This is a genomic window from Bradyrhizobium sp. UFLA05-108 (assembly GCF_059803455.1).
Genome location: NZ_JBANAZ010000068.1, coordinates 1 through 51,270 on the forward strand (window position 1 = coordinate 1; position 51,270 = coordinate 51,270).

40 protein-coding genes and 6 pseudogenes are annotated in these 51,270 nt (G+C 59.7%); 24 read left to right on the plus strand and 22 right to left on the minus strand.

What is annotated here, in order from left to right:
* Both SO140_RS35715 and SO140_RS35720 read right to left on the minus strand, forming a co-directional pair.
* On the minus strand, positions 1-1,772 hold a 1,772-nt coding region (locus tag SO140_RS35715; protein WP_498543773.1), incomplete at its 3' end, for a non-ribosomal peptide synthetase.
* Positions 1,773-3,126: 1,354 nt separating this feature from the next.
* Complete coding sequence (locus SO140_RS35720) at positions 3,127-3,675, minus strand: VOC family protein (protein ID WP_498543774.1); 549 nt, start codon at positions 3,673-3,675, stop codon at positions 3,127-3,129.
* A gap of 973 nt (positions 3,676-4,648) precedes the next feature.
* Between SO140_RS35720 and SO140_RS35725 the strand changes: the two genes are divergently transcribed.
* Both SO140_RS35725 and SO140_RS35730 read left to right on the plus strand, forming a co-directional pair.
* Positions 4,649-4,804 (plus strand): MATE family efflux transporter, encoded by a 156-nt coding sequence (locus tag SO140_RS35725; RefSeq protein WP_498543775.1) that lies wholly within the window; start codon positions 4,649-4,651, stop codon positions 4,802-4,804.
* Positions 4,805-4,955: 151 nt separating this feature from the next.
* Positions 4,956-5,714, plus strand: coding sequence for a helix-turn-helix domain-containing protein (locus SO140_RS35730; protein ID WP_498543776.1), 759 nt, complete (start codon positions 4,956-4,958; stop codon positions 5,712-5,714).
* Positions 5,715-5,959: 245 nt separating this feature from the next.
* On the opposite strand, the gene SO140_RS35735 is transcribed toward SO140_RS35730, so the two are convergent.
* From SO140_RS35735 to SO140_RS35760, 6 genes and pseudogenes are all read right to left on the minus strand, one after another.
* Complete coding sequence (locus SO140_RS35735; RefSeq protein WP_498543777.1) at positions 5,960-7,042, minus strand: amino acid ABC transporter permease; 1,083 nt, start codon at positions 7,040-7,042, stop codon at positions 5,960-5,962.
* Positions 7,039-8,187, minus strand: coding sequence for an amino acid ABC transporter permease (locus SO140_RS35740; protein ID WP_498543778.1), 1,149 nt, complete (start codon positions 8,185-8,187; stop codon positions 7,039-7,041). The genes SO140_RS35735 and SO140_RS35740 overlap by 4 nt, the downstream gene beginning before the upstream one ends.
* A gap of 57 nt (positions 8,188-8,244) precedes the next feature.
* Positions 8,245-9,267, minus strand: coding sequence for an amino acid ABC transporter substrate-binding protein (locus SO140_RS35745; protein ID WP_498543779.1), 1,023 nt, complete (start codon positions 9,265-9,267; stop codon positions 8,245-8,247).
* A gap of 55 nt (positions 9,268-9,322) precedes the next feature.
* A complete protein-coding gene (locus SO140_RS35750) occupies positions 9,323-9,514 on the minus strand; it encodes a hypothetical protein (RefSeq protein WP_498541732.1) in 192 nt (63 codons plus the stop codon).
* 1,073 nt (positions 9,515-10,587) lie between these two features.
* The gene (locus tag SO140_RS35755) at positions 10,588-11,514 is read right to left on the minus strand and encodes an integrase catalytic domain-containing protein (RefSeq protein ID WP_498543780.1); all 927 of its coding nucleotides are present in this window, start codon (positions 11,512-11,514) and stop codon (positions 10,588-10,590) included.
* Between the two features lie 1,072 nt (positions 11,515-12,586).
* A pseudogene (locus SO140_RS35760) lies at positions 12,587-13,343 on the minus strand (ferredoxin--NADP reductase).
* Positions 13,344-14,227: 884 nt separating this feature from the next.
* Between SO140_RS35760 and SO140_RS35765 the strand changes: the two are divergent.
* Entirely contained in the window at positions 14,228-16,189 is a 1,962-nt protein-coding gene (locus SO140_RS35765; RefSeq protein ID WP_498543781.1) for a putative bifunctional diguanylate cyclase/phosphodiesterase, read from the plus strand.
* 717 nt (positions 16,190-16,906) lie between these two features.
* Complete coding sequence (locus tag SO140_RS35770; RefSeq protein WP_498541728.1) at positions 16,907-17,887, plus strand: DMT family transporter; 981 nt, start codon at positions 16,907-16,909, stop codon at positions 17,885-17,887.
* Between the two features lie 11 nt (positions 17,888-17,898).
* On the opposite strand, the gene SO140_RS35775 is transcribed toward SO140_RS35770, so the two are convergent.
* Positions 17,899-20,547, minus strand: a complete 2,649-nt coding sequence (locus SO140_RS35775; protein WP_498543782.1) for a bifunctional diguanylate cyclase/phosphodiesterase — start codon at positions 20,545-20,547, stop codon at positions 17,899-17,901.
* A 186-nt stretch (positions 20,548-20,733) separates the two neighbouring features.
* On the opposite strand from SO140_RS35775, the gene SO140_RS35780 reads away from it, so the two are divergent.
* Together SO140_RS35780 and SO140_RS35785 are read left to right on the plus strand one after the other, a co-directional pair.
* On the plus strand, positions 20,734-21,603 hold the full coding sequence (locus SO140_RS35780; RefSeq protein WP_498543783.1) for a hypothetical protein: 870 nt from the start codon (positions 20,734-20,736) through the stop codon (positions 21,601-21,603).
* 600 nt (positions 21,604-22,203) lie between these two features.
* The gene (locus SO140_RS35785; protein WP_498541741.1) at positions 22,204-22,680 is read left to right on the plus strand and encodes an Lrp/AsnC family transcriptional regulator; all 477 of its coding nucleotides are present in this window, start codon (positions 22,204-22,206) and stop codon (positions 22,678-22,680) included.
* Positions 22,681-23,247: 567 nt separating this feature from the next.
* On the opposite strand, the gene SO140_RS35790 is transcribed toward SO140_RS35785, so the two are convergent.
* From SO140_RS35790 to SO140_RS35810, 5 genes and pseudogenes are all read right to left on the minus strand, one after another.
* Complete coding sequence (locus SO140_RS35790; protein WP_498541725.1) at positions 23,248-23,868, minus strand: LabA-like NYN domain-containing protein; 621 nt, start codon at positions 23,866-23,868, stop codon at positions 23,248-23,250.
* Between the two features lie 13 nt (positions 23,869-23,881).
* The gene (locus tag SO140_RS35795; RefSeq protein ID WP_498541724.1) at positions 23,882-24,013 is read right to left on the minus strand and encodes a hypothetical protein; all 132 of its coding nucleotides are present in this window, start codon (positions 24,011-24,013) and stop codon (positions 23,882-23,884) included.
* Between the two features lie 443 nt (positions 24,014-24,456).
* Positions 24,457-24,705 (minus strand): hypothetical protein, encoded by a 249-nt coding sequence (locus tag SO140_RS35800; RefSeq protein ID WP_498541723.1) that lies wholly within the window; start codon positions 24,703-24,705, stop codon positions 24,457-24,459.
* Positions 24,706-24,824: 119 nt separating this feature from the next.
* A pseudogene (locus SO140_RS35805) lies at positions 24,825-25,081 on the minus strand (chorismate-binding protein); the annotation flags it as partial.
* Positions 25,082-25,330: 249 nt separating this feature from the next.
* Positions 25,331-25,816: pseudogene (locus SO140_RS35810) on the minus strand (transposase); the annotation flags it as partial.
* A 39-nt stretch (positions 25,817-25,855) separates the two neighbouring features.
* Between SO140_RS35810 and SO140_RS35815 the strand changes: the two are divergent.
* The 3 genes from SO140_RS35815 to SO140_RS35825 all read left to right on the plus strand — a co-directional run bounded on the left by SO140_RS35815 (position 25,856) and on the right by SO140_RS35825 (position 28,833).
* Positions 25,856-25,933: a hypothetical protein gene (locus SO140_RS35815; protein ID WP_498543801.1), complete on the plus strand. Its 78-nt coding sequence runs from the start codon at positions 25,856-25,858 to the stop codon at positions 25,931-25,933.
* 742 nt (positions 25,934-26,675) lie between these two features.
* Entirely contained in the window at positions 26,676-26,855 is a 180-nt protein-coding gene (locus tag SO140_RS35820; protein ID WP_498543784.1) for a hypothetical protein, read from the plus strand.
* Positions 26,856-27,270: 415 nt separating this feature from the next.
* Positions 27,271-28,833, plus strand: a complete 1,563-nt coding sequence (locus SO140_RS35825) for a S10 family peptidase (RefSeq protein ID WP_498543802.1) — start codon at positions 27,271-27,273, stop codon at positions 28,831-28,833.
* Here the strand turns inward: SO140_RS35825 and SO140_RS35830 are convergent.
* Positions 28,811-29,092, minus strand: coding sequence for a hypothetical protein (locus SO140_RS35830; protein ID WP_498543785.1), 282 nt, complete (start codon positions 29,090-29,092; stop codon positions 28,811-28,813). The two genes, SO140_RS35825 and SO140_RS35830, sit on opposite strands and share 23 nt — an antisense overlap.
* Before the next feature lie 59 nt (positions 29,093-29,151).
* Positions 29,152-30,237: a GSU2403 family nucleotidyltransferase fold protein gene (locus SO140_RS35835; protein WP_498543786.1), complete on the minus strand. Its 1,086-nt coding sequence runs from the start codon at positions 30,235-30,237 to the stop codon at positions 29,152-29,154.
* A 531-nt stretch (positions 30,238-30,768) separates the two neighbouring features.
* Between SO140_RS35835 and SO140_RS35840 the strand changes: the two genes are divergently transcribed.
* From SO140_RS35840 to SO140_RS35850, 3 genes and pseudogenes are all read left to right on the plus strand, one after another.
* Positions 30,769-32,361: a Wadjet anti-phage system protein JetA family protein gene (locus SO140_RS35840; RefSeq protein WP_498543787.1), complete on the plus strand. Its 1,593-nt coding sequence runs from the start codon at positions 30,769-30,771 to the stop codon at positions 32,359-32,361.
* Positions 32,354-32,992, plus strand: a complete 639-nt coding sequence (locus SO140_RS35845; protein ID WP_449383554.1) for a DUF4194 domain-containing protein — start codon at positions 32,354-32,356, stop codon at positions 32,990-32,992. Before SO140_RS35840 ends, SO140_RS35845 begins: the two co-directional genes overlap by 8 nt.
* A 20-nt stretch (positions 32,993-33,012) precedes the next feature.
* Positions 33,013-33,111, plus strand: a pseudogene (locus SO140_RS35850) (ATP-binding protein); the annotation flags it as partial.
* A 45-nt stretch (positions 33,112-33,156) separates the two neighbouring features.
* Here the strand turns inward: SO140_RS35850 and SO140_RS35855 are convergent.
* On the minus strand, positions 33,157-33,570 hold the full coding sequence (locus SO140_RS35855; protein WP_498543804.1) for a hypothetical protein: 414 nt from the start codon (positions 33,568-33,570) through the stop codon (positions 33,157-33,159).
* A gap of 214 nt (positions 33,571-33,784) precedes the next feature.
* Between SO140_RS35855 and SO140_RS35860 the strand changes: the two genes are divergently transcribed.
* From SO140_RS35860 to SO140_RS35880, 5 genes and pseudogenes are all read left to right on the plus strand, one after another.
* A complete protein-coding gene (locus SO140_RS35860) occupies positions 33,785-36,424 on the plus strand; it encodes an SbcC/MukB-like Walker B domain-containing protein (RefSeq protein WP_498543788.1) in 2,640 nt (879 codons plus the stop codon).
* A 2-nt stretch (positions 36,425-36,426) separates the two neighbouring features.
* Entirely contained in the window at positions 36,427-37,629 is a 1,203-nt protein-coding gene (locus SO140_RS35865; protein ID WP_498541747.1) for a Wadjet anti-phage system protein JetD domain-containing protein, read from the plus strand.
* Positions 37,630-37,731: 102 nt separating this feature from the next.
* A pseudogene (locus SO140_RS35870) lies at positions 37,732-37,856 on the plus strand (chromate transporter); the annotation flags it as partial.
* Positions 37,857-38,029: 173 nt separating this feature from the next.
* A complete protein-coding gene (locus tag SO140_RS35875) occupies positions 38,030-38,998 on the plus strand; it encodes a hypothetical protein (protein ID WP_498543789.1) in 969 nt (322 codons plus the stop codon).
* A gap of 328 nt (positions 38,999-39,326) precedes the next feature.
* A complete protein-coding gene (locus SO140_RS35880) occupies positions 39,327-40,190 on the plus strand; it encodes a hypothetical protein (protein WP_498543790.1) in 864 nt (287 codons plus the stop codon).
* 210 nt (positions 40,191-40,400) lie between these two features.
* On the opposite strand, the gene SO140_RS35885 is transcribed toward SO140_RS35880, so the two are convergent.
* A complete protein-coding gene (locus SO140_RS35885; protein ID WP_498543791.1) occupies positions 40,401-40,652 on the minus strand; it encodes a hypothetical protein in 252 nt (83 codons plus the stop codon).
* A gap of 491 nt (positions 40,653-41,143) precedes the next feature.
* On the opposite strand from SO140_RS35885, the gene SO140_RS35890 reads away from it, so the two are divergent.
* Entirely contained in the window at positions 41,144-41,770 is a 627-nt protein-coding gene (locus tag SO140_RS35890) for a recombinase family protein (protein ID WP_498543792.1), read from the plus strand.
* A gap of 164 nt (positions 41,771-41,934) precedes the next feature.
* On the opposite strand, the gene SO140_RS35895 is transcribed toward SO140_RS35890, so the two are convergent.
* On the minus strand, positions 41,935-42,537 hold the full coding sequence (locus SO140_RS35895) for a hypothetical protein (protein ID WP_498543793.1): 603 nt from the start codon (positions 42,535-42,537) through the stop codon (positions 41,935-41,937).
* 163 nt (positions 42,538-42,700) lie between these two features.
* The gene (locus SO140_RS35900) at positions 42,701-42,844 is read right to left on the minus strand and encodes a hypothetical protein (RefSeq protein WP_498543794.1); all 144 of its coding nucleotides are present in this window, start codon (positions 42,842-42,844) and stop codon (positions 42,701-42,703) included.
* Between the two features lie 993 nt (positions 42,845-43,837).
* Here SO140_RS35900 and SO140_RS35905 point away from each other — a divergent pair.
* The 5 genes from SO140_RS35905 to SO140_RS35925 all read left to right on the plus strand — a co-directional run bounded on the left by SO140_RS35905 (position 43,838) and on the right by SO140_RS35925 (position 48,765).
* Positions 43,838-44,164 carry a thermonuclease family protein gene (locus tag SO140_RS35905; protein ID WP_498543803.1) on the plus strand — a complete coding sequence of 109 codons (327 nt, stop codon included), beginning with the start codon at positions 43,838-43,840 and terminating at the stop codon, positions 44,162-44,164.
* Positions 44,165-44,833: 669 nt separating this feature from the next.
* On the plus strand, positions 44,834-45,100 hold the full coding sequence (locus tag SO140_RS35910) for a hypothetical protein (RefSeq protein WP_498543795.1): 267 nt from the start codon (positions 44,834-44,836) through the stop codon (positions 45,098-45,100).
* Between the two features lie 9 nt (positions 45,101-45,109).
* Entirely contained in the window at positions 45,110-45,994 is an 885-nt protein-coding gene (locus SO140_RS35915; protein ID WP_498543796.1) for a hypothetical protein, read from the plus strand.
* 618 nt (positions 45,995-46,612) lie between these two features.
* Complete coding sequence (locus SO140_RS35920; protein WP_498543797.1) at positions 46,613-47,653, plus strand: hypothetical protein; 1,041 nt, start codon at positions 46,613-46,615, stop codon at positions 47,651-47,653.
* Positions 47,650-48,765, plus strand: a complete 1,116-nt coding sequence (locus SO140_RS35925; RefSeq protein ID WP_498543798.1) for an acyltransferase family protein — start codon at positions 47,650-47,652, stop codon at positions 48,763-48,765. The genes SO140_RS35920 and SO140_RS35925 overlap by 4 nt, the downstream gene beginning before the upstream one ends.
* A gap of 737 nt (positions 48,766-49,502) precedes the next feature.
* Here SO140_RS35925 and SO140_RS35930 read toward each other — a convergent pair.
* The gene (locus SO140_RS35930; RefSeq protein ID WP_498543799.1) at positions 49,503-50,198 is read right to left on the minus strand and encodes a hypothetical protein; all 696 of its coding nucleotides are present in this window, start codon (positions 50,196-50,198) and stop codon (positions 49,503-49,505) included.
* Positions 50,195-50,572 (minus strand): hypothetical protein, encoded by a 378-nt coding sequence (locus tag SO140_RS35935; RefSeq protein WP_498543800.1) that lies wholly within the window; start codon positions 50,570-50,572, stop codon positions 50,195-50,197. The genes SO140_RS35930 and SO140_RS35935 overlap by 4 nt, the downstream gene beginning before the upstream one ends.
* Before the next feature lie 364 nt (positions 50,573-50,936).
* Here SO140_RS35935 and SO140_RS35940 point away from each other — a divergent pair.
* Positions 50,937-51,270: pseudogene (locus tag SO140_RS35940) on the plus strand (transposase); the annotation flags it as partial.

A 51,270-nucleotide genomic window follows, 5' to 3' on the forward strand; every position in this document is an offset into this window, starting at 1 on the left:
ACCAACGGGTGCTCGGCGAGCCGCGCCGCAATCTCACCGGGCTCGATGCGGAAGCCGCGGATCTTCACCTGATCGTCATTGCGGCCCAGAAACTCAAGATTGCCGTCCGGCAGATAGCGCGCCAGGTCGCCAGTGCGGTACAGCCGGTCGCCGTCGACAAAGGGACTGGCGATGAACCGCTCCGCCGTCAGCTCGGGCCGGTTCAGATAGCCGCGCGCCACTCCCGCCCCGCCGATATAGAGCTCGCCCACCGCCCCAAACGGAACAGGCCCACGGTGACCGTCAAGCAGATATACCTGCGTGTTCGCGATCGGACGGCCGATAGGTAGTCGGCGGACTGTCTGATCAATGGCGGTGATCTCGCAGACCGTCGCAAAGGTCGACGTCTCGGTTGAACCGTAGCAGTGCAAGAGATGTTGCGGTCGGCTTCGGCTCAAAACCCGTGCTACGGCCGCCACATCGACCGCGCCACCACCAACTAGTAGAAATCGCAAACTCGCTAGCACCGGGCCTAACTCATCAACGCTCTGGCCGAACAACCCGGCGGTCAAATGCAGGACGGTGATGCGGTGCCGCCGAAGCAGAGTCCGCAGCACCTCCGGTTGCAGCACAGCTGTGTGTGGAATCACAACTAGGCGCGAACCGTGTAGCAGTGGCGCCCAGACTTCCAGGGTGCTGATACTAAAGGCGGGATTGCCTACCCAGGCCACGCGATCAATCGAGGTGAACTCCGCATAGCCATTGTTGATGACGAGACGGTTGACAGCACGATGAGGAACAACCACCGCCTTCGGAAGGCCGGTCGACCCCGAGGTGTACATCACGTAAGCCGGAGCCTCGGCGGTCAATGCCAGGCCAGGATCGGTACTACGCCCTGTTCCAGCCATAATTGGCTCAATGGCCAAGATAGGAATCGCAATCTCAAGCCGGCCATCATTCTCGTCACCTACGAGGACTAGACGCACAGCACAGTCGGTCATAATCCAGCTTTGTCGCCCAACTGGAACGCCGCGATCAATCGGTACATAGACCCCGCCCGCCTTCAGAACTGCCAGTTGTGCGACAACAAGAGAAATGCATCGATCAAGCACTATCCCGACGCGATCACCCGGCTTCACCCCAAGCGCGATCAGATGATGCGCGAGCCGGTTCGCCCGAGTATTGAGCTCGCCATAGGTTAAGCGCGCGTCAGCATGGACCACGGCTACCGCACCCGGCGTCTTTCGGACCTGCGCCTCGAACAGCTCATGGATACACCGGTCCGAAGGATAAGGCGCCGCCGTCCGGTTCAGCTTCTCCAAGAGGTAGCTGCGCTCATCGGACGATAGCAGCCCGATGCGCGCCACCGGCTGCTGCGCATCAACCATCACAGCACGCAACAGATTGTGCAAATGCTGCGTCATACAGTCGATCTGCTTGGGAGCAAAGCGACTACTGTCAAAGTGCCATCGGAAGCGCCCATCGAGAGCGCAAATCTCGAGCGTCAGCAACTCACCGGAGCGAGCTATCTCAGAATTGGGGCTCGAAGCTGAATGTTCAGCAGCAGAACAGCTCTCTTCCGTAACTGTAACGCCAATCGGCCAGGGGCGCCGCGATCGCAGCACTTCTGCACTCCGCAACGTGGGGCAGTGCGTGACAAGATCCCAGGCAAAGCTGTCGTTCTCTCTCAGCTGAACGCATTCGGTCGCCACCGCTCTGCGCGCCTGCGCAAAGTCACCACTTAGATCTATAGCAACCACCATTGGCACGGCGGTCGCGAGAAGGACTTCCACGGCCTTCCCGCCGGCTCGCGATCCATGCGGCGCGGCAGACCATCCCAATTGAAGTTCTGATTCCCCCGTAGTGCGGGCGAGATAGATCAACCAGGCCGTTAACAAATGTTCTGTACGATCACTGGGGGGGAGCTCAGCCAACGCACTCGGCATGAGCCAAGCACTCGACTGCCACGTCGCCGGAGTCTTGCCTTCTAACGACGACGAAAACGGAAGCTGAACTATCCTGAACTGCTCTAGTCGCTGTCGCCAGAACTCTTCACGAGATGCCAACAATTCACGGGCAACTGTTGTGCACCGCGCCTCAGCTTCGGTTAAGGGGGGGAGGCGGCGGCCTATATCCATGCCGGAATGCCTCGCGATTGCCCGCGCGTCCACAGGCCGACCATCTGAGCCGCCGAACCAAACACCGACATCCTCCGTACCTGTCGCCACACGCCAATGACCGATTTCAAGGAGAGAGCCCCCGACAAGCCCGAGCGGCTAGACGACACCTCCAAGCACCTGATTGCGACAACGTCATCGCCCACAACAGCCTTGGACAGACATGACCGGCTGGAATGATACGGCCCAAAGTCCAGGGCGGGCGTCGTCGCTGACAGATCTTGCGCGGATCGATCCCCTCGCAGGCAGCTCACCGCATCCGGACGTCGATATCCGGGAAACTCGCGTCGACGTACTAGCGCCTGCGAACAGGCACTGAGCTCCTCTCCACGCGCCAAAACGGTCAGAAGCTCGCGCAATCCCTCAACTTCGGCCTCGCAGCATTTGAGGTTAAGAGTTGCCGCCGTATCGGTGGGCGTAATCAAGACGTGGGGTTGAACTACCCGGTCACTGGTGTCCGCACCACCATCGATGCGATGGGTGCCGGCATATTCGGTGTCTTGAGCCAACAGCGCCCAAGAGGTTGCCGCTGTTCCCGCACACCGCGCCAACGGGCCGTCGTGGCACTTGAAATCGCCTTGACGAACTCGCCCAAACACATCTGCTGGCAATGCGAACGGATTAAAAACAGAAAATAGCCAGTCCACCACTTGAGCATTCAGCGAGGTCGCTAGCTCTTCAACACTTGCGACACGCCGGATGTTACCGCGACGAGCCCAATTCCGCGGCCAAGACGCGTGCCGGCGTGCAACGGGGAAGATCCATGCGCTATCTTGACACTCCAGCCGAGCCGACCGGCGAATGGGCCCGCAGACGCAAGTGTGAAAGCTGAGAAAGAGGGACACGACAGCACGCTCAAGCACGTGATCGCTGAACTTTGCAGCCGGGTACCTATTAGGCAGCCTTGAAAGAGGGGCTAGGCGATGGAGATGTTGGAGCACGCGCACGACCGGAGGTCCTGCCTCTTCCGTCAATATTTGCCCGACTGTTCAAGCTGGCTAAAAAGCTGCTGAACATTCGATTCGAGGAGGCCACTCTCTCCATCTCGGTGAATGAATTCAAAGCTAAGCCCCGTTTCAATGGAGCGACTCGAGAAGGTCTGCGCCAGTCCAGGACCACGAATCACATTCGTATCAAATGCCAGACCGCGGGACTTTAGGGTCTGCACAGCAGCATCCACGTCGTCGACCTCAAGAGCAATGTGAGCAACTCCAACACCGTTACGTCGCACCAGCTCTGAGACCTGAGAGGTTGGCTCAGTGCCCTGACACAAAACAAACCTGATACCACCGCTCTCGAGGTTAGCATAAAGCATGCCTGTCGCCTCCCCCTTGATGTGAGAACGGCCTTTCAACTCGAAACCCAGCACGTCCTGAAAGAAGAGAATTGACGCCTCAAGATCGAGCACGGCAATGGCTATATGATCTATCCCGCGGAACTTCAAAAACGAACTCGCGGTTTTCCGGATGTCGCCCGAAGTCCCATCCGGTCCGATCTTGCCGTCGATGGTTTGCTGCATAGCACCCTCCTTCAATCACGGAATGGATAATCAGACCAAACCAAAATCGTCCCGCGAGCGGCAGGTACACCCGCGCCCTTTCCGGCCGCGCTACTAGTATTCGCCATGATGCCCTCTTTTCGTTCAGAAGATCAAAACCTCGGCCGAAACAGCCTCATCGCTATGGAGCAACCACCGACGGCGTCACGCCGCCTGTTTGCATTGACAACATTGGCTCCGCACCCGCAGCTGCTACATCTCCCAGCTTCGGCTGCAGTCTGACGCGCTGCCGCCTGACGTGCGCCGGACCGATCTGCCCGCACTTGTCGAACGTGGTACGCAGTCGCTCTTGACTTGCACCAGTCCGTCCAATTGCAGGTGCAGCGCTGTCCTGGTCCAGAACCCGCAGCAACCGGAGATGAGTGTCGTCCTCGTGGCCGGCGCACAACTGACAGGAGTGACGGCATCAGAATGGCACTGATTTTGATTGATCGAGCAAGTTGCATCTGAACTCTTAGACGGATGGTGTCGTAACGGATTAGCCCAGCATCTCAAGCAACCGACGTGCCAATCCTATTTTGCGAGCTTTTCGTGAAAGCCCAATCGCCTTTCGCTGCGCTGCCGGAATACTTCCTTTCTTACTGTCGCGCCTGGGACATCGATGTCTTGAACCAGACGCAGCTCGAAACAACAGACGGACGGCGATAGCGACGATCGCCACTTTTGCCCCGAGAGAGAATATCGTGCGATGGGTATGAGGCTCGACCTTGCCACGCGAGAAACGCCTCTCAGCGGAGCAAAAATCGATTTCGTTTGACGAGGCAGAACGGAGCAGCCTGACTTCGTGGAAAAGAAAGCCGAAACACAACCCATATCATCGTGGCGTGGCCGACTGCCGAAATCGGTAGCTGATCATCACCTCACTGCCGAACTCCGGGAAACCGCGAAACTCGCGGTGCCATTGGTGCTGACACAGCTTGGGCAAGTCGCGATAATGACGACCGATCTTGCCTTGATCGGAAGGCTCGGCACCGAGGCAGTTGCCGCAGTCGCGCTCGTCGGCACGCTCTTGTCCGTCCGCTTCACCTTCGGGTTTGGCGTTCTGTCTGCGGTGGGACCGCTTGCCGCGGAAGCCTTTGGGGCTAACTAGCAACCCGGACCTTGTGAGGCGCTCGCTGCGCATGGGTCTCTGGGCCGCGCTTGTCCTGTGGGTCTCAATGATGGGCTTGTTGGCGCGGGGCGAAAGAATCGTGCTTGCGCTTGGCCAAGCGCCAGCTACGGCATAGCTTGCTCAGCAATATATGTTGGGACTTGCCTGTGGCATCTTGCCCGCACTGTGCTTCTCGGTTATCCGCAGTTTCACGGTCGCGCTCAACAGGCCAGCGCTGGTCCTGTGGATCACGCTCGCGGCCATACCCATCAATGCACTGCTAGCCTATCTCTTGATCTGCGGTAAGCTCGGCCTGCCACGTCTAGTGAACTGTGTGGCGTTCTCGGCTGGTTTGGGAATCATCACAATGTCTCGCCCTTTCCGCGACTACCGCGTGCTCGTATATCTCTGGCGCTTCGATTGGCCACTGGGCCCGGTCACCGGAATGCGGTTCCCCCGCGCCTTGCTCGGCCGCCGCACCGCCAATCGCGCCGGCGCCAATCCGCATTGGGAGTGCTTCCGCTTGTGGCTCGACTTCATCGAGCATGAAAGTAGCTTGTTGCACATGCGTAAGGATTTGCACTGTCCGAGCCCTGTTCACCTGAAGGATCTTGCCCAGCGGGCAGGCGTCAGCCCCGCGACGATGGGACGCCGCTTCCTAGCCGAAGGTGGCTTCCGCCAATCGCGCGAGCGCAAACTCGTGACGGCGGCCATTCGCAAGCTCCAGAGCACCGACGATAGCGTCGAATCGATCGCCGAATTCCGACGCGCGCAGCTTGCGTCGCTTTCTGAAGGCGGTAACCGGAGCGACGCCACATCAAATTCGTGTTTCTGGACCCTACCGGCACGGCGAGGACGGTGCGGCTCGCCAGCGATTGCTCTGGAGATCGGCGCGGTGCTCGGCACGTAATCCTGACCAAGCAGGCTTAGGCCAAAGCGGATCCAGGTCGCTTGTCGCTTCCTGGTAGTCCGCCAGGATACATTGCCCGCAGGGCCACATCAGCCGACCTGGCGATTCGTCCTGTGACCCGCAATCCCTGCCTACCGCGCGCGAGCGCTCAGACGATCGCGCGCTTCGATCACGTCGATGGCAACCAACCGCGCCTTGCCCTTCGACTGACGAATCGGCACCACGGTCACGTAGATCCGCAAGCCTCAATGTGGATCGGAGCGACCAAGGCGCCGCTCGAGCCAGAGGCTGTAACGCGAGCCGCTATATCCGATCGCGAAATAGAGCATGGCCACGACCAGAAATGCCTCCTTGTAAAATCCAAGCCAGTTCGGATCGGTCGCTGCCGCCTTGGCTGCGTTGAGGATGTCGACGATGCCGATGACGGCAAGCAAGGACGTCGCGAGCAGGAAGCCGATGGCCTGGTTGACCAGACCCGGGACCACCATACGCACGGCCTGTGGCAGGATGACCAGCCGCATCGCCCGCCAATAACCCAATCCAAGCGAGGTTGCGGCCTCCTCCTGACCGATCGGAACGGCCTGCAGACCGCCGCGCATCACCTCGGCGATATAGGCCGTCCAGAACAGCGAAATCATGATCATCGCGCGCGGCATCTTGTCGGTGGAGAGCCCCGCCGGCAGCGCCATGGGCAAAATTAGCGTGGCAAAATACAGGATTGCGACCATCGGTATCGCTCGCATGAACTCGATGTAGCCGATCGCAAGCCACCGCAGCGCACGCATCCTGGATCGCCGCGCCAGCGACAGCAGGATCGCCAACGGCACCGACACGGCAAAGCAGACCGCCCAGACCAGCAGGGTTACAGGCAGCCCGCCCCACTGATTCGATGAAATCGGCGACTGCCCAGGTACGCCGGCCATCAATAGCCCACACAGGACAATGACGACCGGCCAGACGACCACGAGCCCGCGCCGCCAGAAGCGCGGCATGGCGGTAACGGCCACTAAGGCAGCGAGCAGGAGACACACAAGTGCCGGGCGCCACACGAGTTGGACCGGATAAAACGCGAAGATGATGAAGCGCAGCTTGGCTGCGACGAATGCCCAGCACGCGCCGTCATGCGCCAGGCAGTCCACCGAGGTTCCGTGCCAGGTCGCGTCAAGCACCAGCCAGCGGAGCAGTGGCGGCAGAAGCCACAAGACGAGCAGGCCTACGATCACCGTGATGGCTGAATTCAGCCAGGTCCCGAACAGACCCGTCCGCAGTCGTAGCCAGAGCCGCTCCTGACGTCTTGGACGCAGCCTTCCAGCCTCGATCGCCGTCACGCCGTCCGCTCCCCGCGCAACGCGACCCTACGGTTGTAGAGATTCATCAACGCCGAGACGGCGAGGTTCAGGGCGAGATAGAGCACTACGACGATCAGCAGCGCTTCGAACGCCTGCCCAGTCGTATTGGCGGTGGTGTTGACGATGTTCATGAGATCCGGATAGCCGATCGCGACAGCGAGACTGGAGTCCTTGACGAGATCGAGATAGTTCGAGGTCGTCAATGGCGTGATGACGCGCAAGGCTTGTGGCAGGACGACCAGCCGAATGACCTTGCCGCGATGAAGTCCCAGGGCACTTGCAGCGTCCCATTGTTCCCGGCTGACCGACAGGATGCCGGCGCGGACGATCTCCGCAATGATCGAAGAAAATTTCACGGTTAGTCCGACCAGGAGCGCGGCAAATTCGGGCGTCAGGCTGAAGCCGCCTCGAATGTTGAAACCGCTGATCGCCGGCACTTCGATGCCAATTTTTGTGCCGCCTACTGCGAGCACCGCACCGATCGAAAGAATGCTCAAGGCGGAGGCCGGCAGCGGAGCCTGCAGACCTGCCCGCTTCTGGCTCCAGCCGCGCCGAAGGAGCCAAATCCAGCCCCCGAACACAGCGGCCGCAACCAGCATCGCTCCGACCGAGAGATCGCTTATGACGATGCCCGGCACGTACACACCGCGGTTTGTCAGGAAGACGGCATCAAGCAAGGTGATGGCGCGACGCGGCGGCGGCAGGGCGTGGGCGAGAGCGATCCAGAAGAACAGCTGCAACAACAGCGGGGTGTTGCGAACAATCTCGACATACCAGCGCACAAGACCAGATAGCATCAGGTTGCCCGAAAGCCGCATCATACCGAGCGAGACACCAAGGATCGTCGCCAGACAGCAGCCCAGCAACGAGATCTTGGCCGTATTCAAGAGACCGACCACGATGGCCCGCGCATAGCTATCGCCGGCACGGAAGGCAATCATGCCCTCCCCGATCTCAAAATTGGCCGCGCGTTCCAGGAAGTCGAAGCCCGGTGTCACCCCGATCCGCGCCATGGTGGTCGCGATGTTAGCTCCGAGCAGGATGACGACAGCGAGGACGCCCGCCACGATCACGAGCTGCAACCCCGGCCTTGGACCCAACCAGCCCGAGACCTGGCGCTGCATGCCCGGTTTCTTCGCCGCGCGCGATGTTTCGGGCGCAGCGCTCATGAGTGACGCATGTCAGCGGAACGGCGGAGAATATAATAGACCGCCGCTGGTCCACAGCCTGTTATAGCCGCGCTCCCAGCCGAGCGGCTTGAGATGGCGATCGAAGATCTCGCCATAATTGCCGACCGTCTTGATGATGTTGTAGGCCCATTTCGGATCGAGCCCGATTGCCTGCGCCAGTGAGGGATCGACACCCAGAAAACGTTGGATGGCTGGATCGTCCGACTTCAGGAAGCTGTCGATGTTCTGGGAGGTGATGCCCCATTCCTCGGCCTGAATGGTCGCATTCACGGTCCAATTGACGATCTCAAGCCAGCGGTCGTCCCCACTGGCCACCGCCGGCGCCAGTGGCTCCTTCGATAGTCGCTCCGGTAGCAGGACGTAGTCATTCGGCTTCTTCAGCTGGGTGAGCTTTGCGCCCAGATCTGACGAGTCCTGCGTGATCGCGTCCACGCGGCCGGACTGAAGGGCAGAAACGAATTCGCTGGTGTCCTCGATCGTGACCGGAGTGAACTTATGCTGACTCTTTCGGAAGAAATCTGCGATGTTGAGCTCGCCTGTTGTACCGCTCTGAATGCCGATCGTGGCGCCGTCGAGCTGAGATGCCGACGTCACGCCGACGTCTTTGCGGACCAGAATCCCCTGCCCGTCATAGAAGATGGTTGGCCCAAAATGGAACCCGAGCTTGAACGCGCGTGTAATCGTAACAGTCACGCCGGACAGCAGGACATCGAATTCGCCAGATTGGAGCGCCGGCAGACGCTGTTGCGGCGACGAGCTCGTGAACTCCACCTTGTCTGCGTCACCAAAGACCGCGATCGCCAAGGCGCGTCCATAGTCGATGAAGAAGCCCTGCCACCGGCCACTACTGTCTGGCGCGAAAAACCCGGGCGTGGTGCCGACCCCGACCTTGATAAGACCACGCGACTTGATGCTGTCGAGCGTTGGACCGGCAGAGGCAGCCGTTGAGATGAAACCAACCGCGCCGACCAACGACGCAGCAATCCATCTACACCAGCGGCTACGGGTAATCATCCGACTCTCCTCAATGATATTGCAACGATGCTTGATGGGTCCAATTCAAGGCTGCTTAGTGCCGGACCTGCCGCCGCTGCTCGATAAGCGCCCTCACCGCACGCTCCGCGGCACGGGCGGAGCCAAAATGACCGCCGTCAAGGCTGTCAAAGGCACGTTCGGATGAGAAGAAGCGAACGCCGCGCTCCTCGCTGACAACGATGCCCGCGGTTCGATTCGATACTTCGATGACATAGGCTTGGGACATTAGTGCTCAATCGCCGAACTCCGGCGCTCCTTGTCTGGTTGTCGATCGCTTTGGATTTGTCGATACGAATCAACAACAGACGCCGGTCGCCGCCGAGACGCAGCGATGAGACATGCGATTTTGCATGTTGCTCGTCACGCTTCGATCGTTCGTTCTCATTAGGGTGGCCCCGAGCGGCACATCATGCTGCTCGTGAATATCCGGTGGAAGGGCGCGATAGTCAATAAAATTGGTATCCAAAGTTGGGGCGGCAGCAGCAACAGGGCTTTCGCATTGGGAGCGGAAGCGAGCAAAGTTCTAACGGCGTCGGTCACATGCGGCCATAAGGCAATAGCTCGTCGAGCAATACAGACGCAAGATTCGGCACCGATCAAATCTACGTTGTGGGACGCAAAACACGTCGGGGTCCGAAGTCCTCTTAGCAATCGACGGACCGGCCGGCGCGTTCCAGCAAGGCGTTCGGCCTCGGCCCTGATCGGCTCATCTCCCGCGACGTGGACGAGGCTCAGATCCTCCGAGACTGTCCCACGGATTCAAATGTAAATCTTGCAGTAGTGGAATCCGGGTTCGAGCGAGATCGTGCGCGTTGCCGTCGAGGGTCTAATCGCGATCGCCCCGTAAGATTACCCTGCGTATTGCCTCACCTGAGGATGTTACTTTCGCTTGACGGATGTAGCCCCCACTGTCGGCCGGTCCGAGGTTGCGTCATTGCTCGCAGGATCGGAGGGACTGGGGACGTCGCGGAGTGCCCATCACACGCAGCGGCGGCCCCGGTCCCGGGATCACCGGCCAGTGCCGTACCCTCAGCCGTGCGCGGGATGATCGTCTCGGCTGCCTTGCGTCTGAGCGATCGCAACAATCGCTGCACGATGGTGTGCTGCGCCGGACCGAACTGTTCGGGGCGTTATTCAGCGAGGCGACCCGAGAATTGCCAGCGCGGTCAGACGGGGCTCGGCCGCCAGTCAGCGCTCGATGTCGGCCAGGTGCGGATCGAGCATTGAGGCATTCTCATGCGCTTTTTGTATGGCTTGTGCAGACGCCGATGGATGATGCGCAGCTCCCCCAAATGCACATCATTGCCGAGCCTCTTCGCGAACGCTGCTGCGTTCGTTGTCGGTACCGGTGGGCTCGCTGCTGCCGCGAGCTTGCCCGCTCGGGCGCTGACGCGCGTGCCAAGCTCCGCCTGGGCGTCTCTCATCTCGGCCAGCAGGGCCACAGGATCGAGCGTGCGATAAAGCTCTCAAGGACGCCCCTTTGACGACCTTGCTCAACCTCGGATGCGCCAGTGCGCGTTCATAGGGCGTGGCGGGAACATGATAGCGCTTGATCACTTTGGCGCCCTCGCGTCGCTTGTCCTTCAGCTTGAAGGACGGCTGGAAGAAGTTGGTGTGCAGCCGCGATGCAGCATACAAGCGTTCCAGCACGCGTGTCGTCTCGACGCCGTCGAAGCGACCGTATCCCACAAGTCGCCGGACGACCGCGCCATTCTTCTGCTCGACGAAAGCCTGATCATTCTTCTTGTAGGCGCGCGAGCGTGTTACCACGATCTTTTGCGCGCGACACCAGGGCACGACGACATCGTTCATAAACGCCCTGTCGTTGTCGAAGTCGGCGCCGCGAATGAGCCAAGGAAACAGGTTCTGTGCGCGCTCCATGGCTCGCACGAAGCCGCTCTCGCGCGTCACCAGCGGAATGCATTCGGTCCAACCCGTCGCGACGTCGACCATTGTCAACGTCTGAATGAACGAGCCAGTTACAGATGTGCCGCCATGAGCCACCATGTCGACCTCGCAGAACCCCGGCGGCGGATCGTGCCAGTCGTTGAACGTCCGGATCGAAACTTCACGCCGTACCGCCGAATAAAAACCGACCCGCCGGCGCTTACCGCCGGCCGCCGCAATTTTGGTCTCGACCAGTAGGCGATCAATCGTGGCTGCGCTGACGCCGAGCACCAGGGCTCGATCGGCCTGGTCGAGCTTAAGCCGGCCATGCTGCTCCAACGAAGGCAGCAACGTCGGAATCATTACTCGGAGCCGCTTGCCGCAGATCCGATCCGAGGCCTCCCATTAGCGCCACCAGCGCATCCTTGATCGTCGCGCCATAGGTCGGCCTTCGCGGCCGGCGGACCTCCGGCGAAATTGCAACATGGATGGTAAGCGCCCGAACCGCGTGCTTGCGATGCCAGCCCGTCACTGCGCAAAGCTCGTCGAGAATGCGCCCCTTATCTGCCCGCCCTGCCGATCGATAGCGGTCTACCACTGCTGCCGTGATCTCGCGCCGCGCACCCATGCTGATCCGTCCTGCCATCGACGATACCGATCCGATTCGGTACGCCGCCCCAATCCTGACGGTCAGTTCTCCGGTAACATTCTTGATGAGGCAATGCGCCCCGCCCCGTCAATTTTGAACGCCAATTGACAAATTCTACCATCTGCCATTCGCCGGTTATTGCATTCTAGCTCCGCTCTACACCGCCTCGTCGTTTCAAACGCTCGAGCATTGGGAGATCCGTGTCCTTCAGTTCGCGTCGGCTTGAGCCCGCCGATATCTTGGCTTGAGCATTCGCTAAAGCCGCGGCCATTTCCCTTGCTATGGCGGACGGCGTGCTGCCGCGCGCATCCGGAGGTCGGCGAGTACAATCAGAAGATTAGGGGGGCTCGCGAGCTTTCCACCAAGAGGCGGCTCCATGATCTCGACGGGGCGCGTCTCCCGTCAGCCAGCCGCACGCGCCCTCAACAGAACTTGGAGCGGGTCGGGCTGTGAAGTCAGATCGAATAGCGGAATAGCGTGCGGTGCTCGACCTCCGACTTCTGCTGATCGTGGCCCGCGGGCGACTAGACCGGTTAAGGGAGTACCCGACACGAGGGGCAGTGATAGCGACGGCGGCATGGCACGTGACAGCGGACGCCCCTGCCGGTGCAGCGTGAGTAAAGTGCGCGGCCAGATCGCCAAAGGTGCCAAACTTCCGAGGCTGCAAGCGTGGGTAAAGAACAGGCACCCTTTCAGGGCCACCGGCGGGCGACGGTGATAGTTCAGGCCCCGGTTCGATCTCACACAATCAAGGGCTACGGATCAAACGCCGTTTTCGACCACGAATTGCGCCGGCTTGCCGTGGCTGCCTTCAACAAAGCCCCTCTCCACCAACAGTTCGCGGGTATCACGCACCAGGGCGGCGCTGCCACAGATCATGACGCGGTCATGCTGCGGCTCAAGTTCCGGCAGCTCGATTTCCGTAAATAGCTTACCTGACGCGATCAGGTCGGTGATCCGGCCGCGGTTGCAGAAAGGATCGCGGGTCACGGTCGGATAATAGATCAGCTGGTGGCGCACGAAGTCGCCGACCAGCTCGTCGCTCGGCAGTTTTTCCGTGATCATCTCACCATAGGCGAGCTCGGCGACAGCCATGCAGCAGCACGACATTCTCGAACCGTAGATAGGCTTCAGGATCCTTGATCACGCTCAGAAACGGAGCAAGACCAGCGCCGGTGCCGATCAAATAGAGATTGCGCCCATCCTCGAGATTGTCGATGACCAGCGTCCCGGTCGCCGTGCGGCTCACGGTGATCCTGTCACCCTCCTTCAAATGCTGCAGACGCGAGGTTAAGGGATCGTTCGGCTCCTGGATCGAGAAGAATTCCAGCCGGTCCTCGTAATGGGCGCTGGCGAGGCCGTAGGCACGCATCAGCGGCTTTTCGTCGACCTTGAGCCCGATCATAGTGAATTCGCCGCTGCGGAAGCGGAACGATGGATTCCGCGTGGTGGTGAAGCTGAAGAGATTGTCGGTCCAGTGATGGACGCTGAGCACGCTTTCCTGGCTGAAATTGCTCATCTCACCGCTCCCCGCGAAGGTTAGAGTGTGATCCGGGCACCTGTTTTCCGAAAAGATCATAGTCAAGGCGAAACTAACGAGCGCGGTCGCTTTAAGTGAACGCAAAGGCGAGCAGGCTCGAGCAGAGCACCACCAGACCGACCGCGGTCAGTGTCAGGAAGCTGTCGGAGACAAGGTCACGATTGCGCATGAAACACCCACGATTGCTCCGTAGGAGCGAGGGTAGCAGTCCCGCCTTGGCTCGACGAGAAAAGAGCCGGCCATCGCCTCAAGCGCCTTCTGCCGCCAGCGCTCGTACTTAGGTCTCGGGAATGGAACACCGGTTAGTTAGAGGAATGCGGAGATCGTCCTGTCCACACATCACCTCTATTGGCCTTGGCGACATTAGACCTGCCCCTGCGTTCGTATCGTGCGTTTCTTGCGGTGAACCCGCAGCATTGCTTCGTTCCATCGGATATCGCGCGGGAAAGCGGCGAGATATCGGGCGGCCATCGATAGAGAAACTCGTCGGCGCATGCGAACGTAACTTGCGATGCGTCCGCGGATCTCATCTTCGTAGAGCACGGTCGATCTCATACCGCCCACCGTCTAATTCAGATCGCGCACAGGCTGCCATCATGGCCGGTTAACTGAATTCGGCGATCGATCAAAAGCATAGGTCAGTACGCAACGTACAGAACTGTGCCCCCGCGTTTGCGGTTACAGAGGATACGGGGGCGGCCCAGTTCTTGGCCCCACCTTAGACACCGCTACATAATGCGTTCGGCCACCCCATGCCGCGCCGATCGTGGCGAACTTCAAGAATTTATCTTTTCTCAAATGTTTGCCGCGACCTTCCAGCACCACTGGCGGCAACGTTAGAGACAGTCCTGCGGGGGTCCCAGATGAGGATATATCTGAGCTCGTATCTCTCGAAGCTATTCGCGGGGGATCTGGCGGCTTTCGGCGGCCCTGCGACCGATGAAGCGGTCGCAGGGCACATTCGCGCGGAGCAGATCTCTCTCGTGCTTGGTTATTCGCTAGGAATAATGCTGGCCAACGCCTGCAATGCGACGGTGCTCGTGATTGCTCTCTGGTACTCGCCCGACCGAAACTATGCCCTGATCTGGGCAGCTGCCGTGGTTTGCGGCGCGTTATCGATAGGCTTGAAGGCGCGTTTATCACGACGGATTATGAAGCCGCAGTTCGTCTCCCGACAGGCCATGCATCGGCTGGTGCGAAATGCGCTCGTTCTTGGGACCGCCTGGGCGGTCGTTCCCGTGGCTTTCTTCGCCGACGCCTCGAATGGCGGCCAACTCGTGATCACATGTCTTTGCTCCGGGATGCTCGCGGGCGGAGCATTCGCCTTCGCTACGATTCCGGTGGCGGCGGTTGCATTCACGGCTCCAATTTTTATGGGTACGGCAATCTGCCTTGGCAGAAATGGCGATTTCGTCTATCTGCTCGTCGCCATCCTTGTTGTGGCCTATGGTTTCGTGCTTTTGCGCGGCGTTTTTGCCAATTCTTTCGAATTCACGAAGCGCACCATTGCTCAATTGGAAGCTGAAAGGAGGGTCCGGCGGGATCCCCTCACCCAGTTGCCGAACCGGTTCGCCTTCAACGAAAGCCTCGAAGCTGCCCTCAACCGGTTGGCTCGCTCGGGCGAGGAATTCGCGGTTTTTCTCCTTGATCTCGATCGCTTTAAGGAAGTGAACGACAAATTCGGCCACCCCGCAGGAGATGAGTTTCTCATTCAGGCCGCGGCGAGACTGCAGCGATGCGCGCGTGAGACCGATATTGTCGCGCGGATCGGCGGGGACGAATTTGCGCTGATCATGACGAACCTGGCCAAAGTAGAAGACGCGTTGGAAATCGCGGAGCGCTTCGTCGGCGCTTTCGCCGAGCCATTCCTGATCGAAAGATGCGAGATCGCGGGCGCGACGAGCGTCGGAATCGTGTTGGCCCCGCGCGACGGCAATACGCCTCATGAGCTCCTGAAAAATGCTGACCTTGCGCTCTATCGCGCAAAAAAGGCGGGGCCCGGAACGGTTCGCTTCTTTGAGGTCAGCGACGACAAATCAGCGCGCGATCGCAGGGCGCTGCAACGGGATCTGGAGGAGGCGATCGGGAGAGACGAGCTTTTTCTCGTCTACCAACCATTCTTTGATATTCGCGAGAACCGAGTAACCGGCTTTGAGGCCTTGCTGCGCTGGCAACACCCTGTCCGGGGAGTCATTTCGCCGGCTGAGTTTATTCCAATTGCCGAGGAAACCGGATTGATCCACCCGATCGGTGAGTGGGTGGTCCGACGCGCCTGCTCAACGCTGTCGAACTGGCCCTCTGATCTCAGGGTCGCCGTCAATTTTTCTGCAGCTCAATTCCATAACACCAGCATCCTGCAAACAATCGTGCAGGCCCTGGCGCAGGCCAGAGTTGCCCCTAGCCGTCTTGAAATCGAAATAACGGAGTCGATGCTAATTTCAAAGTACGGGCCGGCATCATCGCTCCTGAATTCACTCCTGCAACTGGGAGTGACGGTGGCGCTCGACGATTTCGGAACGGGATTTTCATCCCTGACCTATTTGCTAAAATTGCCCTACACCCGCATCAAAATCGATCAGTCCTTTATACGCGACATGCTGACACGGCCAGATAGCGCGGCGGTCGTAAAATCAATAATCAGGCTGGCGCAGGATCTGCACATTGGCGTGGTCGCGGAGGGCGTCGAGACCACCGAGCAGCTCGAGTGTTTGCGCCAAACCAGCTGTGATGAAGTCCAAGGATATCTTATCGGTCGGCCGGTATCAACCGACCGCATCTTCGCCCTGCTCGATCAAAATAAGCAATGGTCGACGCCTGCCGCTTGAAACGCGGCAAACCGACCGACCATCATGCCGCGCGACGCCGCGCGCGCGACGTCGGCCTGCGGGATGGCTCGCGTTGCCTCGACATCGAGGACGATCGCGGCCTTCAGGTCAATGAGGGAGTTGTTGGCGTAGGCGAAGGCATGTCGTTTGTGAGCGCCGGTCCATTGCGCCGGAACGGACTTGGGATATGACCTTCGGTACCATTTCGCCGCCGCGCCTCGACATTCGTATCGGCATTGCGAGTCCCGCCATCAGAACAGCAAGCCGACTGCTTCATGTGAGCTTCTAGATCTGGATCGTTGGCGTCGATTATCCACCACGTTCCGTCCAAGCATAAGCGTGAAGCGACGGGACTTTTACATACCTCGCTCGAACTTGCGTCGTTGGACTCAACTTTCACGATTCCAGCTCCCACAGAATTCAGATTTCAGTGTCGGCAGCCTATCCCCAAGGGCTCCAGATTTCCTTGGAAGAAATCGAACACTTTTAGACACCTCCTCGGCGATTACCCGGACAGGCAGCCGGCAAAGGAATGTTTGGCTCGAACGTTCCGCACTCAGACGCCACCATGTATCACGAAAATTAACCATGAATTGTTTCTATTACCCATAACACTTCCTTAAGACTTAAGCTAAGCGAGACGAAATTTTGCTAGTGGCTCGCGAGCAATAGTCGCGCGTCAAACGCTGAAGCAATCTTCAAATTTCATGGAAACACATGACGAGCGATCTTACGACCACCGCCGGCCATCCACAGAACCCGTTGGCCATTCCCGGCCTGCGGAAGAATGACGTTGTTCCAGGCATATATTGCATGATCGCCGCGAGCGTGATGTTCGCACTGTCGAGCGCACTATCGAAATGGCAGGTCGCTCTCTATCCCGTCGGCGAGGTTATGTTCTTTCGCTCCGCTGCTGCGTTTGTCCTCTGCGCCGCGCTGATCCTCCCGGCAACGGGCATGTCAGTCTTTAACACTCGGCGGCCCCGCGCCCACATTGCGCGCGGGCTGTCGCAGTCGATCTCGCAGACGTTCACTGTCATCGCCGTTAGTCTGATGCCCCTTGCAGGAGCGATCGCGATCAATTTTTCTGCATCGTTGTGGGCGGCATTGCTGTCTTTTATCTGGCTTAACGAGCGCGCCGGGCTCGCGCGCTGGAGCGCGCTCCTAATGGGATTCATCGGGGTTCTCGTTGTGGTAAATCCCGGCGCAGACACGTTGCAGATTGGCGCATTGTTTGCGCTGGCAAACGCGGTTATGTACGGCAGCGTCACTGTTGCGGTTCGCGGAATGACCGCAACTGAGTCTGCAAAAACGCTATTGATGTGGCAGATGGTTACGGTAACCTTCTTTCACTCTTTCTTACTGCTGTTTGGATTCCGGATGCCGTCGCCGGCTGACGCAATCATGTTGATCCTGAGTGGTCTTACAAACGCCGCGGCACAATATTTTTGGACGCAAGCGCTCCACCTGGCCCCGGCCGCAGCCGTCTCGCCGTTCTATTACCTGACGCTCGTCTGGGCCCTTGCGATCGGATTTTTCGTTTGGGGCGACGTACCGACGCTTTGGCTTCTGATCGGGTCCGGAGTTGTTGTTGCATCGGGCCTGTTCCTGCTCGTTCACGAGGCTCGTCGACCAACCAAAAAGCCGATTTCCGGTGAACAAACTGGAGAATACTGCCTTCAGAAAGTCGCTGGCTAAACGAGCGGGTTTCAAACTCTAGAGGCGACAAATTTGCGCCCGGGCGACCATTTGGCAATCATTTCAGGAACTTTCGCTGTTGGAACAGGCCGACTAAACAAATAGCCTTGCCCTTCGTCGCAATCGAGCGCCGCGAGAAATTCGTACTGTCCGGCGGTTTCGATGCCTTCTGCCAACGTCGTCATTCCCAGAGCACGAGCAATACTAACGACGGCTTGCACAATCACAACGTGCTCGGTGCCTTCAGCAAGGTCAGAAACAAACGACCTATCTATCTTGATTTTGTCGAATGGGAAGCTCCGGAGATAACTGAGAGAGGAATATCCGGTACCGAAGTCGTCCAGAGAAATACGAACGCCGAGTTGCTTCAACTGACGCAGGGTACCTAAGGTAGATTCATTCTTGGTCATGAATACCCCTTCCGTAATTTCAAGCTCAAGGCGATGCGGCTGAAGTCCGGTTTCCGCCAGGGCGCGCCTCACTACCTCGGAGAGATTGGAAGCTGAAAACTGAATCGGAGAAAGATTGACCGCTATATTAAGATTGTTCGGCCACTGCGCTGCGCAGCGGCACGCCTCTGTCAGCACCCATTCGCCAAGCGGTTGAATGAGGCCGGTATCCTCCGCTATCGGGATGAATGTTGCCGGCGGTACCATGCCATTGACCGGATGGCGCCATCGCACGAGGGCTTCGAACCCGGTTATGACGTTGGTCCGCAAATTGAGGATGGGCTGGTAATATAATTCCATCTCATTTTGCTCGATAGCCTCGCGCAGATCGATCTCAAGCTGCCGTCGTTCCCTAAGCTCCCTGTTCATTGCAGCATGATAGAATCTATAGCTACCCCGACCTTGCGCTTTGACCGCGTATAGCGCCAGATCGGCGGCAATCAAAAGGTCGTCGCAATTTACTCCATCGCATGGTCCAATGGCGATACCGATACTGATTCCGGAACGGATGCGGTGCCCGCCAATCTCAAAGGGTTTCTGAGCCGCCTCGATCATACTTTTCGCCAGGGACTCAAGCGCTGGTCGAGACTCAACCGTTGGCACAACAACTGCGAATTCATCGCCGCCGAGGCGTGCCAGCACCTCGTTTGCACCGAGCGCACTCTTTAAGCGCCGGGCCATCTCCTGCAAGAGCAAGTCGCCGGTCTGATGGCCAAGCGTATCGTTGATACTTTTAAAACGATCAAGATCAAGAAATAGGACAGCGAATTCCGCCGCTGGCTGCCCGTTGTCTACTGCTGCCGGTGGTTGCCGGCGGCTCATCTGGTCGAGCATGGAGCGGAACATCCGCCGGTTTGGGAGACCGGTGAGTGAATCCTCGGAACTAAGGCGGACTGCATCTGCTTCAGCGCGCGATCTTTTCGTGACGTCGGTGAAGGTTTGGACGAATCCACCATCGGGGAGACTTTCCCTGCGAATCTCGATGATTGATCCATCCGGCATCGTTCGTTCGCTAACACCTAGTTCTCCTGCGACAACATCTGCCAAGATCCGAACTGAAGCCTCGGTCAATTTGCCTGTTGGTGTCTCGTATTCGGCGAGTTGATTGACTCTTGGTGGGCTCTGTATGAGCTCTACGGGCAAATCGAGCAATTCGCCGCATCGACGATTGATAATCGGAATGTGGTGGTCATATGTAACCAGCATAATTCCCTGGTTCATATACTCGAGCGTAAGGTCAAGCTGATTCGCTTTTTGTCTTGCCTTCGCGTCTATCCGTAGAAGCTGCTCAAGAGCAATGAGAACTAGCAAAGTAAGTACGGTGCCCACCAACAAATTCAACTTGAGCGCGTTCCAAGAACTTTCCAAGATCTGGCTTTTGCTCAAGCTAACGCTGACCCACAACGGATAGCCCTTGACGTTGCGGACAGTAATCAAACGCGTCTCGTTGTTGGCAGGATCGATGCTTTCAAATGTAGTTTCGACCCCGGCTCGCATTTGGTCGAGCAGTTCTGTTCCGCTAAGATCGTCTCCAAGTGCGTAACCAACCGCGCTCCCGCCACTCGAACGAACCACGCCATCACTTCCGATCAGGGCGATCGCCGCTGCCGATCCAAAATTGATATTGTTGTAGAATTTCGTCAAATGGTCCGGATTGAGCGAGGCCACGACGACGCCGCCGAACGTCTGGTCACTGTTCAAGAAGCGCCGTGTGAATTGCACGGACCATTTTCCGCTGGCACGGCCAACCACCGGCTTGCTGATAAAAAGCTGATCCGCGATGTTGTTCAGATGAAACTTGAAGTGCTCCCGATCGCTGAGATCCAGAGCAGGCGCGGGTTGAGGACCGCTGTTCGACGCGCGCATAATCCCCTTGTCGTCAATAATGGCGACTTGGACGATGATGTCGCTCAGCACGTCGGTCGTATTGGCAATAGCGCTAAAACTGACCGAATTTTTCCGGGTCTCAATGCTCCGTCGCAAGTATAAGAGTGCCTTATCAATTTCTCCGATTGATCGAAGAACATTCTCTTCGAATACCAGCGCAAAGTTATGAGCGTCCCGATGCGCCTCTCGTTCGTCCGCCCGAACATCGCCAAAGTATTTTACAGCAACTCCCGCCCACATCATGGTGATGATCACCATGCCGAAAATTGCCGAGCTTCGACGCTCAGTAATCAGCTTTGGCAGCTCTAGGATTTGTAAATTCATGCCGAGAACCGCCCCCTATCGGCAGGGCTTACCCGTCGGATATTTCGGCCGTCTTAACTTCATTGATCGGCCACCCGTGCGTGGAAGGTTAACCTTAATAGATAGGCTACTACTCTTGCGAGTTGACGTTGAGAAAAATAACCGATTATTAACCCGCGACAAAAAGATCTTTCTTTCGGAGTTCATATGTCGGGCTGGGATACGGTTGCTTCGAAAGAAGGCGCATCAACCAACACTGAAAGAACGGCTTGTCCGCAGCGCTTTGGCAACAAAGCTGTTGACGGAGGATTTGAAGGATCAATCGAAATTGCGATGCCTGTCACTCCTCGAGCCAAGGACATCGCGCCAGATAAGGTTCTGCAAGCCTTTAATACCTGGGCCTTTAAGCGTGAGCAGCCTGATAACTCTGTTGCAATGTTGCGAAGCATTTCCAAATCAATTGCGGCCAGAAATCCCGTTCCGTTTGTGCTCTATTGGGGCAAAGGTCCGCGGTCCAGCATCGACAAGCCCGATTTCGAATGTCTGAACTATTTGGCCGCCCTCACCCGCCGAATCAGTAAAACATACGCGCCCGGGGCGGCCCTAAAGTTGATTTTCACCGATACCCATGCGGAATTGAACGGACATTCATCACAGAACATACGCCAATATTTTGATGAGGTTGCGGATGGCGCCCGCGAACGCGGTTTCGAGAGCTGTTGGTTGGGCGACCTCACGAAGGCCGCGGAAACGGATAACACAAGTCCTTTGATTGATGAGATCGTACCGGAGCCGACGTTCCAGCGGCTGCTTGCCAGCGCGATGAAATGGTATCGTGGAAATGGAAGTTGTGAAGAGGGCGCATTAGAATATTACCGGATGAATATGATCGAAAAACGCGCGGTCGAGCGTGCGTTTCCTGACTCAATTTTCATCACCTTCAATGGAAGCGAATTTCGAGCGCTTTTCCCCAAAAACCTTCCAATCTTCTACATGTATTCGCTTCGCAAAGGGATCAGCATCAAACCCTGGTTTCTTTTCCCGGATAGGGCGGCCTGCGAACAGCGAGCAAGTTAGGCTCGCGTATTGGAATCCTAGTCGAGCAGAATAATGAATGGGCTGTCCAGCGCACCCGTTACATGACGCTGGAAACCATCGCGCCATTGGCGATGATCCAACCGTCAGCCTTCCGGCGATCGCCAGCTGAACTGCCCGGCGCCGGTGCGCTGCAACGCCGGCACCCAGGTCAGATGCGCAGCAAAAATCGCCGTCGAAACGAAGCTGCGCGTTGGACGCTGGCTGGGAAGAACGGCTCTCACCGGCATAGGCGCAGCGTTTCTACTACCGCTTCGGGCAAGGCAAGGCGGACCAGATGGTCGCCACCCTCATCGTGTTTTGCGGCTACTCCTCGATCGTACCCCAGCAGCAGTATGGCGATAATCGCCCAAATCCGGTCGCTGCCATGGCTGCCAGCTAGGAGTGTTTTTCTTTGTGATGGTTTTGGCCGAATAGCGCGGTCGGAGCATCCAAGAGGGCTTTCTTGATGTCCTCCGTACGGACTCGCCGCTGCTCTAAATGGTGGCAAAAGGTATTTCGTTGCATTTTGGACATTCGGAGGATTTTCTGCATAGTACGGGCATTTGGCGGCGAAATTCACCTCAGCCGGCGGCGCCGATTATGCGATACGATCGAATAGACGCCCGCATCCTTGAGATCGTGCAAAAGAACAACCGTCTAACTTCCGAGGTGCTCGGCGAAATGGCCGGGCTTTCTGCTACCGCTTGTCAACGACGACTGAAGAGGCTCCGCTCGGAGGGCATCATCGAGGCCGACGTCTCAATCGTCTCGCCGAAGGCCGTCGGAAGACCTATTCAAATGCTTGTGCTGGTCACCCTGGAGCGGGAGCGTTCAGATATAATCGATAGGTTTAAGAAGGCCATCAAATCGTCAGCTGAAGTCGTCAATGGATTTTACGTGACTGGCGACGCTGACTTTGTCCTATACCTCACCGCGAATAGCATGGAAGACTATGAGCAGTTCACTCGGCTCTTCTTCTATGCGAACCCGGACATTAAGGGCTTCAAGACGATGGTCATAGTGGACCGCGTAAAAGTGGGCTTTGCCATTCCAATTGAGGCGCCGTCCGAGGATTGACGCAACTGCTGGGCCCTCGAACCTTCAAGAGTGCCGACTAGCAATAAAAAGGCCTGGCCCATGGAGACAAGGGCGGGGCTGCTCCCCTGCCTCGCGAGGGGGGCGAGCGTCGCGGCCGAGATCAGTGGCGCCCCTCGCACACACACTGGCAAATTTGCGGCGGCAAATTCGTTGCCTTTGCTCGTTGCTCCGACGGAGGCGGCGTGTAACAAACGAACAGTCTCACTGCCCCCTGGCTTTGTCGTCTCGGCTTCAGTCTGGATCACCTCCACCTCGCAGCCACTCGATGTGAGCAGGACCCCTTAAGGGTTGCTATTCCGCGGCTGTCCTTTTCGATCACGCGAAGCGCTCGCCGCCGCGGACGATTTGCCCTCTTTGGCGCCGGCCAGGCCTCACCCAAAGCAAACAACGGTCTATTCCTGCGCTGCGGGCCAAGGCGCACCAGCTCGGCATCGGGCTCTGCCACCAGCGCTGAGCCGCGGCGACGGGAACTGACTGAAGATCAGCGCGAAGCGCTCGCTACCCACGCACTGGGGGCGACTACGTACGATGTAGTTTGAATCGCGATTAATCGCTCGAAACCGTTTCCCTGAAATCATTGTCGCGTAGCGGGACTTGCCGCGCATTGAGACGCGTCTCGCGATCGCGCGGCGTCGACCGTTCCAACGGATCGCGGCCGACCTTGGACCGCAGCTCCGCCAAATCGGTGAAGACGTCAGCCTGACGTCGCAACTCGTCGGCGATCATCGGCTGTTGACTTGAAAGGGTCGAGACCACGGTCACCCGCACGCCGCGGCGCTGCACTGCTTCCACCAGCGAGCGGAAGTCGCCGTCGCCGGAGAACAGCACCATCTGGTCGATGTGCTCGGCAAGCTCCATGGCATCGACCGCGAGTTCGATATCCATGTTGCCCTTGACCTTGCGGCGGCCCGAGGCGTCGATGAACTCTTTCGTTGCCTTGGTGACCACTGTGTAGCCATTGTAGTCTAGCCAGTCGATCAGTGGGCGGATCGTGGAATACTCCTGATCTTCAATGATGGCGGTGTAGTAAAAGGCGCGCACCAGATTGCCGCGGCTCTGAAACTCCTTGAGCAGGCGCTTGTAGTCGATGTCGAAGCTGAGTGTCTTGGCGGTTGCATGGAGATTGGCGCCGTCGATGAAGAGCGCGACCTTGTTCGGGGGGGACATTTGAGCACGGGCCTCAAAATTGGATCTGCGGGGCAATGGACTGATTATGACGCAGCGGCCACCGCTGCCGCCCCAACCCGATTTGCCCGCCACGATAGCGCTCGATCAGAGCCTCCAGCAACTCGCGGCGATCGGTTTCGGTCATCCCGCAGTCTGCCATGCAGCGATCGTCAGAGACGCAAGAATAAGCAACAGAACAACGTAAAGCAGAAGTTGAGAGATCAAGTCACCATCACGTTCGAACATTATATCTCCCATCCGCGTTGCCCCTGTTCGGGCTGGGCCGGCACGGCGACTTTGCCAGCGCTTTGGGCGCCGTTGCTCCGACTACTGTGCGAAGCGAACGAACAGTCTCCGTTCTCACCCGGGCGCGTCGTCTCGGCTTCACATTTGCGTCGTCTTCGCTTCACATTGGAGCGTTTCGTTCAACCGATTAATGCAACGAGTCGCAGATTCACGCCCAAATCCTGCATTTGGCCAGCTTCTCCAGTGTGTTTCAGCACCTCCGCTCGAAGGCGATGGCGACGGTCCGGGCCAATCTAGATCCAATGCGGGTGTTGTCCTCTACTGGTTAGCGCGAAGCGCTCGCTACGATTCGAAGGCGTCCACCTCCTCATCCGGAAACTTCTCGGCCTCCAGGTCCAACCTGTACCGCGTCTCTTCCAGCTCCCCGGTGACGAGGACGTAGTCTTCGAACGTGCTCGACGAGCTGATGTGCTTCTCGATGAGCTGCCGCAGCTCGCGCCTGAATTTGCTGACGGTCCTTCGTCTCCTCCGCCCCCCGAGCGCCGGATCTGGTTCTCTTATTGGCGCGAGGCGCTTCGCTGGCCACACCATATTTTGGCTCGACCACCAGCTGTGAGCCAATGCGGTCCGCAACGCGCACTACGGCTGGCGAAATGCTCCGCCAGCTCTATGACTTTCAAACAAGGAGCCATAGTTGCCAATGATTAAAATCAAAGTACATTGGATGACTCAGCTCGAAATGTCCCAAAAATTCGCTGCGCCTTGGCGACGAGGCTCCTCCTCTAATTCTGCCTCTGGATCCGACATCGCGGTTATCCGGCTTCCTGCATCATGGCCAGGCCGTCGTCGATCGTAACCGTGCGGATTGCAATGTTCGTGTCCAAGTCCCGTTGAAGCCGATGAAGCCGATCGCCCCGCAACAGACCTCTCGCGCCACCCGCTCGATCTCCGCAATAATTTGCATCGATGGGTGTAGTCACCGCCGACTGGCGCGCTGTCACACACGTCGGGTCGAGAGAGGATCCTAACATTGCAGTTGTTTTTTGGCTTTGAGGTGAGCGCGTTGCGCGGTCGCCTGGTGAACTCGGCGCCAGCAAGACCAAGCGATGATGTGTGCGGGCTGAATACGCTTTCGAGCGAGTCGGATCGCAATGCGGCGAATTTCCTGGATTGACCAACGGATCAGCGGCGGCGTGGTTGTACTTTGGTTTGCCGGAGGACGGTGTTTCGTTTTTTTGGGCGGCGGCGGATTGGCGCGATGCCGGATTGCGGCCATCATGGCAAAGGCGAGCATCACCAGGGACACATGACGGTGCCAGCCATGCCAGGATCTGCTCTCGTTGTGATCGAGCCCGAATTCGTTTTTCGCGGTCTCAAAGCTGTCCTCGATCGCCCATCGATGGCCTTCGACCGCGACCAGCGTTTCGATGGATGTTCCCGCTGGACACCAGGTGGTGAAGAAGGCGAGGTCATCATCGGCGATAAGACGACGGATCAGTAGACCGCGCGTCCACAAGCCATCATTAGCACTGTTGAACTGCTCGGCCTCGAGATCGGCCAATTCGAGATAACACCAATCGTGTAGTCGTGGCCCTTTGGTTCCGGCTCCCGCCGACAGACGCTTCCAGTCAGATGAGCGCCGCGTCCGGGCTATGTCTGCAGCCGTACCGGCGACCGGCGGTCGCTTGCCCCAGGATCGAAATGTGTATAAGAGACAGCTGCCGATGCGATGTCGCTACCAATGCCACGTCGCGATATTGCCGATTACCTTGGCTTGACGCTCGAAAACTGTATCGCACGCAGTGTCACAACGGCCTGAAGCAGGCATTCTCGATTTCATCGGAAATACCCGACGGGATATCGCAATTTTCGACCGACAGCGGCTTGCGAGCCCTCGACCTGCAGGATTGTCCCTGATCGGCGATTTGCTGCCCGCGAGAGCATCCACTAGGATGCCCGAGGGGGGCCTCACTCGTTCCGAGTGTCACTTAAGCATTCCTTAGCACCAATCATGCCGATTATTGCTGCATGACACCAAGGGAGGACGACTCCCACGCTGAGGGATGGCACCTACGCGGCCTGGTTTGGCACCACGATTGACCAAGGCACCGGCATCGTTCATATCGCTGACGGGCAAGTCTGGGGTCGTGACAGCATCATGGCCTATCGCGGCTCCTATAACGTTGATAAAGATCGCTTCACCGCGATAGTGTCGACCAAACGGCATACCGATGGTCGCGCAACGGTCTTCGGCGTCTATGATGAACTCACGCACGCTCCACATTGAGGGAACGTGCCCGAACAGGATCGCTAGTTACATAGCGACGGCAGAACAGGCGCCAGGGAGTCGTCCTTCACGGGACCCTTATTCTCAGTGAACAACAACCGCCACGGCCACCTGGAAGAATCGAGCAGGTAGTAGCGTTTAGTCCTGACAAGCTTCCAAAGTTGCCAAGGCGCCTCCGCTGATCCGCATTCGGACGAATCTGCTGGATGACTGCATTCGGCGTGGTCGTCAAGGCGCCGTAGACGAGGTGCAGTCGAGGAATGGGGTTGAAGTGGTGCCGCAGCCTAAAACGGTGAAGTTCACCGGGGAGACGCTGATCGCTGGTCTCGCCAAGGCGCACGGCCAGCGGCGCCTGGAGGAGAAACTGCTCGCGCTGTCGAAGCCAAAGCTGCTGATCGACGACGAGCTCAGCACCGTGTTCGCCGATCCAGTGGCCGCCACCGCTCGCCATTAGGCGCGTCGGCAGCGGCGGACGGCGTGGCTTGTCTCTCCGCAGACCGCGTGCAACGGCTGCATCGGCTTCACCAGCGGGTGCTCATATGGATGATCGCCTCCAGGCGAGGGCGAAAACGTCTCGCCTCGTTGCTTTCGACGCCAGGGCAGTCATCAGACCCGGAGTGTAGGGCGAGTCACCGCAGACGCAGGGGATGACGTACGGCCCTTCGGTGTTCCTGCAGGTCGTACAGTAGCTTGCTCTCTGCGGATGTGCTCGCCGCGAGAGCGCTATCTGCAAGCACCGCCCCAACCACCATACGGAATTCAGGGGCAATGAATACTGCTGGAATTAGTAGGTGTTCTTTCTCGACCGTCAACTACGTGTATGCGCCGTGCGCGCCATGCGGACACAAGTTGGCGGAAAGGAAAACTTGATGCGATTTGATTTCAGCAAGCTCCGCTGCGCTTCTCTTGCACTCGGTCTTTTTGCCTGCGGCACGATGGACACCGGCCGGGCCGATGATCCGCCGCGGTGCTCTGAAGGCTCCACGCAGGCAGGCCATAAGAGCGGTCCCGACGAACGGGCGGGACAAACACCGAGCGCGCCGTCTGCAAGCGAGCTGCATCGCTTGCCGCCGGATTCGACCACCAAGCATACGCTCCATGTGCCAGGCCGGGTACTCAGCTTTGCTGCGACCGCGGGCTCGATCCGCCTATTCGACGAAAAAGGCGAGCCGCAAGCCGACATCGCCTATGCGGCTTATCAGCTCGACGGGACGGACCGCACGACGCGTCCGGTCACATTCTTCTTCAACGGCGGACCCGGCTCATCTTCGGCTTGGCTCCAGCTCGGCAATGCCGGTCCCTGGCGGCTGCCGATCAACGCCGACGAGGTCACGCCTTCCACTTCTTTAGAAGCGAAGCCTAATGCGGAAACCTGGCTCGACTTCACCGACCTCGTCTTCATCGACCCGGTCGGGACTGGCTATAGCCGCTTCGTCGCGAACGGTGAGGATGTCCGCAAGAAGTTCTTTTCCGTCGACGGCGATGTCAGCGCCCTCGCGTTGAGTATACGCCGCTGGCTTGAGAAGTACGACCGGCTCCTATCGCCAAAGTACGTCGTGGGCGAAAGTTATGGCGGCATTCGAGGACCGAAGGTCGTGCGCCAGCTGCAGACGCGTCAGGGTGTCGGAGTCAAGGGCTTGATCTTGGTCTCGCCGGTGTTTGACTACGCTCCCCCCGGGATCTTGCGATATGTCACGCTGCTGCCGAGCTATGTCGCAACAGCCCGTGAAGCCAAGAGCCAAGCGAAGGGCTCCGATCTCACCGCCGTGGAAAATTACGCGCAAGGCGAGCTCCTGGCCGACCTCCTCAAAGGTGAGGCTGACAGCGAGGCCAGTAATCGCATCGCTGATAAGCTCGCCGTGTTAACTGGCATCGACCAAGGCGTGACCCGAGCACGTGGCGGCCGCATTGACATTGGCGAATTCCGCCGCGAGCTGGATCGCCGCAGCGGCAAGGTGACCGGCGGTTATGATGCCTCGGTGAGGGGTCTGGATCCCTATCCGCATTCAGCTGCCCACCCCTTCGGCGACCCCTCGGGTGATGCGCTTGCGCCGCCGGTGACGAGTGCTGCCGTCGATGTCCTGACGCGCAAGCTCAAGTGGCGGCCGGATGGCTCTTATGAACTGCTCAATGGTGCGGTCGGAAAGGCTTGGGATTTCGGCAATACACCTCCAGAGTCGCTGTCGGAGCTGCGACAGGCTCTCGCAACGGATGCGAAGATGAAGGTGCTGGTGGGACACGGGCTTTTTGATCTTGTGACCCCTTATTTCGCCACGAAAATGGCCCTCGCTCAGTTGCCCGCCTTCGCCTCAGCGCCGCGGGTCAGGCTGCTGGTCCTCCCTGGCGGCCACATGTTCTATTCACGTGACTCCTCGCGTCAGGCTTTTCGCGCAGAAGTCGAGGCAATGATCACGTCGGAAACCGAACATTAACGCTGCGAAGATTTCGCCGTGAGTAGGGTAAGCGGTTTTGCGCTGATCGCACCCGATTTATTGATCGATGTGAGTCGCCAACAGCCGCTGATCCTTCGGCAATGCCGGCGGCGCCAATCGCGATCCTAAAGCTGGTGCTGCCGCTCTGGTGGTTGGTGCTGCTGGCGATCATCATGCCGGCTCTGACGATGATCATCGTCGTCATGCCAACTATGGCGATCATCATGCCGACGAGCAGCAGCACCACGCGAACCATCATATGGTGCCCCCGATGATCGCCGCCGGCTATGCCGGCCTTGTTCTAGTCGCGTCTGGCCGCTAGGCGCGCGCGGCGGTATTAACGAACAGGGGCGCCGCGCTGTCTGCTACTTCCTTGGGCAGCATCCTTAGCTGTTCTGCGTCGAAGGGCAGATAAGTGAGATATTTTGCGACCAGAGCGCCCACGGCTTCTGCTTGTGCTGCATCTCGTTGGCGCTTGAGCGGCTCCCTATCCGCTCGACGGGACAACCACAGCTTATGCGCCGCCCAAACCCGCGGATCTGGAGCGACGATGCGCACCGGTTCGCCTTTTTCGTCGATCGCGACAGCCTCGAAAGCGGGAGAATTCTGCAGCCAATCGAGGCCTTCGATTTGGACGGCAGTCGGGTCTTCGGGATCCGAGCCGATCTTATCCGGTGCCTTCTTCCCGGGAGGACTCTGCATCGGCTTGATCAGATCGACGAGATAGCCGTTGCGATTCACAGCTCGGAACGCCTGCTTGGCCCGTTCGAAGCTGGTGTCAACGCGTTGAAGTATCTTCAGGAGCGAAGACTCTGAGACGTCCTCGTCCGCCACAAACGTAAGCCCGCCGCGAGCGTCGAACAGCAGGTCGATGTCTTCCGTCGTGGCCAGGCCCGGATCGATCCTGACTCCGGAAGACGCTTCATATCCGTAGATGGCGTTCGTTCCGAGAATCCGAATGCCAGAACCCAACATCCTGTAGCCATCGAGAGCGCGCATGATCCGGGCTCCGATCAAAGGCACGCGACCCAGGCCTAGCGCACGATTGACCGCCGCTTGTCGCTCCATCGTATAGCGCAAGTTCTCTAATCGGTCTTCCAACACAGCGCGCGTAGCCTCGAAGTCGGCCTTCATCTTTTCAGTTTCTGGAGAGCGCGCCCCGAGAGACCTTTGCTTCCGGAGACCTGCTTTGTCGTAGTAGCTCCGGACGAGATATTCGTGCCCTTTCGACTCTACCCATGTCAGGGAGCCCCGCTGCGCGCCGTACGCCTCCTTAGCGTCGCGCAGGGCTTGGAAGCGCTGCTGGCTGTTGATTACCTCGCGACGTTGGTCATTGTTAAGTTCTTGAAATTCCATAGTTTCAACACTTTTGCCTGATTTTGTCCGCCGTTGTTGAAACAACATTTATCATTCTATATCAATGGTTTCAACAACCCAATCCAAGATTAGGCCAGTCTGTTGAAACCAGCAACTTTGGCCTGCTTCGGACGGCCTCATGCCGTCTTGGAGCTGATATTGAAATGGGCGTTCGGCGAACCCGAATGGGTAGGCACCGCCGAAAACCGCATGGCCCGCGCGGCCGCGATCAATGCCGTTTGCGACATATGCGCCCGGGCGGTCGCGGGACGGCAGGTTTCCGAAGCTAAGACCGGACTCCAGATTCGTCGCCCGCCTAACGCTCGATTTCGCAAGCGAACGCGTCAAGCTGTCGCGCGGCGCCTCAAAAGAGTGCTCGCGTCGGCACGCTGCCGGCAGCCAGGGCGGCGCGCATCGCGGCGTTGGTGCGCCAACTGCGCGCGAGGGCCTCGAATGAATCGCGCCCTCGACCTGATCGACCTCAACGACTCGACGCGTTAGGGACAACCGTGCTAGAACATACAGGGAACACATATCCAGGCGGTTGCAACGCGACCGCATTGCATCTGAACTAAGCCGATGTCGGCGGCCGGTCCTGTACCGTGTCGCGCCACTCCCTCTGTTTGTGTCGAGTACGATTTCGATATGCCCCTATTCCGCCATCTGCACGACGACGCTTTTCTGGTTTTCTCGCGGGACCACAAGCATCTTTATGCGGCGTGTCTCCTCGACTTGCATGAGCGGTACTTCACCGGTGCCCCTGCGTTTCCGACACCTCAGCAGGTGGTCCATGCCATCTACGACGTCATGCGTGCGCATCCGTCCCTGTGGAGCGAAGGCGATGATTTCGGCGAGGCGCTTCCGGAGGTGATCTCGTCGGGCCGGCGGCGGATCCGCCGCGCCGACATTTCCGCGGGCTCGGAGAAGGGAGACAAGGCCCTCACCTTGGCCCGCCAGCTCTACTCCCGCCTGATCGCATGGCGTTGGCTCGAAGAGGAAGAATACGGCCTGCGGGTCACCGTCGACATGGCAATGGGACCGCTGCTGGTCATCCAGCGACTAGCGAGCCTGAACAAAGATCTGTCGCAGCGGTTCGGAGGACTGATCGTCCAGATCCGCCTCAACCTCGAAGCCGTCGAGAAGCTCACGCCCGATGTGACGGACCGCAAGCAGCGCGAGGCCGCCCTCGCCGTGCGAGAGGCCCGCAACCAGGCCGATCAGTTCACCAAAAGCCTCCGCGCGATCCTTGCCGACCTCAAGCGGATCCGACGGACCGTCATGGAATCCAAGACAGTGGGCGACCGTCTCGAGGCCTTCTTCGAGGAATTCGTCGATCAGCTCCTGCTCAGGGATTTCGAGTCCATCCTCACCGTCAACCACCCCTACCGCTTCAGGGACGCCATCGTCGACCTTGCCCGGAAGATCTCCTACATGCCCGAAACGATGCAAGTTCTCGCGGAGGAATACGCCAGAGCCAGCATGGCGGCGGACGTCGAGGACGGCCACATGGCCGCCGCCGACGACCTGCTCGCGATCGAGAACATCTTCGAGCAGATCGGCGAGATGTTCGAACGCATCGAGGTATTCAGACGGCAGCTGGAGGCGCGGGTCAGGAACACGATCAAGTATGCCGAGCGCGGTACGCAAGGATTGGTCGGGCGCGCCGGCGACCTGGTAGGCCGGCTGGACGCCCTGCTGCGGGACGGCCGCCACCATGAGGCCACCGTGGAATGGAGCATCGAGCCGCTGCGGTCCCCCTGGTCGGAGCACCATCAGGCTCCCACCAGGCAGCCGCGCCGTCCCGTCGAGGCGAGAGAGCTCGCCGCACCCCCATCGGACCCGCTATACGAATTGCGCAAGCAATTGCGGCTCGAATACATCGCCCGCATCGCGCCCCGCCCGGAGGACGTCCGGCGTTTCCTGGAAGGCCAGGTGCCGCCGTTCGGCACCAAGGAGGCGCGGTTTATGGAGATCGAGACGGTGGACGATTTCCTCGCATTCGACACCGCACGCCGCTACGCGCTCACCGGCGAGGTCCCGCCGCAGGTCGCCAAGGGTTTCGAACTGGAGCCGTCGCCGGAAACCCCGCCCCATGACAGCGAATGGCTCAGATGCGCGAACTTCGTAGTCAGGCGTTCAGGCGCGCTGCGCAAGGACAAGGCACATGCTTAACGAATTCGAGAACATCGAAAGGTCCGCCGGCGCGGACAAGGCCGCGGACCTGCGGAGAGCGCTCCACTTCCTGCTGCGCAGGCAGTTCGTGTTCGCGGGCGATCCGCGCACCGGGAAGATCTACAACACCATCATGGACGGCCGCTTCCGCGACGTGGTGGACGGCTTCTTCGACAGTTGCGGCTACCGCGTCCACCGCGATCCCGAAGCCCAGTGGGCCGGAGTCCTCGCGATCGACGAGGACGTGCCTCTGCCACGCATGCGGCTCGACGAGACCATCGTGACACTCGTCCTCGCCGCGCACTGGCAGGAGGAAGTCAATCTCGGCGCGATCGAGGACCGCGCCGTCGTCGTCACGACGCTGAACGCTCTGCACGACCGATACAAGGACATGGTGCAGCCCAACGGCGGCGGCGCCATCGGCATCAACCGCTTTCGCGATATCCTAAAGGAAGCCTCTCAGCGCAGTCTGGTCGAGATCGGCGACTACGACAACGAACAGCAGGACTGCGAAATCCGGATCCGGCCGATGATCAAGCTGATCAGCGGCGGCGACGCCCTCCAGCGGCTCGAGCGGTACGCCCGCAGCGAGGAGGCTCGATCGCCGCAGCCCACAGGGGAAGAAGCATGATGGAATTGCGTCATCTCGCCATGGTGAACTGGCACCTGTTCGACGTCGCCGACATCCCCGTCGCCGGCCACATCGGCGTGCTCGGCGAGAACCGATCCGGCAAGTCGACCATTCTCGACATGGCTCAGGTCGTGTTGACAGGCGGCAACAGGCGCTTTCTGCGACTAAACGCGGTCGCGGGCGACAGCGGCAAGTCGCGGAGCGGCTCCAAGCGCAGCGTCGTCGATTACTGCCTTGGGACCTTGGGCGAAGACCAGCGGCGCCGGGACGATGCGCGCACCTACGTCAGCCTCGGCTTCGAGGACACCGAGGGCGTTCGCCCGCCGATGACCATCGGCATGGCGCTCGAGGCACGCAAGGCGGACAGCAAAGAGACGGTCCTCGCCCTGTTCGTCGCCGTGGGCACGATCCTCACGTCCAAGGCCTTCATCGAGCACAGGGGGACCTCGCAATTCCCGGCTCAGTGGGAGGACGTGCGCGGGCGCATCGTGGCCGCAGTGGGCGAGCAGAATTTCATCAATCACCGCGACCGGGCGGGAGACTACGTCCGCGAATACATGCGCCATCTGCTTCCGCATGCACCCTACGGCGAGCAGAACGCGAGCGCCCTGCAGAAATCTATCGTCAACGCGATGACGCTGGATCACAACCAGACCGCTACGCAGTTCGTTCGGACCTACATCCTGGAAGATAGTCCGATCCGGATCGGGGAGTTGCGCGAGTCGATCCAGACCTACAGGAACATCAGCGAGACCATCCGTAAGTTGCCTCAAGCTGGAGGCGCTGAAGGAATTGAGGACGATCCTCGCGGCGCTGGCAGAGGCCTTCGAAACGAAATTCCGCGAGCAGTGGATCGCAAAGCGCGCCGAGTGGCTCGCCGCCCGGGCGACCAACCGAGACTGGAGGACCAGGCTGCACCTTGCGACCGCGCAGCGCGATGCCGCTGCAGGCGAACTTGCGTTCCTCGCCGAAGACATCAAGGCGATCGACAAGGAGGTCGAACGGCTTACCGAAGCCATCGCCGAGCACGATGCCAAGACCGGCAGAAAATCGTTCCAGCAGACCGCGTCGGTAGCTGCCCAGGCGGCGCAGCGGGCCGCCGCGGATTTCAAAGCGCGCCTCGACGCGATCCGGCGTCTGCAGCCGCTGAGCGCCATGCGCGGCCAGGGCTTCGACGATTTCATCCCCGTCGTCGACAATTTGCAGGCCGCGGCAGAGGGTGCCGCCGTCGTCTCCGTTTCCGAGGAGCTCTCGGTGGCGGAAAGCGCTCTCACCACATCCGGAGCACAGCAGCTCGCCAAGGTCGATGAAGCGCGCCAGGAGATCATCGCAAAGGTCGCCCAACTGCGCGCGCAGCGCGACGACCTGCTGGGCCGGATTCGGCAGCACGCCTCCGGAGGAGCGCGGGCACACCTTGAACCGGACACCGAGCGCCTCTGCCAAAGGCTCCGGCAGAAGGGGATGGCACCGAGGGTACTCTGCGAATTGATCGAGGTTGCGGACCCGGAATGGGCGGGAGCCGCCGAAGCGCTGCTCGGCCGAGACCGCGACGCCGTCTTCGTCGACAGACCAGACATCGGCGACGCGACGGCGATCTTCAAGGAAGGACGCCGCGAATTCCGGCGCACCTCCCTGGTGAGCCTCAACAAGCTGGAGCAGTTCAGGGCCAGGCCGGACCGCGGAACATTCCCTGCGATCTTCCGCACCGACGATCCGGACGCACTGTCGTTCATCATGCGCCGCTACGGCTCCGTGCGGCTCGCCGAGACGCTCGAGCAGTTCAACAGGCCGGGCCGGGCGATCATGAGGGACGGCCTCTACGACGACGGCCTGGTGCGAACGCATCGGTCGATCGATCTTTCCCAGCACAAGATCGGCAAGACCGCCCAGGCAAACGCCCTGCGCGCCCTGCAGGAGCAGGCGGACGATCTGGAAGCTTCGCTTGCGCAAGCCAACAAGGAGGCGGAAATCGCGGACAGCGCCTTCATGGCGCTCAAGGCGCTGTGCGAGACGGCCACGGCAGACCTGAAGGCTCACGCCACTGCCTACGCCGCCGCCCAGACCGAGAAGGCCGATGCGGACACCAAACTTGCGGCCCTGGACAGCGCCGGCGATGGAGGCCTCCGCGACAAGAAACTGGCGCAACAGGAGCTTAAGAAGAAGAGGATCGGCGAGCGCGAGACCCAGCAGACCGCCTTCAACAGGCACGATGGCGAAGTTAGAACGGCGACGAACAGGCTCGGCGACGGTGAAAACGTCCCGGGCTCCGAACTCAATCTGAAGATCGCCTGGTCGCTGTTCGCCAAGAACCGGCCGCTCTACGCCGCGGCGAAGGGCCGGCCCGCGTACCGATCCCGGCTCGACGCCCGCATGCAGAAGAACGAGGCGGAAAAGCACCGCGCCATCGCCGAGAAGGCGGTGAAAGACGCCGATGCCGCGGACAGCGAGCGCGGACGCGTCGAACGGCGCGTGCGCGAATTCCTGGACAATTATTTCGAAGAGTTCGGAACGCAGTCGCAAATCGGCATCGAGAGCGAGCCCCTTCGTGAGGTGAAGCCCTGGATGGACCTGTTGATCAGCGACATCGAGTCCAACGAACTGCGGCAATATGAACGACAGGCACGGGAAGCGGCCGAGAAGGCAGCGACCCTGCTGCGCGGCGAGTTCATCAACGCGCTGACCTCGCGCATCGGCAAGATGGAGCGGGACCTGCAGTCGCTGAACCGCAGCCTGCACGCGCATCCCTTCCACAACGAGCGCTACTCGTTCCACCGCACCCAGGTGGTCGAATTCCAGCCGATCCTGAAAATCATCGAGATCGGCAAGACCTCTCCGGAGGCGCTGGACATGCTCTTCCGCGGCGACGTGCCCGAAGATTTCCCGCACAAGGACACGATTCTCGCACTCGAAGCGCTGCTGGAGGACCCGGAGAAGGACTTCACCGAATTTGAAGACTACCGGAACTTCTACACGTTCGAGATCCACATGGAGGACGTCGCGACGGGTAGGTCGACCCGCTGGGAGCAGCGCCGAGGTACGGGCTCCGGAGCCGAACAGCAGGTCCCCATCTACGTCGCAATCGGCGCGTCACTGGCGGCGGTCTACGGCAGCGCCGAGCGGCGCGCCGGCAAGCCTTCGGGCTTCGCTCTCGCGATGTTCGACGAGGCGTTCTCAAAAATGGACGGACGAAACCAGCGCCAGATGATGAGCTTCTACAAGAACCTTGGCCTGCAGTTCGTCATCGCGGCCCCGTTCGAGAAGCGCGTCGCTGTCCTCGAACACATGGACACCATCGTCGAGGTCGACCGCATCGGCGAACAGTCCAGAGCGACCGTGGTCTCCCTGAAGGAAAAGGCCAAGCAGGAACTGATGGCGATCGATCCCGACCTGATCTCCGACGCCGATCTCTCGCTCCGGCTCGCGGCCGAGTAGCCATGCCGCGCGTGTTTACCGACGCGAGGGAGCTTCTAGGCGACCTCTTGGACCGGTTCGAGGCCGGCACCGCGAGCCCGATCGGCTATCCGGACTACGCCGCGTTCACCTCGGTCGTTGCCGCGGATGCCTTCCTCAAGGAAATCTCGTGCGCAGAAGAGGCGGGCGCGATCAGCATGGCGCGCGGACGCGGGCCTAAGCGCAATGAAATCGCGCACGTCCGTCTCGCATCGCCCGACACGCTGTATCGCTATCTCGGCCGCACTCCCGCCCCCAAAATCGCGGAGGACGCCGCTGCGCGGCTTGTTGCCGGCCTGGAACTGGATGCTCGCCTGAAGGATGCCGCGGCGGCCATTGCGACCGCTTGGAGCAGGGCAAAGACGTGGAACGCGTTCTCACCGACAGACACCGATCGGCTGCGCGACGCATTCGTGCTCGCACAGGCGATCCTCGACGGCAAACACGTGAACGTCGACTACCGGACCTTCTCCAGAAGGACCGTCGGCGACAGCAAGACGCTTGAGCGCCTCGAGAGTGCGGTCGTTCGCCTTCTCGCTGGGATCATCGAGCTTCCACCGGAGGCTAGACCGCGGGCGGCGCTGCGCGCCATCGGCCTTGAACGATTCGCCCCACCGCTCCTGATCGCGGGCCGCGTCGATCTCGAAGGTGCCGACCTCTCGGCAGCCTCGCCCCTCTATCTGGGGGTCGCGCCAAACGAAGCGGACCGCATCCGCTTCCGGGAGCCGCCGGCCTACCTCCTCACGATCGAGAACTTCGCGAGCTTCAGCCGCCACCTCATCGAAGCCGACCCCACACGCCTGGGGGCAACCGTCTACGTTGGCGGCTACCCGTCGCTGGCGACGCAGCACGCGCTGCGCGTCCTCGCGGAGGCCGTCCCGGACGATACTCCGATCTTCCACTGGTCCGACATCGATCCGGACGGGACCTGGATCTTCCGGACCATCGAGCAGGCGGTCGGGCGCAGCATCAGACCGCACCTCATGAGCCCCGACATCGCGGAAGCCTTCGGCAACACCCCTGCGATGAAGGCATCTCCCGCGCGATGCCCGCCGGAATCCGGCGTCGCCATATTGGCCGCCTATTTGCTTGGCGAGGGTGCGAAGACGCTGGAGCAAGAAGAACTCGATCCGCAGCTGCCCGAAACGCTGCCAAGACAGGAGGTCGGCTCTGACGCGGCGGTCTGACGCTCATCGACTTCCCAGCCGACGATTGCCCCCTCGGAGGAAACGAGCGCAGGTCGACAAGAGCGGCGCCGGCGTCGAACGCCTTGGTCTGCTGCGGGAAGCTGGCTGCGGGGGCCCAACATCGTCAACCTGTCGATGGTGTTCGGCTCGCGCCTGCGCGGGCTTGCCGGCGGCGTCGCCGCCTTCGCCGGGCTGTTGGTGCGCCGACGCTGATCATGACGGCTCTCTGCGGGCCCGGCACGATACCGTGAATGGTCATGCCCCGACCATCAGCGCCATCCTGACGCTTGCAAAACTCCCCGGGGAGCAGGCCAAGATCCCGAAATGGGGAAATTGGCTCGATCCTGTTGTAAACGCGCGTTTCCATCGACGAGGCCGCTCAGGCCTCGTTACCGACCACATGACCATTTTTGTCGAGTTTCTGGCGATTCAACGCCGATACGACTGTCGGTATGAGAGCTTCGGGAAGACGATACGTAAGCGTCACGGATCAGCGCCAGCTCGACTTTGGTACCCGACTGAACATGACCGTGAAAAGCCGAAAACTCTGAGCAATCATGAGCTTAGAGAGGCCGCTCTGCTACACAACTGTAGCCCGCAAGAGTGGTCCACATGGCCGGTCTACGGGGATGAGACTCGCGACCTCGCGGAGGAGTACCGAGCTGCATATGCAAGGCGGGACCCCTCAATTGTCTCCGCCGAGACCAGCCTTGAGCTGAAGAAGCGTGGCGAGCCCGTCGAGAAGACCTCAGCGCGTTTCCACTCGGTGGCCCTTGAGGTGCTCCGTGCTCACGTGAGAGCCTATGAGACCATCGGCAAGCGCAACGAAGGTGAGGACCTCCCGACCCCAGCGGAGCCGAAGTCCGATGCACGAGGTCCGCTCCTCTCGGAGGCCTTTGAGGTCTGGAAGGCGGGTGGTGGTTCGGTGCGAGGGTCGAAGAAGCCGGGTGAAAACACGGTGATCGAAACCACTCAGGCAGTCCGCTACTTCACTGACCTCCACGGGGACATGCCCGTTGGGGACATCACGAAGAAGATCGCCCGTGAGTTTCGGGACAGCATTGCCAAGATGCCGAAGAATCTTCCTCATGCACTCCGCAAGCTGCCTGTTCCGAAACTGCTTGAGCGCCCTGACCTCTCCAAATTCCCCACCCGCAACGCGAGGACGATCAACAAAATGGTGCAGCTCCTGGGCGCCATCGTCTCGAAGGTGGAATCTGAGGGCAGCGATGAAGCCACGCATACGGTCAAGCTTGAGGCTGATGCCCAGACCGAGATGGAGGTGGGGATGAGAAGGAACAGCGAGACGGCGAGAGCTAGACCCACGATGGCCCAGAACCACCAGGGGGGACTTGGCCAAAGAACATAGGTCTCGCTCCGCTGGATAAGCGGATGGTTACGGTTGGATTGTTTGTTGACTTGAGGGCGTGAACGGCCCCTCGCCAAACCGTATCATCGACTTGCGTCGTGCTCGGGATTAGAGCGCAGGTTTCGCGCAATTTATTGAGAAAACCGCCGCGTACGTGCGCTGCCGTCGTGTCCTCATCGCTCAGGATGACACGTTAGGGGGCCGGTCGGGCTATGGAAAATAACCTAATTCTACTCTTCGGATTGATCGCAGGCTTAATCTTAGGCGTGCCCCTTGGCGCGTGGCTCCGTCGTCGGGGCATTCTGTAATGCGATCTAGATTTCAGTTGATGCTGGCGTGTGCTTCGCTGGCGTTCATCGCCGTCGCCGAGATCACTGTGCGCGTGGTAGGTTTGATGGACTTTCCGTTATACGAGAACAGCCCGACGCTCGGGTACGTGCCTGCACCAAATCAGCGCGGCACCTTTCTCAACCGAAACGATTGGGCCTTTAACGATCTAAGTATGGGCGTCGCTGAGCCGTTCCGGCCCAAGAAATACGTGCACAACGTGTTGCTCATCGGCGATAGCATCGTGCTGGGTGGCAACCCGCTTGCTCAAAAAGACAAGATCGGGCCGCTTCTGAATGAGCGGTGCGGAGCCTCAATGATTTGGCCAGTCGCCGCCGGGAGCTGGGCCTTTCTTAATGAGCTTCGCTATTTGATGCTGCACGAAGATATTCTCGACAATTTCGACAGGATTATCTTCATCCTCAACTCCGGGGACTTCGGTAAGCCGTCAGTATGGGCGTCAGAAACAACCCACCCAACCTCCCACCCTGCGTTCGCCCTTCTCCAGCTCGCGCGTAAGCTTGGACTGCTGCCCGAAAGCATCTCAGGTGAGCGTAAAGGAACCGGAGATTGGCATGCTGCCATGAAATGGCTTGCTGGCCGATACCCTGCGCCGATCACCATCCTGTTCTACCCGACAAAGGCCGAAGCAAGCGATCCTGAGTTGCGTACACAATCGCTCGACATACATGCTTCCGAACTTGATCAACGCTTTAGCGTCGTCCTGTTGAAAAACGAGCTTGCCGGGTGGTCGGCTGCCGATTACCGCGACGACATCCATCCGACTGTCCAGGCCAACATGAAAATGGCCGCGCTCCTCCAACGGCACACCCCGGAATGTGCGGCCGGGGCGTCGAAGGAATAGGCCCACAGATAGGTTAGAATCCTCTCACCGCCCGGACGATACCCAGCACGACAAGAGCAATGACGGCCATAACACCTACACAGAACAGCCAGCCTGTAACGGCGGGGCGGTGAGGTCCATGAGGTCCGCTAGCGTGAGTTGCCCCCGGAGGTGGTGATGTCTTGTCTCGCGTCATGTTGATGGTCCTGGTCTTCGGCGTTGAGGGACGGGTCATTGTGCGTCTCCTTCTGAGCTTTCGACGATGCGGGCAACACCGAGCAGTGACATGAGACCACGGCGCATCAGGTACCTGCGTGCCGATGTGTGGTCGCCAAGGCATAAGCCGTTGCGGTTGGCGTCGTCTTCAAGGCAATCGAGTGTGGTTTCGATCCTGTTGCCGCAGTAGTGCTCCATGATCCAAAGAATGCGTTCGCCGTTTGGATCACGTGGAGGCGTGTCTGTTGGTTCGGTGGTGTTGGCCATCCGTTGGTGCCTGATGCTGCTGCTGCTGCTGATGATGATGACTGAAGGTGCCGTGGTCGTAGATGGTGGAGGCCTGTGTCACTGCACAGATTCACCGCGCGGCGCTCGAAAGCTCCCACTAGACGACAATTGATGGGCCCTAGCCGTGCGTCATAGAGGGCACCAATTGGCAGCGCCGTACGTCATTCTTCTCACTGTAAGTGGGATTTAGAAAAACCCGAAACGTGCGCCGTGCGTCATAGTAGGAGGGAATTCGGCCAAGCCGTGCGTCATAGTGAAGGGAAGCAGCCACTCTCATAGTATCAGACAAGTGGGATCCGTTTGAGAACACGCCCCGATTCCCCCGCGCATGTCCCTCCCGTGAGCCGGTTCAATTTGGGTGTGCCCTAAGTGAATCGCTCAAAGCTTGGTTCAATAAATCAGTTTGACAATCCAAAATGAACCGCCACTACCATGTGAACCATCCATAGTGAACCATAGGACGGTTTCCCATGTTCGTCCGCACGTATCTCCGCGCCTCCACCACCGAGCAGGATGCACGCCGCGCCAAGGATGAGCTCAAGGCCTTCGCCGCTGAGCGTGGCCTCAAGGTCGCGTCCTGGTATGTCGAGAACGAGAGCGGCGCTAAGCTTGCCCGCCCTGAGCTGTTCCGCCTGTTGGCTGACGCATCACCTGGAGACATCCTCTTGGTGGAGCAGGTTGACCGTCTCTCCCGCCTTACCGCGCCTGACTGGGAGAGGCTCAAGGCCGAACTCACTGCACGCCGCGTGCGGGTGGTGGCGCTGGACCTACCAACGTCGTGGATGATGGCCACCAACACCACCGACGAATTCACCGGCCGCATGTTCGAAGCCATCAACGGCATGCTCCTGGACATGCTCGCGGCTGTTGCCCGCAAGGACTATGACGACAGGCGCCGCAGACAGGCGCAGGGCCAAGCCAAGGCGAAGGCTGAGGGCCGCTACAAGGGCCGCCCTGAGGACACTGAGCGCAACGACGGCATCGCCCGCTTGCTCGATGCTGGTCAGTCCTGGAGTGCCATCCAGCGGGCCACCGGATGCAGCCGCGCGACCATCGCGAAGATTGCCAAACGCTCAGACCAGGAGGCAGCGGCTTGAGGTGCGCCTGACAGCGCCCTCTTCCTCCCTCGCTCTCGCCCTCCTGCCCCTCGCCTTCCACCTCGTGGCTCATGCCTCCATCACCCCCCCACCCGCACCTCATGGCGGGCATACGGGGGAAATCGCACGGCAGCCAGCAGGCCCTACCCTTCGCGTTTGTGACCCTAATTTTGGTCCGGGGTTACAGACTCACTCACCACCACGGCCTCGACCTCAACTTGGACAGCGGCGGTCCTCTGAGCCTGCCACTCCTCAAGGCGCTTCATGTCGAACGTGCAGACATACCCGAAGGTGCGCTGTGACCAAGTCAATGGCACCATGCGTTTGCTGGGTACATCTCGACTTCTCGCCTCTTCGTTCTGGGCCTGAAGGTCTACAAGTCTTCGGACTGGAGGCTCGTCCTTCTCTATCCGAAGGCGCTCCGTCCGGGCCTTCTTGAGGTTGCCCGGATTTGGGTCCCAGCCTGCAATCTTTGAACTCAGGTCGGTGAACCTCCGCGTCAACGCCTCATGTGCCCGCGCCTTCCTGTCGAACCTGAAGACCGAGTCCAAGGCGGCTGCTGCGGCAACGATGGCGGTGAGGTACTTCGCAATCTCTGTACCATGCGCCAATAGCACAAAGAAGCTCGCGGTCCCCGTCAGCGCAGTGGCAGCCCTCGTGAGGTTGTAGCACCAATCGTAGAAGGACTGCATCTTCGCGTGATAACGGCGGCTACGCTCAACCGAGAAGCAAACGTCGTAGTACCCGTCTTCGGACCAGTCACTCACTCATTGTCGTCCTTACGGGGAGGCTTATTCCAGTCCGTGGTTCGGGTGTTGTTGCCCGGGCCTTCCTTCCGTATCCAGCCGTCTTGTGCCGGACGCGGGCGGTCTTCCTGAGGAGGTCGTGGTGTTGGCCGGGACTGTCCCTGATCGGAATTGCGTTCCTTCGTCATCTCTTCTTTGCAACCTTCCTGCGCGGTGGCTTCATCCAGTCGGTGGACCTTGCAGGGACACGGAGGGCTTTCTTTGCCTTCCTAACGCTCGCGGATTTGGCCTTCTTAGCCTTCTTAGCCTTCGTAGCCTTCTTCGCCATGGTGGCCCTTCGCCCGTTCTCATCAATGCTCTCCGTATGCTGATGTGGCGGTGTCGTTTCAAGGCTCAGTTGTGAGGTGTCCCAAAGAAAACCTGCGGCGCTCACCGTGCCACATGGCGCTCCCCGCCCTGACACTCGACTGGCTCTCCTTCCCGTGCTACACAGCGCTTCAATCGGGCGGTAAAAACTTCAGCTTTTTCAATGTGCTGTGGCTGCGTTCTCAGTTTCCGCTAGGGAGCGCCACAGTCGAATTTGCTCTTTGAAATCACTCAACAATTTGCCTCTGATTGACCCACTTTTTGGAACGGCTGTTCCGGTGGGCCACATTTTGTTTCGGACTGATCTGAGTCCGTTTACAACTGACATCGGACCCATGGGCGCTCTCTCCGCCTCTTTTCTCGTAAACCGCTGAGCGGTTTGCGTTTGGCGATCGAAATCGCTGTCCCTAACGCCTCTCTCTGACGCGAACGGAAATGGTCCGCGAGTTTGGGAATTCTGAGTTGAGCCCTGCTCTAAGGGGGCTGTGAGTTTGACGATTGCCGCCTCACGATCTTCGGCGCCCGTGCGGTAGCCGATGCGAAACGACAGAGCGCTCCGCCGCATGCGGCTGCCAGCACCATGCGGCCGAGCTCGCGGGCGAGCACCAGACCAACTACCGCGAGAATGAGAAGGATGGTTCGCATCATGGCGCGAATCGAATCACGGCCGAGTCAGCGAAGCAAGCTGCATTGCATCTTTTCGTGTGCAAAAGACCGGATAGACGCGAACCGGAGACGTCGCTCGCGCTCACGAAGGTTTCGATAATTGGAGATTAGCGCGACCAACCAGCAACGTGCACCGTCACCTGGATGCTGCCCTTTTATCGCATGATCCTGGTCGCAACTGTCGTTCTTCTCGATAGCTCGCGCGCTTCGACCGATGATCTCATTGGTCAGGCGAGCGTAATCGACGGCGATACGATCGAGATCCACGGCACACATCAGGCTCTGGGGTATCGATGCGCCAGAGAGCACCCAGCTCTGCCGCAACGATGAGAGCGAACTCTACCAGTGCGGCCGTGCGGCGGCCTCGGCTCTCGCTGGGCTGCTTTACGCCATTCGTCGTCCGGTTACGTGTTCTCCAACTGGGCAGGATCGGTACAGCCGCGCGGTAGCCGTCTGCTTCCTCGGAAAGCCAGGACCGGATATCGGGCAATGGCTCGTTGCCAACGGCCACGCGCTCGATTGGCCGCAATTCTCAAAAGGTAAGTACGACGACGTTCAACGGGGAGCCCAGAAGGCCGGCCGCGGAATCCGGGCCGGCAGTTTCGTCGAGCCGTGACAGTATCGAGACTGCATCCGGACCGGCGGAAGGCCGGCGGGCTGCTCTGATGACGCGAGCGCGCATCCCTAACCACTGGCGCAGTCCCATGGAATGTCGCGGCGGGAGCGCTCCTGGAGCACGCGTCGGGCCAAAGGTTCAAAGGCCCCCCAACGCCGTTTGCTGCGCGCGCCCTGAGGTTGCCCGAGCATCTGCGGCGTCGTCAGTGACCTACATAACATCTGGCCGCTGTGTCACCTGCACAGCCCCCGTCGAGCGCATCGGCGGGGGCTTCGTATGAAGAACTCCACCGCATACGCCCACGATGGGCAGTGGGTCGGCTGCGCTCTCAACCACCACGAATCGATAATTTGCGAGGTGCCCGCGCCGCCGTTTTTATGGAGACATGCTCAAGCCTGTCCGCCGTGAGAACCGCACACCGCCCGGTCACCGGCCCATCAAGATTACCTTCGGCGAGATGCGCGAGATGGGCATACGCGGCGTCCTGGTCTAGTGCGCCGATTATCGTTGCGGACACTCGATAGCAATCAGCGCCGAGCGCTGGCCCGACGAACTGCGCCTGTCCGATGTCGAGCCGCGCTTTATTTGCACTGCCTGCGGCCGGCGCGGCGCCGACGTCCGGCCGGACTTCAACTGGAATAAGCCAGTGATCCCCGCTATGGGATACCGATGAAGCTCACCCCCGAACGTCCCTTCGCCAACCCGGAAGCCGCAGTGCGCAAGCTGGTCGAGATGGCCGCCAGCATCGAAGCTATCCAGGATGGCCGGATCCACATCGAGAAAATCCATGCGCCGTTCCTCTACACCTTGAAAGCCAGCGGCCCGGAGTTCGGCGCCGGGATCAAGTTTGCCGTCGAGCGCGGCTGGCTCGAACTGCACGAGAGCGGTACATACGTGTGGCTGAATCGAACTGAAAGCGGGCTGCAAGTCGATTAGGACAACTCTATGCCAGTGTACTCACGTCCCTTTTCTGAAACAAAATCCCGGATAGCTCTGCAGCATGATGGAGTGCTGCGACGGTTCTTTTCCTACTGGGTTGCGGTCCGCAGCGATGGATCGCTCTACCTCGTGTTCGACAGGAAGGGCACAACAGACAATTTGAGCTGGAAGGGGGGGCCCGATGGCTGCTCAAGCAAGACGTTGTCGACGGGCCACACCAAGGGCTTCCGCCTAAGCTACCATACAACCGGCACGCTAAACCCTCACGGACTAGACGGCGACCCGACCTACTTTGAACCCCTATTCGGGATAACCAGACTTAATGCGCTAGTCGCGCTCTCGATTCCATCCGCCGATCGCTTAGACGTCTACGATTCCAAGTCGCCCCCTCAGCACATCATCGACGTGCCGAACTCCATGAGGCTCAACTTTTGCCTAGCGGTCGCTCCGGCACATTACGACAATCCAAATCTGACGATTTTGGCCGATAATTTTGGCGGCATGTTCTCTCTTCAGGTCTTGCGCGAGGACTTACCGGAAGGGTTCATTACCCCCGATCTTGCAGAGCATTTTGTGTTTGCGAAGTCCATTTCTGGACATCACGAAACACAACAGGTTCGAAAAGATGAGGCGTTCATAAGGTTTCACCAGACCATCCACGGCCAGCGAGAAATGATAATCTATGGCCCGAACGGAGAAGGCATTTACCTGATGATCTTCTCCGAGCCGATGAGAATCACTCCCGTGGCAACAATAATTCCGCAGCTCTCCAATGCGGCCGCGGAGGTCATCGAAGCCTCGAATGCTTGGCTCAAATATCGGATCAGACAGGGAAGCAGGATCGCTAAGGAACCTACCTTGATCGAGGCAACCCTCAACGCTCGTATGTGACATCCGGCTCGAGCCCCGCGCCAAGATCAGCCCTGGTCGCATGTCGGTTGGCCCCTAGTCTGTCCAGAGCGCGCCGGCCCGAGGGTGTTTGCCTTGGTTGGCTATTCATGCTCGGACCAATCACTTTCAACGACGACCCAATAGGTCGCCATCTCGCGCAGGCTTTCGATAATCGGACGTTATCGCGACAAAGACGGGGGACCGAAGCCCCGCGCTGGTTGTGTCACCCAGCTCAGCTGGCAGGCGGCCGGCCTTCATCAGCCGGCAGCAGCTGTCACGCCCGCAAGCCGGCGATCTCGCCGTCCTCAGCGGCCCGATGTTGTGGTGGCTGATATTGACGACGCGGGGACCTGAGTGGTCATGACAGAGGCTCCAAAACGGTTTTTCTGCGAGAACTGGTACCCAGCAGCAGAAAAGCCGCCCGGAGGGGCGGCTTTGTTTCTAGACGGATACAATTTCCCCGTGTATGCAGCTTGCGATTGACAAAGCGCGAGGTGTCTACGTGAAGATTAGCCGCAAATCTTTGTTCGTGTCAGGAATTTTGGCCGTCATCCTCGCAGCGCTCGTGGTTTTTTCCGATCCGTCAATCTCGGCTAAATTCCACTACACCGTGTTCTGATGCGTCTTGCACGCACGCTTCTATTGCAGTTCGCGTTCCTCGCCGTTGCGATCGAGGCGATGTTCTTCCTTTTTGCAGTCGTCTCCATGCATCGCGGCAACCCCTACCGACTTTACGATCCTGCGCGCCTTCTAGCTGCGATCGAGGCCAACCTGCCAACGGAGCGAAGTGCATCTCCGATCGGCTGGGGCAATGAACTCGCCCGCCCTCACCCGCCCCTCTCGATGCCTTTGTGTGGCTCCGCCTGGGGCGGATCGTTTACCTTCTCGGATGACGTCGCGGATAAGGATGCATGGCCGCATCTACTCTCGCTTCACCTTGGCTGCCAGATCGAGAACTTCGGCTCCGATGGCTATGGGCTCGACCAGACTGCATTGATGATCGAGCACAAGACCCCAGCCAACTCGCTTCTTATCGTGGGCCTAAACTGGCCGATGCTGCAGCTCGATGCGCTGACATCGTGGACTTTCATCGATCTGACTGATGATCATGCCCCGCGCGCCCGCGTCACCAAGCCGATCTTCGAACGCCGCGGGAGCGGTTTGACCCTAATCCCGCGTCCCACTTCAACAGTCGAAGCAATCACCGCTTATTACGCCCGAGATGCCGCGACCGCCGACTGGACCCCTCTTACCTTTCCGTATTCGCTCGCGGCGATCAAAGCGATCTGGCGGCATTTCAACGTTCCGGAATTCACCAACAACGGCCCGCTATCGAATACCCCGATTTCGCGTGACCTGCACGCACGAGGCTCAGCGTTGATAGCGCGCATGGCTGATTTGGCGCACACCCACAACGATCGTCTTGCAACCGTTCTGCTCCCTCCGGCCGACATCCGCATTCCGGCATCGCAGATGTACCGGCAGATGCTTGCCGCGCTTCCGTCTGGTACATGCGTGATCGATCCCAGCGATGAGATCAACACGCTGGCTGCCCGCGAGCCGATCGGCACAGCCAGCGGTCATTTTACGGCCGGCGCTAATGCCGCCATCGCGCGCGCCGTGGCCCAAGGCCTTGCCCGCTGTGGATTCACCTCATGACGGGCCGTCACGTTCCAGCGCTGGACCTGCTCCGCGGGATTGCTGCCTTCTCCGTCGTCATCCCGCATTTCTTCATGGCGATCGGCATCGGTACGCACGCGGCGGAAAGCGTCTCGATCCTTGGCGTCGAAGTCTTCTTCGTCCTCTCAGGCTTCGTGCTGGCCCCGCAGATCCTGCTCGTCACCGTCGAGCGGCCACGCGCCGCGAACCTCGGCATCTTCTGGGTCCGGCGCTGGATGCGCACCATGCCGCCCTACCTCATTGCCCTTGTCCTGACCTCGCTCAGTGCCCATGAGCTGCGCTCAGCCGACTTTGTCCGTTACCTGTTCTACGTTCAGAACTTCGCCCGCCAGGCGAACACAAACGACTACTTCACGATCGCCTGGAGCCTGTCGGTCGAGGAGTGGTTCTATCTCCTCTGCCCTATCTTCTGCCTTGCGCTCGCGCCCCTTCTTCCAACCCGGCACCGCGCCGGCATTGCTGCGTTCGGCTTTATCCTGATCGTCACGCTCCTGCGCTTCACCTTCGGCGATAGTGCCGATTGGGGCGCTGGTACCCGCCGTATCGTGCTCTTCCGCATGGACGCGATAGCTTATGGCTTTGCCATGCACCTTGCCTGCACGCGGACAACACTGCTCAAGCGCGTATCTACTAGGGGCGCCGTGGTCGCGCTAGCTGCGCTTACCCTTGTCGCGTCTATCCTGACGGCGCTGATGCCGACCGAGCACCGTATCATTGAGGCGACATTCCCGTTCTACGCCCCTCTGTTCGGCGCTGGCGCGATCCTCGCGGCGCTGAAGCTCGATGCAGCGCTATCGGCGTTTCGCCCCTTGGTGCGGATTACAACCTGGCTGGGCCGCATCTCCTACTCGACGTACCTGTTTCACCTCCTGGTGCTTGCAGCCTTCCTGCCGCTCGCAGGAGGCATGTCAATCGCGGCCGCGCTGCCGGCGTTCCTTGCCCTGGTCGCCAGCATCGCGAGCCTGATCTACACAGGCGTCGAGGCACCGATCCTGAATGCGCGGCCGCGTTTCACTGCGGATACAGTCCGCACTTCAGCCGCATCTGCGGCAGTTCCAGCGGCAGACCACGCTGGGCGAACAGCGCTGTAACGTTGCTAGACTGAGCGCCAATCCTACATAGTTGTCCAAGCCACGACGTTGCCTGTCGTTATGGTACCGGCATTATTGAGAGTATTGGTGCAGCCGTTCGGCTGGATAGATCCGACGAGGATGTTCCCGGTCTGAGATCCAGCCTGTCGGACGACGACAGAGTTGCAGCCTCCGGCCGTTACACCGCCAGTTATGCCGCTGATCTTGGTCATGGCGCCCGTACCGGCTGCATAGTTTATGTGGATGGGAAAATTGAATTCCTTCTACGTGGCCGTTCTCAATGACTGTCATCGAAGTCGATGAGACAGGACCATTGAGCAAGATCGCATCCACCGCTCGTCATGCCGAAGCTTTCGACAATGAACTCACGGATAGTTTGGACTGCTGCGCTATAAGCCAGAATAACACCGGGATTGGTCGAACGAGCGTTGAGCGAGCAGAATAGACCAACCATGGTGAAGTCGGATGCGCCGCCATAGCCCGTGTCAGTAACAACACATGCCCGCAAGTAAGTGTAGACCGCGGCATTCAGTACCGCGATGCCCTGCTGCTGGCACTTGCTGTAGATCATCGAGATGCCGGCGTTCGCGGACGCGAGCGCCCCGTACAGCAGCATCTCTCGAACGTTGGTGTAGAAGCGCGCGAAGTGGAGGTTCGGATCTCCCAGTGTGATGAACCGTTGACCGGCAGAGTCGGTATCGCACTGCTTCAGAACGGCATTGCCCTTCCCGGCACCACTAAGAGAGACCGAACCGTAGACAGTCAGGCCGCCGCAGACCTTGGCGGCGGGCGCCGCCAGGAATGAAAACGATGTTGCCGTTGTAACCGCCTGCGTCGATGTTGAGGGTGCCGCGATGCGAGGCAAAGTTGATCGCGCGCTGGATGGCTGCCGCGTCATCCGTAGCCGCGCCAAGATTGCCGTTGTAGTCGAGTTTCGCGCCGACCTGGCGCACGTTCACGACGCTATTGGACACATATTGGAATTTGTTGCCCGCGCTGTCAGTGAACGACCCGGCTGCGGTGGTGACCGCCGCAACCGTCACGGTCGGTTGCACCGAGCAAGTGACGGAAGCCCCGAAGCCAGCGGACGACGGAATCGTCAGGGTATCGCCGATGACATAAACATTTCCACCAGGGCCACTAATGGCAAAGCCCGTCATTACGTTGCCGGCAATCGTGACAGTGCCGTAGAGACCCGTCCCCGAACCGCCTGTCAGGAAAACGCCGCTATATGTTCCGTTGGTGCAGCCTGACCCGGCACCAGCAGTGGGGGCGGACGTCACAAAGCTGTCAGTGAAGTTGCCTCCACCCAGTCTCTGGAACGTCGCGCCGCCCCCATCGCCAGGCTGCGCATATCCCTGCGTGGTGATTGCGTAAAAGGCCGACAGATGCAACGCCGCCGCAGTCGCGCGGCTCGGCAGAACCGGATTCAATCCGCACTGCCGGCCGTTCCGCTCACCCACTTCGTGATCTGATAGGACAGCGTGCACGCCGTCAGCGCAATGTCGGAGGTCGCAGATCCGTTTAGCGAGCCCTTGAAGGTGTTGGCCGTTCCCGTCGCAAGCTTGGCGTTGGTGACGTTGCTGTCCGCGATCTTCCCGGTCGTCACCGCATTGGGCTGGATGGTGACGACGCCCGTGCCGGTATTGATCGTCGCATCGCCCGAGGCCGTGAAGCCGCCGAACGCGCCGTTGTTGTTGTACTGGATCTGGCCGTTGGTGCCGCCGGCGGCCTGGCCGATCTCCTGCCGCACGAACTTGGTGGAGGCCGCGCGTCCATCGCTGGTGCCATGGGGCGCGGTCGGCACGATGCAGTTCGGATTCTTGTCTCCGCGCCCTTGAGCGTGGACCTCCAGCGAGAAACCGCTGGCCAGCGCCGCCGCGAGAACAATCGCTACGATCAGCCGCCGAACGCGCCGTCGACGGCAGGGCCCGGAAACAGTGGAAAAGTCTGCTGGCTCATGGGCAGGATCGGCACACCGTGGCCCACTGGGTGTCATTCGGCCTGCAATGACCCCCGGCGCATTGCCTCATCGAGAATGTTACCGGAGGATTCCGCGCCGATGACTGGGCGCATTGCCTCATCGAGAATGTTACCGGAGGATTCCGCGCCGATGACTGGGGCAGCGTCACCGAATCAGGTCGGTGGCGCCAATGGCAAGCGGGATCAGCATGGGCGCACGGCGCGAGGTTTTGGCGGCGGTGGCGAAGCGTTACCGTGCGGCAGGGCGAGTTGAGAAGGGACGCATCCTTGATGAGTTGACGGCAACGACGGGTTGGCATCGCAAGCACGCGGTGCGAGCACTGTCGCTTGCAAGGGATCCAACCAGACCGCCATCGAAAGAGGAAGTCACCGGCGCAACCGAACCAGCGAGAAGTCGGCGGCGCAGATACGCCAGTGTGCGCGACGCGCCGGTCGCGCTGTGGGGAGCCTCGGATCGCGTCTGCGGCAAACGCCTCGTATCGATGATCCCAGCGCTGTTGCCTGCACTCGAGCGGCATGGTC

Excerpts from the sequence above, each read along its gene's own strand:
- SO140_RS35720 (WP_498543774.1), bottom strand. The coding sequence starts at position 3,675 with ATGCAGCAAACCATCGACGGCAAGATCGGACCGGATGGGACTTCGGGC.
- SO140_RS35725 (WP_498543775.1), top strand. The coding sequence starts at position 4,649 with ATGACGACCGATCTTGCCTTGATCGGAAGGCTCGGCACCGAGGCAGTT.
- SO140_RS35730 (WP_498543776.1), top strand. The coding sequence starts at position 4,956 with ATGTTGGGACTTGCCTGTGGCATCTTGCCCGCACTGTGCTTCTCGGTT.
- SO140_RS35740 (WP_498543778.1), bottom strand. The coding sequence starts at position 8,187 with ATGCAGCGCCAGGTCTCGGGCTGGTTGGGTCCAAGGCCGGGGTTGCAG.
- SO140_RS35745 (WP_498543779.1), bottom strand. The coding sequence starts at position 9,267 with ATGATTACCCGTAGCCGCTGGTGTAGATGGATTGCTGCGTCGTTGGTC.
- SO140_RS35750 (WP_498541732.1), bottom strand. The coding sequence starts at position 9,514 with ATGTCCCAAGCCTATGTCATCGAAGTATCGAATCGAACCGCGGGCATC.
- SO140_RS35765 (WP_498543781.1), top strand. The coding sequence starts at position 14,228 with ATGAGGATATATCTGAGCTCGTATCTCTCGAAGCTATTCGCGGGGGAT.
- SO140_RS35770 (WP_498541728.1), top strand. The coding sequence starts at position 16,907 with ATGACGAGCGATCTTACGACCACCGCCGGCCATCCACAGAACCCGTTG.
- SO140_RS35775 (WP_498543782.1), bottom strand. The coding sequence starts at position 20,547 with ATGAATTTACAAATCCTAGAGCTGCCAAAGCTGATTACTGAGCGTCGA.
- SO140_RS35780 (WP_498543783.1), top strand. The coding sequence starts at position 20,734 with ATGTCGGGCTGGGATACGGTTGCTTCGAAAGAAGGCGCATCAACCAAC.
- SO140_RS35785 (WP_498541741.1), top strand. The coding sequence starts at position 22,204 with ATGCGATACGATCGAATAGACGCCCGCATCCTTGAGATCGTGCAAAAG.
- SO140_RS35790 (WP_498541725.1), bottom strand. The coding sequence starts at position 23,868 with ATGTCCCCCCCGAACAAGGTCGCGCTCTTCATCGACGGCGCCAATCTC.
- SO140_RS35795 (WP_498541724.1), bottom strand. The coding sequence starts at position 24,013 with ATGACCGAAACCGATCGCCGCGAGTTGCTGGAGGCTCTGATCGAGCGC.
- SO140_RS35800 (WP_498541723.1), bottom strand. The coding sequence starts at position 24,705 with ATGGTGTGGCCAGCGAAGCGCCTCGCGCCAATAAGAGAACCAGATCCG.
- SO140_RS35815 (WP_498543801.1), top strand. The coding sequence starts at position 25,856 with ATGCCACGTCGCGATATTGCCGATTACCTTGGCTTGACGCTCGAAAAC.
- SO140_RS35825 (WP_498543802.1), top strand. The coding sequence starts at position 27,271 with ATGCGATTTGATTTCAGCAAGCTCCGCTGCGCTTCTCTTGCACTCGGT.
- SO140_RS35830 (WP_498543785.1), bottom strand. The coding sequence starts at position 29,092 with ATGATGGTTCGCGTGGTGCTGCTGCTCGTCGGCATGATGATCGCCATA.
- SO140_RS35835 (WP_498543786.1), bottom strand. The coding sequence starts at position 30,237 with ATGTTGTTTCAACAACGGCGGACAAAATCAGGCAAAAGTGTTGAAACT.
- SO140_RS35840 (WP_498543787.1), top strand. The coding sequence starts at position 30,769 with ATGTCGGCGGCCGGTCCTGTACCGTGTCGCGCCACTCCCTCTGTTTGT.
- SO140_RS35845 (WP_449383554.1), top strand. The coding sequence starts at position 32,354 with ATGCTTAACGAATTCGAGAACATCGAAAGGTCCGCCGGCGCGGACAAG.
- SO140_RS35855 (WP_498543804.1), bottom strand. The coding sequence starts at position 33,570 with ATGCGGAAGCAGATGGCGCATGTATTCGCGGACGTAGTCTCCCGCCCG.
- SO140_RS35865 (WP_498541747.1), top strand. The coding sequence starts at position 36,427 with ATGCCGCGCGTGTTTACCGACGCGAGGGAGCTTCTAGGCGACCTCTTG.
- SO140_RS35875 (WP_498543789.1), top strand. The coding sequence starts at position 38,030 with ATGACCATTTTTGTCGAGTTTCTGGCGATTCAACGCCGATACGACTGT.
- SO140_RS35880 (WP_498543790.1), top strand. The coding sequence starts at position 39,327 with ATGCTGGCGTGTGCTTCGCTGGCGTTCATCGCCGTCGCCGAGATCACT.
- SO140_RS35885 (WP_498543791.1), bottom strand. The coding sequence starts at position 40,652 with ATGGCCAACACCACCGAACCAACAGACACGCCTCCACGTGATCCAAAC.
- SO140_RS35890 (WP_498543792.1), top strand. The coding sequence starts at position 41,144 with ATGTTCGTCCGCACGTATCTCCGCGCCTCCACCACCGAGCAGGATGCA.
- SO140_RS35900 (WP_498543794.1), bottom strand. The coding sequence starts at position 42,844 with ATGGCGAAGAAGGCTACGAAGGCTAAGAAGGCTAAGAAGGCCAAATCC.
- SO140_RS35910 (WP_498543795.1), top strand. The coding sequence starts at position 44,834 with ATGAAGCTCACCCCCGAACGTCCCTTCGCCAACCCGGAAGCCGCAGTG.
- SO140_RS35915 (WP_498543796.1), top strand. The coding sequence starts at position 45,110 with ATGCCAGTGTACTCACGTCCCTTTTCTGAAACAAAATCCCGGATAGCT.
- SO140_RS35920 (WP_498543797.1), top strand. The coding sequence starts at position 46,613 with ATGCGTCTTGCACGCACGCTTCTATTGCAGTTCGCGTTCCTCGCCGTT.
- SO140_RS35925 (WP_498543798.1), top strand. The coding sequence starts at position 47,650 with ATGACGGGCCGTCACGTTCCAGCGCTGGACCTGCTCCGCGGGATTGCT.